General features: G+C 39.9%; 61 protein-coding genes and 1 pseudogene (1 of these 62 cut by a window edge). 32 read left to right on the forward strand and 30 right to left on the reverse strand.

Annotated elements, in window-relative coordinates; translation table 11 throughout:
* The coding region (locus tag JR005_RS10500) for a YadA-like family protein (protein WP_218665008.1) at positions 1 to 2,791 on the forward strand (2,791 nt) is incomplete at its 5' end.
* 492 nt (positions 2,792 to 3,283) lie between these two features.
* Positions 3,284 to 3,895: a glutathione binding-like protein gene (locus tag JR005_RS10505; protein WP_005004719.1), complete on the forward strand. Its 612-nt coding sequence runs from the start codon at positions 3,284 to 3,286 to the stop codon at positions 3,893 to 3,895.
* A gap of 49 nt (positions 3,896 to 3,944) precedes the next feature.
* Here the strand turns inward: JR005_RS10505 and JR005_RS10510 are convergent, their stop codons facing one another.
* From JR005_RS10510 to JR005_RS10535, 6 genes are all read right to left on the reverse strand, one after another.
* Positions 3,945 to 4,643 carry a hypothetical protein gene (locus JR005_RS10510; RefSeq protein ID WP_151839149.1) on the reverse strand — a complete coding sequence of 233 codons (699 nt, stop codon included), beginning with the start codon at positions 4,641 to 4,643 and terminating at the stop codon, positions 3,945 to 3,947.
* An 85-nt stretch (positions 4,644 to 4,728) separates the two neighbouring features.
* Positions 4,729 to 5,514, reverse strand: a complete 786-nt coding sequence (locus JR005_RS10515; protein ID WP_005004712.1) for a thiazole synthase — start codon at positions 5,512 to 5,514, stop codon at positions 4,729 to 4,731.
* A gap of 12 nt (positions 5,515 to 5,526) precedes the next feature.
* Positions 5,527 to 5,724: a sulfur carrier protein ThiS gene (gene thiS, locus JR005_RS10520; protein ID WP_004998328.1), complete on the reverse strand. Its 198-nt coding sequence runs from the start codon at positions 5,722 to 5,724 to the stop codon at positions 5,527 to 5,529.
* Positions 5,725 to 5,735: 11 nt separating this feature from the next.
* On the reverse strand, positions 5,736 to 6,101 hold the full coding sequence (locus JR005_RS10525) for a DUF423 domain-containing protein (RefSeq protein WP_004998327.1): 366 nt from the start codon (positions 6,099 to 6,101) through the stop codon (positions 5,736 to 5,738).
* 111 nt (positions 6,102 to 6,212) lie between these two features.
* On the reverse strand, positions 6,213 to 7,079 hold the full coding sequence (rpoH, locus tag JR005_RS10530; RefSeq protein ID WP_004988265.1) for an RNA polymerase sigma factor RpoH: 867 nt from the start codon (positions 7,077 to 7,079) through the stop codon (positions 6,213 to 6,215).
* A gap of 133 nt (positions 7,080 to 7,212) precedes the next feature.
* On the reverse strand, positions 7,213 to 7,449 hold the full coding sequence (locus JR005_RS10535) for a sulfurtransferase TusA family protein (protein ID WP_026039950.1): 237 nt from the start codon (positions 7,447 to 7,449) through the stop codon (positions 7,213 to 7,215).
* A gap of 390 nt (positions 7,450 to 7,839) precedes the next feature.
* Here JR005_RS10535 and JR005_RS10540 point away from each other — a divergent pair, with 390 nt between their 5' ends.
* On the forward strand, positions 7,840 to 8,052 hold the full coding sequence (locus tag JR005_RS10540; protein WP_004653893.1) for a cold-shock protein: 213 nt from the start codon (positions 7,840 to 7,842) through the stop codon (positions 8,050 to 8,052).
* Between the two features lie 104 nt (positions 8,053 to 8,156).
* Positions 8,157 to 9,308 carry an ATP-dependent RNA helicase RhlB gene (rhlB, locus tag JR005_RS10545; RefSeq protein ID WP_004988257.1) on the forward strand — a complete coding sequence of 384 codons (1,152 nt, stop codon included), beginning with the start codon at positions 8,157 to 8,159 and terminating at the stop codon, positions 9,306 to 9,308.
* A 95-nt stretch (positions 9,309 to 9,403) separates the two neighbouring features.
* Here the strand turns inward: rhlB and JR005_RS10550 are convergent, their stop codons facing one another.
* Complete coding sequence (locus JR005_RS10550) at positions 9,404 to 9,781, reverse strand: hypothetical protein (RefSeq protein ID WP_004988255.1); 378 nt, start codon at positions 9,779 to 9,781, stop codon at positions 9,404 to 9,406.
* Between the two features lie 208 nt (positions 9,782 to 9,989).
* Between JR005_RS10550 and JR005_RS10555 the strand changes: the two genes are divergently transcribed.
* The 13 genes from JR005_RS10555 to JR005_RS10615 all read left to right on the forward strand — a co-directional run bounded on the left by JR005_RS10555 (position 9,990) and on the right by JR005_RS10615 (position 22,953).
* Entirely contained in the window at positions 9,990 to 10,565 is a 576-nt protein-coding gene (locus JR005_RS10555) for a nitroreductase (protein WP_004988252.1), read from the forward strand.
* 35 nt (positions 10,566 to 10,600) lie between these two features.
* Entirely contained in the window at positions 10,601 to 11,674 is a 1,074-nt protein-coding gene (locus JR005_RS10560) for an NAD(P)H-dependent glycerol-3-phosphate dehydrogenase (RefSeq protein WP_004988251.1), read from the forward strand.
* Positions 11,675 to 11,739: 65 nt separating this feature from the next.
* Entirely contained in the window at positions 11,740 to 12,195 is a 456-nt protein-coding gene (locus JR005_RS10565; protein ID WP_004988250.1) for a SixA phosphatase family protein, read from the forward strand.
* 23 nt (positions 12,196 to 12,218) lie between these two features.
* Complete coding sequence (gene gspL, locus JR005_RS10570; RefSeq protein ID WP_004988249.1) at positions 12,219 to 13,358, forward strand: type II secretion system protein GspL; 1,140 nt, start codon at positions 12,219 to 12,221, stop codon at positions 13,356 to 13,358.
* Positions 13,358 to 13,837, forward strand: a complete 480-nt coding sequence (gene gspM / locus JR005_RS10575) for a type II secretion system protein GspM (protein WP_004988248.1) — start codon at positions 13,358 to 13,360, stop codon at positions 13,835 to 13,837. The genes gspL and gspM overlap by 1 nt, the downstream gene beginning before the upstream one ends.
* A 91-nt stretch (positions 13,838 to 13,928) precedes the next feature.
* Positions 13,929 to 14,933, forward strand: a complete 1,005-nt coding sequence (locus JR005_RS10580) for a quinone-dependent dihydroorotate dehydrogenase (protein WP_218665009.1) — start codon at positions 13,929 to 13,931, stop codon at positions 14,931 to 14,933.
* 3 nt (positions 14,934 to 14,936) lie between these two features.
* Positions 14,937 to 15,524, forward strand: a complete 588-nt coding sequence (locus JR005_RS10585) for a CvpA family protein (protein ID WP_004988245.1) — start codon at positions 14,937 to 14,939, stop codon at positions 15,522 to 15,524.
* Positions 15,525 to 15,548: 24 nt separating this feature from the next.
* On the forward strand, positions 15,549 to 17,087 hold the full coding sequence (purF, locus tag JR005_RS10590; protein ID WP_004988242.1) for an amidophosphoribosyltransferase: 1,539 nt from the start codon (positions 15,549 to 15,551) through the stop codon (positions 17,085 to 17,087).
* Between the two features lie 82 nt (positions 17,088 to 17,169).
* Positions 17,170 to 19,059, forward strand: a complete 1,890-nt coding sequence (locus JR005_RS10595; protein ID WP_004988241.1) for a M48 family metalloprotease — start codon at positions 17,170 to 17,172, stop codon at positions 19,057 to 19,059.
* An 89-nt stretch (positions 19,060 to 19,148) separates the two neighbouring features.
* A complete protein-coding gene (locus tag JR005_RS10600) occupies positions 19,149 to 19,817 on the forward strand; it encodes a hypothetical protein (RefSeq protein WP_004988238.1) in 669 nt (222 codons plus the stop codon).
* A gap of 150 nt (positions 19,818 to 19,967) precedes the next feature.
* Positions 19,968 to 20,927, forward strand: coding sequence for a 2-hydroxyacid dehydrogenase (locus JR005_RS10605; RefSeq protein WP_004988237.1), 960 nt, complete (start codon positions 19,968 to 19,970; stop codon positions 20,925 to 20,927).
* 143 nt (positions 20,928 to 21,070) lie between these two features.
* Positions 21,071 to 22,483: a M48 family metalloprotease gene (locus JR005_RS10610; protein WP_308464025.1), complete on the forward strand. Its 1,413-nt coding sequence runs from the start codon at positions 21,071 to 21,073 to the stop codon at positions 22,481 to 22,483.
* Positions 22,484 to 22,593: 110 nt separating this feature from the next.
* Positions 22,594 to 22,953 carry a hypothetical protein gene (locus tag JR005_RS10615; protein ID WP_004988230.1) on the forward strand — a complete coding sequence of 120 codons (360 nt, stop codon included), beginning with the start codon at positions 22,594 to 22,596 and terminating at the stop codon, positions 22,951 to 22,953.
* A 112-nt stretch (positions 22,954 to 23,065) separates the two neighbouring features.
* On the opposite strand, the gene JR005_RS10620 is transcribed toward JR005_RS10615, so the two are convergent.
* Positions 23,066 to 23,512, reverse strand: coding sequence for a GatB/YqeY domain-containing protein (locus tag JR005_RS10620; RefSeq protein WP_004988228.1), 447 nt, complete (start codon positions 23,510 to 23,512; stop codon positions 23,066 to 23,068).
* Positions 23,513 to 23,543: 31 nt separating this feature from the next.
* A complete protein-coding gene (gene rpsU, locus JR005_RS10625) occupies positions 23,544 to 23,759 on the reverse strand; it encodes a 30S ribosomal protein S21 (RefSeq protein WP_001136722.1) in 216 nt (71 codons plus the stop codon).
* Between the two features lie 145 nt (positions 23,760 to 23,904).
* Between rpsU and tsaD the strand changes: the two genes are divergently transcribed.
* Positions 23,905 to 24,921, forward strand: a complete 1,017-nt coding sequence (tsaD, locus tag JR005_RS10630) for a tRNA (adenosine(37)-N6)-threonylcarbamoyltransferase complex transferase subunit TsaD (protein ID WP_004988225.1) — start codon at positions 23,905 to 23,907, stop codon at positions 24,919 to 24,921.
* Positions 24,922 to 24,995: 74 nt separating this feature from the next.
* Here tsaD and JR005_RS10635 read toward each other — a convergent pair whose 3' ends face one another.
* The 5 genes from JR005_RS10635 to JR005_RS10655 all read right to left on the reverse strand — a co-directional run bounded on the left by JR005_RS10635 (position 24,996) and on the right by JR005_RS10655 (position 29,196).
* On the reverse strand, positions 24,996 to 26,087 hold the full coding sequence (locus tag JR005_RS10635; RefSeq protein ID WP_004988223.1) for a porin: 1,092 nt from the start codon (positions 26,085 to 26,087) through the stop codon (positions 24,996 to 24,998).
* A gap of 254 nt (positions 26,088 to 26,341) precedes the next feature.
* Positions 26,342 to 26,755, reverse strand: coding sequence for an HIT family protein (locus JR005_RS10640; protein WP_004988221.1), 414 nt, complete (start codon positions 26,753 to 26,755; stop codon positions 26,342 to 26,344).
* A gap of 113 nt (positions 26,756 to 26,868) precedes the next feature.
* Entirely contained in the window at positions 26,869 to 27,138 is a 270-nt protein-coding gene (locus tag JR005_RS10645) for a YARHG domain-containing protein (RefSeq protein ID WP_004988220.1), read from the reverse strand.
* A gap of 84 nt (positions 27,139 to 27,222) precedes the next feature.
* Complete coding sequence (locus tag JR005_RS10650; RefSeq protein WP_218665010.1) at positions 27,223 to 28,095, reverse strand: NAD(P)-dependent oxidoreductase; 873 nt, start codon at positions 28,093 to 28,095, stop codon at positions 27,223 to 27,225.
* Positions 28,096 to 28,098: 3 nt separating this feature from the next.
* Positions 28,099 to 29,196, reverse strand: coding sequence for an alpha/beta fold hydrolase (locus JR005_RS10655; protein ID WP_151675557.1), 1,098 nt, complete (start codon positions 29,194 to 29,196; stop codon positions 28,099 to 28,101).
* Between the two features lie 143 nt (positions 29,197 to 29,339).
* Here JR005_RS10655 and JR005_RS10660 point away from each other — a divergent pair, with 143 nt between their 5' ends.
* The 8 genes from JR005_RS10660 (at position 29,340) to JR005_RS10695 (ending at position 35,796) form a co-directional block, all read left to right on the forward strand.
* Positions 29,340 to 30,530 (forward strand): O-succinylhomoserine sulfhydrylase, encoded by a 1,191-nt coding sequence (locus JR005_RS10660; RefSeq protein ID WP_218665011.1) that lies wholly within the window; start codon positions 29,340 to 29,342, stop codon positions 30,528 to 30,530.
* 34 nt (positions 30,531 to 30,564) lie between these two features.
* Positions 30,565 to 30,894: a YbaB/EbfC family nucleoid-associated protein gene (locus JR005_RS10665; RefSeq protein WP_004988215.1), complete on the forward strand. Its 330-nt coding sequence runs from the start codon at positions 30,565 to 30,567 to the stop codon at positions 30,892 to 30,894.
* 24 nt (positions 30,895 to 30,918) lie between these two features.
* Positions 30,919 to 31,515 (forward strand): recombination mediator RecR, encoded by a 597-nt coding sequence (gene recR, locus JR005_RS10670; protein WP_004988213.1) that lies wholly within the window; start codon positions 30,919 to 30,921, stop codon positions 31,513 to 31,515.
* Positions 31,516 to 31,768: 253 nt separating this feature from the next.
* A complete protein-coding gene (locus tag JR005_RS10675) occupies positions 31,769 to 32,911 on the forward strand; it encodes a ribonuclease D (protein WP_218665012.1) in 1,143 nt (380 codons plus the stop codon).
* Between the two features lie 111 nt (positions 32,912 to 33,022).
* Positions 33,023 to 33,328 (forward strand): YcgL domain-containing protein, encoded by a 306-nt coding sequence (locus JR005_RS10680; RefSeq protein ID WP_004988209.1) that lies wholly within the window; start codon positions 33,023 to 33,025, stop codon positions 33,326 to 33,328.
* Entirely contained in the window at positions 33,321 to 33,722 is a 402-nt protein-coding gene (locus tag JR005_RS10685) for a hypothetical protein (protein WP_004988206.1), read from the forward strand. The genes JR005_RS10680 and JR005_RS10685 overlap by 8 nt, the downstream gene beginning before the upstream one ends.
* Positions 33,723 to 33,744: 22 nt before the next feature.
* Positions 33,745 to 34,596: an AAA family ATPase gene (locus JR005_RS10690; protein ID WP_004988203.1), complete on the forward strand. Its 852-nt coding sequence runs from the start codon at positions 33,745 to 33,747 to the stop codon at positions 34,594 to 34,596.
* Between the two features lie 12 nt (positions 34,597 to 34,608).
* Positions 34,609 to 35,796 carry a vWA domain-containing protein gene (locus JR005_RS10695; protein ID WP_004998273.1) on the forward strand — a complete coding sequence of 396 codons (1,188 nt, stop codon included), beginning with the start codon at positions 34,609 to 34,611 and terminating at the stop codon, positions 35,794 to 35,796.
* A gap of 392 nt (positions 35,797 to 36,188) precedes the next feature.
* Here JR005_RS10695 and rplI read toward each other — a convergent pair whose 3' ends face one another.
* The 10 genes from rplI to ppsA form a co-directional block, all read right to left on the reverse strand.
* Positions 36,189 to 36,635 (reverse strand): 50S ribosomal protein L9, encoded by a 447-nt coding sequence (gene rplI, locus JR005_RS10700; RefSeq protein ID WP_004988199.1) that lies wholly within the window; start codon positions 36,633 to 36,635, stop codon positions 36,189 to 36,191.
* Positions 36,636 to 36,643: 8 nt separating this feature from the next.
* Positions 36,644 to 36,871, reverse strand: a complete 228-nt coding sequence (rpsR, locus tag JR005_RS10705; RefSeq protein ID WP_004988197.1) for a 30S ribosomal protein S18 — start codon at positions 36,869 to 36,871, stop codon at positions 36,644 to 36,646.
* 11 nt (positions 36,872 to 36,882) lie between these two features.
* Complete coding sequence (gene rpsF / locus JR005_RS10710) at positions 36,883 to 37,272, reverse strand: 30S ribosomal protein S6 (protein WP_004988194.1); 390 nt, start codon at positions 37,270 to 37,272, stop codon at positions 36,883 to 36,885.
* Positions 37,273 to 37,452: 180 nt separating this feature from the next.
* Positions 37,453 to 38,331 (reverse strand): heme o synthase, encoded by an 879-nt coding sequence (gene cyoE / locus JR005_RS10715; protein WP_218665013.1) that lies wholly within the window; start codon positions 38,329 to 38,331, stop codon positions 37,453 to 37,455.
* 10 nt (positions 38,332 to 38,341) lie between these two features.
* Positions 38,342 to 38,671 carry a cytochrome o ubiquinol oxidase subunit IV gene (gene cyoD, locus JR005_RS10720; RefSeq protein ID WP_004988185.1) on the reverse strand — a complete coding sequence of 110 codons (330 nt, stop codon included), beginning with the start codon at positions 38,669 to 38,671 and terminating at the stop codon, positions 38,342 to 38,344.
* Positions 38,671 to 39,291, reverse strand: coding sequence for a cytochrome o ubiquinol oxidase subunit III (cyoC, locus tag JR005_RS10725; protein ID WP_004988184.1), 621 nt, complete (start codon positions 39,289 to 39,291; stop codon positions 38,671 to 38,673). Before cyoC ends, cyoD begins: the two co-directional genes overlap by 1 nt.
* A gap of 4 nt (positions 39,292 to 39,295) precedes the next feature.
* Positions 39,296 to 41,284, reverse strand: coding sequence for a cytochrome o ubiquinol oxidase subunit I (gene cyoB, locus JR005_RS10730; RefSeq protein WP_004988183.1), 1,989 nt, complete (start codon positions 41,282 to 41,284; stop codon positions 39,296 to 39,298).
* A 3-nt stretch (positions 41,285 to 41,287) separates the two neighbouring features.
* A complete protein-coding gene (gene cyoA / locus JR005_RS10735; RefSeq protein WP_004988182.1) occupies positions 41,288 to 42,349 on the reverse strand; it encodes a ubiquinol oxidase subunit II in 1,062 nt (353 codons plus the stop codon).
* A gap of 293 nt (positions 42,350 to 42,642) precedes the next feature.
* Positions 42,643 to 43,407, reverse strand: coding sequence for an RDD family protein (locus JR005_RS10740; RefSeq protein WP_218665014.1), 765 nt, complete (start codon positions 43,405 to 43,407; stop codon positions 42,643 to 42,645).
* 68 nt (positions 43,408 to 43,475) lie between these two features.
* Complete coding sequence (gene ppsA, locus JR005_RS10745; protein WP_218665015.1) at positions 43,476 to 45,863, reverse strand: phosphoenolpyruvate synthase; 2,388 nt, start codon at positions 45,861 to 45,863, stop codon at positions 43,476 to 43,478.
* 149 nt (positions 45,864 to 46,012) lie between these two features.
* Here ppsA and JR005_RS10750 point away from each other — a divergent pair, with 149 nt between their 5' ends.
* On the forward strand, positions 46,013 to 46,849 hold the full coding sequence (locus tag JR005_RS10750) for a pyruvate, water dikinase regulatory protein (RefSeq protein WP_004988177.1): 837 nt from the start codon (positions 46,013 to 46,015) through the stop codon (positions 46,847 to 46,849).
* A gap of 109 nt (positions 46,850 to 46,958) precedes the next feature.
* On the opposite strand, the gene JR005_RS10755 is transcribed toward JR005_RS10750, so the two are convergent.
* Both JR005_RS10755 and JR005_RS10760 read right to left on the reverse strand, forming a co-directional pair.
* The gene (locus JR005_RS10755; RefSeq protein WP_218665016.1) at positions 46,959 to 47,960 is read right to left on the reverse strand and encodes an LLM class flavin-dependent oxidoreductase; all 1,002 of its coding nucleotides are present in this window, start codon (positions 47,958 to 47,960) and stop codon (positions 46,959 to 46,961) included.
* Positions 47,961 to 48,113: 153 nt separating this feature from the next.
* Positions 48,114 to 48,553 (reverse strand): annotated as a pseudogene (locus tag JR005_RS10760) (glycine zipper domain-containing protein).
* Positions 48,554 to 48,919: 366 nt separating this feature from the next.
* Here JR005_RS10760 and prfA point away from each other — a divergent pair.
* The gene (gene prfA / locus JR005_RS10765; protein ID WP_125269745.1) at positions 48,920 to 50,008 is read left to right on the forward strand and encodes a peptide chain release factor 1; all 1,089 of its coding nucleotides are present in this window, start codon (positions 48,920 to 48,922) and stop codon (positions 50,006 to 50,008) included.
* Complete coding sequence (gene prmC, locus JR005_RS10770; RefSeq protein WP_218665017.1) at positions 50,008 to 50,829, forward strand: peptide chain release factor N(5)-glutamine methyltransferase; 822 nt, start codon at positions 50,008 to 50,010, stop codon at positions 50,827 to 50,829. The genes prfA and prmC overlap by 1 nt, the downstream gene beginning before the upstream one ends.
* A gap of 1 nt (position 50,830) precedes the next feature.
* Here the strand turns inward: prmC and JR005_RS10775 are convergent, their stop codons facing one another.
* The 3 genes from JR005_RS10775 to JR005_RS10785 all read right to left on the reverse strand — a co-directional run bounded on the left by JR005_RS10775 (position 50,831) and on the right by JR005_RS10785 (position 53,914).
* The gene (locus JR005_RS10775; protein WP_218665018.1) at positions 50,831 to 51,670 is read right to left on the reverse strand and encodes an ABC transporter permease; all 840 of its coding nucleotides are present in this window, start codon (positions 51,668 to 51,670) and stop codon (positions 50,831 to 50,833) included.
* Between the two features lie 3 nt (positions 51,671 to 51,673).
* Positions 51,674 to 52,645 carry an aliphatic sulfonate ABC transporter substrate-binding protein gene (locus JR005_RS10780; RefSeq protein ID WP_218665019.1) on the reverse strand — a complete coding sequence of 324 codons (972 nt, stop codon included), beginning with the start codon at positions 52,643 to 52,645 and terminating at the stop codon, positions 51,674 to 51,676.
* Positions 52,646 to 52,882: 237 nt separating this feature from the next.
* The gene (locus tag JR005_RS10785) at positions 52,883 to 53,914 is read right to left on the reverse strand and encodes an AraC family transcriptional regulator (RefSeq protein ID WP_218665020.1); all 1,032 of its coding nucleotides are present in this window, start codon (positions 53,912 to 53,914) and stop codon (positions 52,883 to 52,885) included.
* Between the two features lie 153 nt (positions 53,915 to 54,067).
* Here JR005_RS10785 and JR005_RS10790 point away from each other — a divergent pair, with 153 nt between their 5' ends.
* Positions 54,068 to 54,838: a 3-hydroxyacyl-CoA dehydrogenase gene (locus JR005_RS10790; protein ID WP_218665021.1), complete on the forward strand. Its 771-nt coding sequence runs from the start codon at positions 54,068 to 54,070 to the stop codon at positions 54,836 to 54,838.
* Positions 54,839 to 55,047: 209 nt separating this feature from the next.
* Complete coding sequence (locus JR005_RS10795) at positions 55,048 to 56,688, forward strand: AMP-binding protein (protein WP_218665022.1); 1,641 nt, start codon at positions 55,048 to 55,050, stop codon at positions 56,686 to 56,688.
* A gap of 73 nt (positions 56,689 to 56,761) precedes the next feature.
* Here the strand turns inward: JR005_RS10795 and JR005_RS10800 are convergent, their stop codons facing one another.
* Positions 56,762 to 57,340, reverse strand: a complete 579-nt coding sequence (locus tag JR005_RS10800; RefSeq protein ID WP_218665023.1) for a flavin reductase family protein — start codon at positions 57,338 to 57,340, stop codon at positions 56,762 to 56,764.
* 241 nt (positions 57,341 to 57,581) lie between these two features.
* Between JR005_RS10800 and JR005_RS10805 the strand changes: the two genes are divergently transcribed.
* Positions 57,582 to 57,671: the 5' portion of a hypothetical protein gene (locus tag JR005_RS10805; protein WP_218665849.1), read on the forward strand. The gene runs 99 nt beyond the window's last position; only the first 90 of its 189 coding nucleotides appear in the window; it begins with the start codon at positions 57,582 to 57,584; its stop codon lies beyond the right edge, outside the window.

A 57,671-nucleotide genomic window follows, 5' to 3' on the forward strand; every position in this document is an offset into this window, starting at 1 on the left:
GAATACTGCATCTGGTGAATCGAGTAATGCTGTGGGTAATTCAAACATTGCATCAGGCGAGTCTGCTAGCGCTGTAGGTGATTCCAACAGAGCGCAAGGAAAGCAAAGTAGCGCATTCGGCTCTGATAATACTACAAATGGTGAGGCGAGCAGTGCTATTGGTGATTATAATCGGGCAATGGCTAGTTTAAGTAGCGCCATTGGTTCTAATAATATTGCATTGGCTGATTCTAGTAGTGCGGTAGGTAGAAGTAACACAGCGTCAGGGGATTCTAGTAGCGCATTTGGTAATTCAAACACTGCATTAGGTGGCTCAAGCAATGCAATAGGATCAAGTAATACTGCAAACGGTATGTTCTCCAACGCAATTGGTAGTCAAAATACTGTAAATGGTGTGTTTAGTACTGGTATCGGTTTTAATAACAATGTTACTCAAGGTGAAAGTGCTGGCTTAGGTATTAGTAATACTGTTTCTGGGAAATGGAGTAATGCAGTCGGTACTTATAATAAAGCAACAGGCACAGCAAGCTTTGCAGCGGGTTCACAAAACTTGGCAAAAGGTAGTGGTTCAACCGTTATGGGGGCAGCAAGCGGAATGTACTACGATCCGCAAGATGATAGTACTAAGCTCACCGCCATTAATGGAATACAAGTTCAAGCAACAGATTTAACCACTTCTTCGATTACTCAGATTGGTGATGTGAGTGTTACTTCTGATCAAGCTTTAGATTTTGAAAGAACTCTTCGAAATGGCGGTTCGATCGCATTTGGTGATCGTAGTGCTGCGATTGGTTCACATAATATTGCATTAGGTGGTCAAAGTGCGGCAGTGGGTTATGACAATCAGGCCTTGGGTGTAAATAGCACAAGTCTAGGTGCTTCAAACAAGGCAACAGGTGGTGTGTCCACTGCTGTGGGTTCAAATAATACAGCATCCGCTATTTATAGCAGTGTTTTTGGTAGTAGTAGTCAGGCTACAGCCTATGGTTCAACTGCGATAGGTCATAACTCCTTAGCTGATGAAGCGAATACGATTTCCGTTGGACGTAGTGGTGCAGAAAAACGGATTACCAATGTTGCAACACCAACTCAAGCAACAGATGCTGCTAATAAAGGCTATGTAGATACTGGTTTGGCTGCTAAAACCGATAAAACTGTATTTGATACATTAAATAGTAAAGTCAATGATGCAACGACAGGTTTAGATACGAAGGCATCAATGAATGCATTAACGACAGGTTTGTCTAATACATTAACTGATGCCAAAAGTTATGCAGATCAGAAGGATTTGGTTTTAGATGGCAAGATTACGACTAATGCAAATGAAATTGCTGCCTTACAGACAGGTCTGGGCAACATCTCAACTAATGCGGTGGTTTATGACAATGCCGCAAAAGAAACAATTACTTTAGCGGGTCAGAGTGGAACAAAACTGACCAATTTACAAGCGGGTGATATCAGTTCAAGCAGTTCTAAAGATGCAGTTACAGGTGGTCAGCTTTATACGACCAATCAAAATATCAACACACTATCAACGCAGTTCAATAGTAGCGCAAATCAATTAGCTTCTGTATTAGGTGGCGGAGCAGGATTCAATAATGGCGTATTTACATTACCGACCTTTACGATTCAGGGCACAAGCTATTCTAATATTGGTGCAACCTTTGGTGCTGTGAATAATGAATTAACCGCGTTAAAAGGTTCTATGAGTAACCTAAAAAATTATGTTGACCAGCAAGATGCCAAAACTTTATCTGATGCAAATGCCTACACGGATACACAAAGCTCAGGCACACTGGCAAATGCAAAATCTTATATTGACCAACAAGATGCAAAAAATCTAAACGATGCAAAATCTTATACAGATCAACAAACCTCACAATCTTTAAATGACTCAAAAAGTTACACCGATCAACAAACCACAACTGCATTGAATGATGCCAAAACTTATACCGACCAACAAACAACATCAACTTTAAATACGGCTAAATCCTATACTGATCAAAAAGTAGCAGATGCAGGACAATATATCAGTATTGGAGGAAATGGCGCTGGTGCAACTACAAGTTCAAATGCAACTGGCAAAAACTCAACAGCAATAGGACCAAACACTGTGGTTACAGGAAATAACTCAACCGCTGTGGGTGTGAGTAATACTGTTTCTGGTAATGGATCAGGTGCATTTGGAGATCCAAATACAGTCAGTGGTAACGGCAGTTATGTGGTTGGTAATGATAATACTGTCAAAGGGGATAATACCTTTGTGTTAGGTAATAACGTTAATACTGAAGCTAAAAATGCGGTGGTATTGGGTAATGACTCAACTTCAGATCGAGACAATACAGTTTCCGTTGGTTCAAGCACAAATCAGCGACAGGTTACTCATGTTGCAGCAGGTACGGCAGACACAGATGCTGTTAATGTTGCGCAAATGAACAAATCAAGTTCAGACACGCTTTCAAGCGCAAACAGCTATACAGATACTCGTTTTGCAGGTTTGGAAAGTACATTTAAAGATTATAGCTTGCAAACAGAACGCCGTTTTCAGGAGGTTGATAAACGTTTTGACCGTCAGGGGGCGATGAGTGCAGCGATGATGAATATGGCAACCAGTACAGCTGGATTACGTGGGCAGAACCGCATTGGGGTTGGCGCTGGTTTGCAAGGTGCGGAACAAGCTGTTGCAGTAGGCTATCAACGTATGATTAATGAAAATACCAGTTTGAGTATCAGCGGAGCACTCAGTAAAGAGGAAAGTTCGGGTGGTGTCGGTGTTGGTTTTAGTTGGTAAAGCAATGTTTTAAGCAGTATGAAAAACCAGGCTACAGTGACTGGTTTTTATTTAATATTAAATCGTCAAAAAATTGAAAATCTCGTAAAAATCACCAATTTCAGGGATGTTTCTAACTAAAAAAGCACTATACATTGAATTTAAGTTTTAACGTTAGTTAGAACTTAAATCTTTGTAACGCTAGAGGGAGAAATGTCACTTTATAATTATGATAACATTCTAATAACAGCATTATTTTAGACCAGTCTATTCCGCCAATATGACTGGTTTTCCTTTTTATTTTAGTAAATTTCAGAAAGTTCATTTTTTCGTCATACACTTGAGTAAACATAAAAGACAACGTTTTTGACTTGAAAAAGTTGGTCTTTTACACAATAGTTTAAGGGTATGTATTTTTAGGTTACGACGTTTTTTAAATTTAAAACGTCTAGGGCTTGAAAGTTTGAGTAAAGCGCTTTAAAACAGTGAAGAGAGCTATAACAAGGATTATTTATGAAGTTGTATTATTCACCTGGTGCATGTTCATTGGCTGCACATATTCTTTTGAATGAAATTAATGTTGATTTTGATCTGGAAAAGGTTGATTTAAAGACACATAAAACCGAAAAAGGCGCTGACTATTACGAGATCAATCCAAAAGGTTATGTGCCTGCACTTGAAATTACACCAGGATTGGTTCTCACTGAAAACGTTGCCGTGCTTCCTTTTATTGCGCAGCATGACCCAGCTCAGAATTTGATTCCACCATCAGGTCTAGGTCGTGCCAAAGTTTTGGAATGGTTAGGATATCTAAACTCAGAATTGCATGATGCTTATGCTGTATTCTTTGGTGGTGCATTAGATAACGAAGCAAAAGAAAAAGCTTATGCTGAAGTTGACCGATTATTGACTTATATCGATAAAGCCATCGCTGAGTCAGACCATGAATATCTAGTAGATGATGGCTTTGGGCCAGCCGATGCTTATTTATTCGTGCTTACAAACTGGTCAAATAGCATTGAACACGATTTAAGCCCTTATACCAATATTGTTGCTTTACGCAATAAAGTGGCCGAACGTCAATCAGTCAGTATTGCGATGCGTGATGAAGGTTTAATTGCTTAACTCCCTGATCGCATTTAACAAAAAAGCCTCAATGTGATTGAGGCTTTTTTTATTGAAATTCAGGTGGTTCTTTGAAATTTATTTGTTCTAACTTTAAATCATAATGCTGTTTTAAAGTGCGCCATTTAGTTTTTATCGGCTGCTGAACATCTTCAAACTCATTTTCACCTGATATTTCTTTTAATTTTCCTGTAGAGAAGTTAATACTGAGTGAGTTTTGTTCACCTGAAGCACGATGGAAACTCATTTGGTCAAAACCGATTAATTTTAAGGCGCGATCTTGGTATCGAAAGCTAAATGTATTGTGGGTGACATACCATGAACCACAGCTTAACCAGTAATGTAAATTTATTTTTAAAATACCTTTTGAAATAGTTACTCCACCATCTTCTAATGGATCTGCGAGACAAGGAGAGTCTGCATCATTCTCACTTGGCAATTGTTGATTCTTACTGATCGATTGATAGCCTTGTGTTGTTTTAAATAAAACTAATAAGATTCTAGGATTGATGTTAAGTTCAGGGCTTCCTAAACTATCATTGCTCAGAATATTTTTTGGATTATTCTCCACAATCACCAGAACAATATCCTCTAGACCATCACGATTTAAATCTCCTTTGACTGTTTCAAGTATTTTCCAGTTTTTAGGAATAAATTGTTGATATTGTGTTGGATTGGGATTGGCACGAACGCTGGTGGTAAAACTAAAACAACCCAAACTAAAAATAGCAAATATGGCTTTAAGCATATGAAAATACTCTTATTGTTTATTCTTGAAATAAAAAAGGATTCCGAAGAATCCTCTTAAAATACGTCTTATAGAAATATAGGCCTTATTTAAAGAAATAGCCAGTTTCAGGAGAGCTGGCATTGGCCATGCGTTTACGTGGCATACGTCCAGCTAGATAAGCTTCGCGACCTGCTTCAACAGCTTTTTTCATGGCAGAGGCCATCAATATTGGATGTTGTGCAGCGGCAATAGCGGTATTCATAAGTACGCCATCACAGCCTAACTCCATCGCAATGGCAGCATCACTTGCTGTTCCTACACCTGCGTCAACCAAAACAGGTACTTTGGCATTTTCTTTAATGATCGAAATGGTATGTGGGTTTAAAATCCCTAAGCCTGAACCAATCAAACTGCCTAAAGGCATAATCGCAACACAGCCCATACTTTCCAGTTCTTGTGCGACAATTGGATCATCAGAAGTATATACCATGATCTCAAAACCATCATCAATCAGCGTTTGAGCAGCTTTAAGTGTAGCCGTAATATTTGGATATAAGGTTTTTTCATCACCCAAAACTTCAAGTTTGACCAGATTATGACCATCAAGTAATTCACGTGCCAACATGCAGGTACGCACAGCACTCTCTGCATCGAAACAACCCGCAGTGTTGGGTAAAATGGTATATTTTTCAGGCGGAATGACGGAGAGTAAATTTGGCTGATCAGGATGTTGTCCAATATTTACCCGACGAATTGCTACCGTCACGATCTCAGCGCCACTGGCTTGGATCGCTAAATCAGTTTCATTGAGGTCTTTATACTTGCCTGTGCCTACGAGTAGGCGAGATTGAAATGTACGTGAACCGATGATTAAAGGTGAATCTTGCATGGCTTGCTCCGTTTAGCCGCCGCCAACAGCGTGAATAATTTCGATACGATCATGATCTGAAAGGGGAGATTGTTCCAGTTTACTTTTTGGAACGATTTGCTCGTTTTGTTCAACTGCAAATCGTTTACCTTCAAGCGCCAGTTCCTGAACCAGTTGCAATAAGTTATGGCAAGCGGTTTGTGTCAGCTCACCATTCAAATAAATTTGCATGTGTTTTTCCATTATTTCGCGTATTTTAGGGCATTCCACGCAAGAACTAACCAACCTAAAATCATAAATACTCCGCCAAGTGGAGTAATTAAACCGAGTCCACGCGGTAAGCCCAATGCCATGATATATAAAGAACCACAGAATAATAAAATACCGATTTGAATCAGAATAAAGGAGGCTTTAATTGAAAATTGAGGACTCGTTTTAGACAAAATACCTAGCGCAAGTAAACCTAATGCATGATAGAAAAAATATTGTGTTGCTGTTCCCCACCAGCCCAGTTGTTCTGGTGTAGCAAAAGCCTTAAGGCCGTGAGCGCCGAAGGCCCCCAATATAACAGCCAAAGCAAGATTAACAGCTGCGATTGCGATCCACATAAGCTGAAATACTTAAAAAAAGATCTAAACACCTTAGCATAAATCCTATGCGCTAAAAATACTTAAGACCAATAAAAAGAGGCAGATGCCTCTTTTTAAATCTGAAAAAATCTAACTTGCAGACATGGCGACTTTGATTTTTTCCATCGCATTTTTTTCAAGCTGACGAATACGCTCTGCGGAAACATTGTATTCAGCCGCAAGCTCATGCAAGGTCGATTTGTCATCGTCCAGCCAACGGCGCTGTAAAATATTACGTGAACGATCATCAAGCTGATTCATGGCTTCATATAAAGCAGAGCTACTTTGTTCTTCGTAGTCTTCATTTTCCACTAAACGAGCAGGGTCGTAACGGTTGTCTTCCAAATATAGTGCTGGTGCGACATGAGTTGAATCATCGTCGTCATCACCTTGTGCTTCAAATGCAGCATCATAAGCCGTTAAACGACCTTCCATTTCTAGCACTTGCTCAGGTGTGACATTTAAGTCAACGGCAATCGCTTTAGCTTCTTCAAGTGTTAACTTTTTGCTCGACTTTTTCAGACTACGCAAATTAAAAAATAATTTACGTTGTGCTTTGGTCGTGGCAATTTTAACAATACGCCAGTTACGAATCACATATTCGTGAATTTCAGCTTTGATCCAGTGAACGGCAAATGAAACCAAACGCACACCCATATTCGGGTCAAAACGCTTAACTGCTTTCATCAGACCGAGATTGCCTTCTTGAATCAGGTCACCCTGCGGTAAACCATAACCCGCATAGCTGCGTGCGATGTGGACGACAAATCGCAAATGCGACATCACCAACATTTTCGCCGCATCCAGATCCTGATCATAATAATAACGCTCAGCCAGTTCTTTTTCTTGCTCAGCGGTCAAAATTGGAATTTGATTAACAGTGCTGATGTAAGCACCGAGATTTACACCGGGCGCAGATAAGGACAGGGGCATCAATTGATTGCTGCTGTCACTCATGAGTTCTCCTTATAGGATGATGGTATAACCAATGATTTCATCTTAATGCGAAGCAAGTTCATAATTAAGGAAAATTGGGTAGAGAAATGTAAAATTTTATACACGAGTTAATCTAAATATCAAAACGATATATTTAGGATTCAATCAAATAATGAAATTCGTGCTCAGATACTCTGATGAGCTGGCAACTAAGCTGATGTAGTTCGCAATAACGTAATACATCAATTTCACTATGAGGGTCAGAAGATTTCAAAAGCAAAACCTGATGATCTGCCTTTTTTAAATGACGTTTAAGCAGCAGCAGCGGCATTGGGCATGGCTGACCAATTGCATTAATTTCAGTAGCGGGAATGGGGTTTGAATCACTCATCCGTAAAAATATTTAGCGACATTTATGAATAATAATTTTATCAAATATTTGCACGAATGTGCAAAAAGTCGCGCGCTATAGGCAGTATAGATTTTATCAATGGTAAAATTTTTGTGGGAGAGTTTAAAAAATAATCAACAATTAATATGGAATTATCTAAAAAATTTCTATTAATTGTCATAAACCCGTGTTAAGCTCGAAGCGTTTTAGGATTAACCAGTATAACAAATCATTGTTTTACTAAACCTATAACAAATGGATGTAACCGGAAATTGTTGATAGTTTTACAGAATGATTACAAGCTTTGAAATAATAACGAATTTTAAACTTGTTTGCTCTGCTGTTTGCAACACCGGAAGGTCCTTTATTTTCACTTCTGAGGATTGACTTATGACAGCTCGCGAACAAGGCGTTGTTAAATGGTTTAACGACACTAAGGGTTTTGGCTTCATTCAACGTAATGGCGGCGACGACGTATTTGTACATTTTCGTGCAATTATGGGTGACGGACATCGTTCGTTACGTGATGGCCAACGCGTTGAGTTTAGCGTTGTGCAAGGACAAAAAGGTTTTCAGGCTGAGAATGTACAGCCTTTAGACTAATCAACATGTTGTCATGTTGAATAACGCCTCAATTTTTTAATTGGGGCGTTTTTGTTTTATACTATCGCTCTCATCAGAGTGATTAACAGTTAGAGCACGAGTATATGGTATCTGGTTTTGAAACCTTGAATCTACATCCGCAACTTAAAAAAGCGATTGATGCATTAGGGTTTAAGCAAATGACCCCAATTCAGCAAAAGGTTTTAACATATACACTGGCAGGGCACGATGCTATTGGTCGCGCGCAGACAGGAACGGGTAAAACGGCAGCATTTTTGGTCAGTATCATCAATGATTTGCTCAATAATCCGATTCAGGAACAACGCTATCGTGGTGAGCCTCGCGCTTTGATTCTTGCGCCGACTCGTGAACTGGCATTGCAAATTGAAAGTGATGCTAAAGAACTGACCAAATTTACAGATTTAAAATTACTCACCTTGGTTGGCGGTGTGGATTTCGACAAGCAAAAGAAACCATTGAATGCGAATTTTTTGGATATTCTGGTCGCGACGCCTGGTCGTTTGATAGATTTTATTGAACAAAAAGAAATCTGGCTTGATCAAATCGAATTTTTGGTGATTGATGAAGCAGACCGTTTACTGGATATGGGTTTTATTCCTTCGGTAAAACGTATTGTGCGTTATTCGCCGCGTAAAGAGGAACGTCAGACTTTAATGTTTTCGGCTACCTTTAGCTATGATGTCCTGAATCTGGCACGTCAATGGTTATTCGAACCCGTGACTGTTGAAATTGAACCTGAACAAAAAACCAATAATGACGTTGAACAACGCGTTTATGTGGTGGAGAAAAAAGATAAATATCGTTTGCTCCAAGATATTTTACGTGATGAGCCCATCGATAAAGTCATGATTTTTGCCAATCGTCGAGATCAGGTGCGCCGTTTATATGATCATCTAAAAAAAGACGGCTATCGGGTGGGTATGTTGTCGGGCGAAATTGCGCAGGACAAACGTTTGAAAATGCTTGAGCAATTTAAGCAGGGTAAAAATAACATCATGATTGCAACGGATGTTGCAGGACGTGGTATTCATGTCGATGGTGTATCGCATGTGGTGAACTTTACTTTACCTGAGCAGTCTGATGATTATGTGCATCGTATCGGTCGAACAGGGCGAGCGGGTTCACAAGGCGTCAGTATTAGTTTTCTTTCTGAAGATGATGCGTTTTATTTGCCAGAAATTGAAAAAGCCATTGGTAAAAAGTTACCTTTAACTCGGTTGGAAGGTTATTGCTAGTTAATATTGCTTGAATGTTTATTTATAAAAAATGCGCTCAATATTTTTTAGAGCGCATTTTTTATTGTACATGAAAAACGAGCTGCTCGTTAAAGTTAGCTCGCCTTGCAATAAAAGGTAAGCGTGGTTTGGTAATCATCATCTTTAGCTAAAGACGCATTTTTCCCTGAAATAGAGCCGATAACACTGGCTGCTGCTTCAACCATTTTTCCAGTGTCTTCATCCACTACACCTTTGAGTACGCCGTTATAGTTGGTTTTCTCATCGACGACGATGGCTGTACTGCGTTTGCAGGTTTTATTGGCAGCATCAACCGCATTGTTTTTTGCAATTAAGTTTGTTTTTCCAACACCTGTCACTTCAAACTGATTATTTTCTTTTTGAATTGCTGCTGTGGAAGTCGGATTAGATGCACAAGCGGTCAGTAAAAGGGCTGACACAGTCAGTATGCTGGCGGTCATTTGTGTTTTCATAAACCAGTCCTTCTGAAATATTAAAAATGAACCATTTTAGTTGAACATAAAATTTTCTATTTATTTTGAGTATGTTGTATAGATTTTGATGGTTTTGTGCAGTATAGATGTCAAATTGGTGAAAACTGAATAAATGCCCAGATTGACATGGCAGAAATAAAAAAGAATATGCTAATCTAGTTTTGTTTTCTCTATTAGATCAATGTTCATGACGGATTTAGACGTAAATACGGTTCATCAAAATATTCATCAGCGTCAATCAATTGGGCATCTTGTTGAGCCTGCTCCTTCTTCGCAACAATTACAAAAAGCGTTCGAAGCTGCTCTGACTGCGCCAGATCACCATCGCCTCAAACCCACTCGATTCATTGTCATTCAACCCGAGCAACGTGCGAATTTTGGAGAAAGTTTATCTCAGGCACTGGCGGATTTGGGTGAAACTGATCCAGTTCAGCTTGATCGAGTTAAGCAACATCCTTTTCGCGCACCTTTGTTGGTCATTGCGGTTACTCAATTTCAGGATCATCCCAAAGTTCCATTGTTTGAACAGACCTTGAGTTCAGGTGCTGCGATTCAAAATTTTCTGCTGTCGTTACAAGTACAGGGCTTTGCGAGCATGTGGCGTTCGGGCGCAGTGGTAGAATCGACGTGGTTAAAGCATTATTTAGGATTGGCTGATCGTGATTTGATCTCAGGCATTATTTACATTGGTACTGCTGCAAAAGCAATTGCGCCACGTGCAGAAGTGGTTATAAGCGATTTCGTCACGAATTGGCAGTCTTAACAAGAATATATGGGTGTTGTAGGAATAAAAAACGTATGACGGAATTAAATTTTTCAGACTTGGTTAAGCCAGCTGAAGTGGATAAAAAAACAGCGCTCAGAATTACCGTATTAGGTGGTGGTAGTTTTGGTACTGCAATGGCAAATCTCGCTGTACGCAATGGTTGCGATACTATGATCTGGATTCGTGATCAGGATGCCGCAGATGATATTAATCGCAGTCATATCAATAAGCGTTATTTACCAGATTTTAATTTAGAAACGGGTTTACGTGCAGTCTGTGATATCGAAGAGGCTGTTTGTGATCGTGATATTATTTTGGTTGCGATACCAAGCCATTCTTTCCGTAATGTGCTTAAACAAATTTCACCCTTTATTACTTCACAGGCGGTTGTTTCGCTGACCAAGGGAATTGAAGCCGATACGTTCAGCTTTATGAGCGATATTATTCGGGAAGAATTACCAGAAGTTCCCTACGGCGTGCTTTCTGGGCCAAATCTTGCCAAAGAAATTATGGCGGGTATGCCTTCAGGCACAGTGATTGCCAGTCACTCTGAACTGGTGCGTTATGCTGTACAGCATGCTTTACATAGTGCTTTATTTCGTGTTTTTGGTAGCGATGATGTACATGGCGTAGAACTGGGGGGGGCACTGAAAAATATTTATGCGGTCGCGATGGGGATGGCGGTAGCTTATAATATTGGTGAAAATACCAAAAGTATGATCATCACGCGTGCTTTGGCAGAAATGAGCCGTTTTGCTGTAGAATTGGGTGCAAATCCTTTGACATTTTTGGGTTTGTCGGGCGTAGGTGATCTGTTTGCGACTTGTAACAGTCCACTCAGTCGTAATTATCAAATTGGTTATGCTTTAGGTTCTGGTAAAACGCTGGAACAGGCGACTAAAGAACTTGGACAAACGGCGGAAGGCATCAATACCATTGTGCAGGTGCGTAAGCGTGCTCAAGAACTTGATGTATATATGCCAATCACCAATGCTTTGTATGAAGTGATCTTTGAGAATGCGCCAGCTTTAAATATTGCACTTGCGCTTATGAAGAATGGGCATCGTAGTGATGTTGAGTTTGTACTGCCGCATCATGAAGTGTAATAGCCTGTTTATAAAAACTGTCATAAAGACTTGTTATCATAAAGAAAGATTAAAAAGGAATGGTTATGCAACTGACTTTAGTTCGTCATGGAGAGGCAGCTCCTCCTGTAGATGGTAATGATGCCAAGCGACCATTGACTGCATTGGGCCATGCTCAGGCTGAACAAACGGCACAATATCTTAACGGGATTGTAAGCCCCGAAGTTTTTGTCGTGAGCCCTTTACTGCGTGCGCAAGAAACGCTTGGTCATATTCAGGCATATTTTCCTGAAGTTCCTGTTTTACTTTGTGATAAGATCAAACCAGATGATGATGCAGAAGATGCGATAGACTGGCTATCCCAACTTCCATTTGAATCTGTTGTTGTGGTGTGTCATATGAATGTTGTGGGGCATATTGCTGAACAGCTTACACATGAGAACTTTAATCCCTTTGCTTTGGCTGAAGCACGTATTTATCGCCAAAGTGTGATTGCCAACGGATTGTCAACACAAGAACATAGTTTTATACCTACGCTATAATGAAAACACGGTACTTATAATTTATGCTGTATTTATGGATGCCTGAAGCCAATGGGGCTTGGTTTTGGTCAACAGGTGAAAATTGGTTACAGGCTTCCAGCCTTGAGCAGCTGATTCATGATTTGCAACCGCATCAAGGAGAAGAGACCGTTGTTTTCTTTTCCAGTCGTCATATTCAGATTTTGCAACAACAGATCACCAAAGCTCATGTGAAGCAATTGGGGGCAGATGGGATTAAATATCTCATGGAAGAATATGTCACTATGCCGATTGATCACATGCGAGTGGTTCACCATTTTGAATCGCCAGATCAATTGACAATCTTGGCCGTTGCACAAAATTTAGTTGAAACATGGCAGCATGCGTTGAACTTGCTGCCGATCAAACTGGTCGCTTTATTGCCTGATTTTCTGATTGTGCCTGAACCTGAACAGAATAAAGTCAATTTGGTCCATTTGCATGGGCAGATTTTGGTACGTGAAAATCGTTATAAAGGTATGGTGATTGATGATCTTGAGGTTTATCTTGAATTTCAAGCCGCTGATACTTTTTATCATTATAGTAATCTGACCGCACAACAACTTGATCTGCTTGCAAATGTTTCTACGGCAGAAACCCGTGAACCTTTTGATTATCAGTTTCAAAAAATTCAAAAATCGAAGCAGCATCCATTCAATGTATTACCTAAAGCCAAAAATGAAAGCAAAGTCTCTGGTTATTGGAAAGCATGTGTTGCTGTTTTCATCGCAGTATTGATTGTTCAGTTAAGTTATGATGCTTTACGTTGGTACAAATTAAAAAAGCTGGCGAACCAGACAGCGACACAGGCCGTAGATCAATATAAATATTGGTTTGGTGCTAATAGCCGGGTGACTGAGCAAAATATAAAAAGTATGTTTGAAAGCCAGTTGAGAATGAGCCAAAGCGGTGACACGACAGCTTTAAATCTATTAAGTAGAGTCGGACCCATTTTGATGCAGCGCCAAATTGTAGCGCAGCAAATAAGTTATAGCGCTTCATCTTTGAGCATGTCATTAAAAGCCAATTCTGCCAATGATTTGCAAAATTTAACGCAGCAGCTTAATCAACAAGGGTTTAAAGCAGAACTAGGAAATGTTCAGGCGGATGGTGCAGGCGCAATTGGGATGGTAAAAGTACAATAATGAACACGATAACTCGAATTCAGCAAGGCTTTGATCAAAAAGTCGAACGTATTATTGATGCTTTACAACGCATGTCTGCGCGTGAACGTTATATGGTGATTTTTGCCAGCATACTGGTGGTCGTTGCATTGGTGGGTTTTTCACTTTGGAAAATGCACAGTCTGGCCGATCAGCAACAAAAGCGAGTCAATGAGTTTAAAGATTTAATGGTCTGGATGCAAAGCAATGCAGTGACCATGAAACCTGCTTCAGAAAGTCAATTGAGTTTAGCTGAGAAAGTTCAGCGAGTGTCACAGCAGCAGGGCTTAACAGTGTCATCTCAGCAAATGGGAGATCAATTGCAAATTGTCGCAGAACATCAAAATTATGCGGTTTTAGCGAATTTTATAACGCAGCTTGCACAAATGGGCCTGTCAATTGAAAAAATGGAGATGGTGTCGAGTAATAATCAGATTAAATTAACGGCTACAGTACAATAAGGTCTCAAAATAAAAGGCTTGCAAGCATGGTGTTTTATCTGCGCTATGCCTATAATATGCCTACCTGAAAAAGCAGTAGACTTTGATTGATATGTTATATTCGCTTGCTCGCCCAATGTTGTTCTCCTTGTCACCCGAGCGTGCCCATGAACTTACCTTATCACTTCTGAAGTCCGCCCATAAAATTGGATTAGCGCGTCAGCATATTGCACCAAAACCTGTGACTTGTATGGGTATTGAATTCCCTAATCCTGTAGGTCTTGCAGCAGGTCTGGATAAAAATGGCGCTTATATTGATGCATTGGCAGCTATGGGGTTTGGTTTTATTGAAATAGGCACCATTACTCCGCGTCCACAAGCTGGAAATCCACAGCCACGATTATTCCGTATCCCAGAGGCAAAAGCCATTATTAACCGTATGGGGTTTAATAATGATGGGGTGGATCAGTTGATTGAAAATGTCAAATCGTCAAAATTTAAAGGCATTTTAGGGATTAATATTGGTAAGAATGCGGATACGCCAGTTGAAAATGCAGTCGATGATTATTTGATTTGTCTGGAAAAAGTTTATCATTACGCATCGTATATTACGGTCAATATTTCTTCGCCAAATACCAAAAATCTACGTAGCTTGCAAAGTGGTGATGCGCTCACCGAGCTGCTGGAAACGCTGAAACAACGCCAATTAGAACTAGCAGAACAGTATCATCACTATGTTCCGTTAGTACTTAAAGTTGCACCTGATTTAACTGAAGAAGATATCGAATTTATCGCAAATCAATTATTACAGTTTAAAATTGATGGCTTGATTGTGACCAATACCACTTTGTCTCGTGTAGGCGTGGAAAGTTTGCCTTATGGGAATGAGGCGGGTGGTTTATCTGGTGCACCTGTGTTTGAAAAAAGTACAGAATGCTTACGTCAGTTTGCAAAACGTTTGAATGGTCAAATTCCTTTGATTGGTGTTGGTGGAATCACCAAAGGTGAACATGCGCTTGCAAAAAAAGATGCGGGTGCTAGCCTTGTACAAATTTATAGTGGCCTCATATATACAGGTCCAAGCCTAATTAAAGATTGCGTGAGTGCTTTCAACTAAGTGATGAATACACTGGATATCATTATTCTGATACTCCTGCTCATTGGAGGGCTAAACGGTTTGCGACAAGGATTCGTAAAAGCCTTTGCGAACTTGATTGGTTGGATATTGGCACTAATTATGGGTGCGAAATATGCCAGCTTTTTGGCGCCAAGCATGGGGGTGTTAAGTCATGATCCCGTTGTCCAAAAGATTGCGGCATTTGCATTTATTGTTCTGATGATTATTGTCCTTACGTGGATTGTGACAGCTATACTCAATTTGATACTTAAAAGTATGAGTCTCGGTCCATTAAATCGTTTGGCTGGTGGTGCTTTTGGGACATTAAAAGGCTTGTTGATTGTACTGGTGACCATGCAAGGTCTTGGTCCGTGGGTCGAAAGCTCTCCACATTGGAAACAGTCCAAATTTGTTCAAGTCTTACTGCCTTATGCGCCGTTAGCAACCGAATTATCGAAAGATGCTGCTAATGAAGCATTACAACATGTGACATCGGAAGGGAGTTTATTTCATCGCCCTTCACATGAGGTGGCTGAGTCTGATTTAGACAAAGATCAGTCCAGTCATTCAACCCAAAATCCTTTTTATTAATCCTAGCCCGTCTGCGAGGTTGCTATGTGTGGAGTAGTTGGTATAGCTGGTAAAGCACCCGTTAACCAAATGTTGTTTGATGCATTAACGATGTTGCAGCATCGTGGACAGGATGCAGCTGGGATCGTGACTTGTCATAATGGTCGTCTTTTCCTGCGTAAAGACAATGGTATGGTGCGTGATGTATTTCATACTCGTCATATGCGTGCATTGATTGGTAACTATGGGATTGGTCATGTGCGTTACCCGACTGCGGGTTCGGCAAGTAGTGCTGAAGCACAGCCATTTTATGTAAACTCTCCATATGGGATTACACTGGCACATAACGGCAACCTGACCAATGCTTCTGATATTCATGATGACCTGTTTAAAACAGATTTGCGCCACATGAATACCGACTCTGATTCTGAAGTTCTGCTCAATGTATTTGCCCATGAGCTACAAAAAAGTGGCACTTTAAATCCAACCGCAGAAGATGTGTTTCATGCAGTGAAGCGCGTGCATGAGCGCTGTAAAGGTGCTTATGGTGTGGTTGCCATGATCACGGGGCATGGTTTGGTGGGTTTTCGTGATCCAAATGGTATTCGTCCACTGATTTATGGTTCGCGTGAAACGGAACTGGGCACTGAATATATTATTGCTTCTGAATCAGTTGCGATTACCGCACTTGGCTTTAAGATTGAGCGCGATATTCAGCCAGGTGAAGCAATTTTCATTAATGACCAAGGTGAGCTTTTCACTCAGCAATGTGCTGCTGAACCAAAGCATCGTCCATGTATTTTTGAATATGTGTATTTTGCGCGTCCAGATGCAATTATCGATGGAATCTCAGTCTATAAAGCCCGTTTAAAAATGGGTGAAAAACTGGCGCATAAAATTTTGCGTGAATGGGGTGAGGAACACGATATTGATGTCGTGATTCCAATTCCAGATACCAGCCGTACTTCTGCACTTGAACTGGCGAATATTTTGGGTGTGAAATTCCGCGAGGGTTTCATGAAAAACCGTTATATCGGTCGTACCTTTATTATGCCAGGTCAACAGCAACGTAAAAAATCAGTACGTCAAAAACTCAATCCAGTTGAGCTTGAGTTTAAAGGCAAAAATGTACTGCTTGTGGATGACTCGATTGTTCGTGGTACCACGTGTAATGAAATCATTCAAATGGCGCGTGATTCAGGTGCCAAGAAAGTTTATTTCGCTTCTGCTGCACCTATGGTGAAATATCCAAATGTCTATGGTATTGATATGCCAGCAAAAACTGAGTTAATTGCGTCACAACGCAGTGTTGAAGAGATTCAGGACATTATTGGTGCTGATCGTTTGATCTTTCAGGATTTGGAAGATTTAAAAAATGCAGTTCGTACGAGCAAGGTACCTGATTTGACTGAGTTTGATAGTTCGGTCTTTGATGGTATTTATGTGACGGGTGGCATCGATCAGGCTTATTTACAAAACCTAGAGCGTAAGCGTAATGATTCAGCCAAAAGTACAGATGGTTATATAGATGTCAATATTGATGCTGCTTCCGTTGATTTAACAGGAATCAAAGAAGAGTTATAATATAAATTCTGTGGGAAAAAGCGGGTTTTTCCCGCTTTTTTCATTTATGATGAGGCAACAATGTAATCAGGACATATTTACATTGAAAGAAGTCAGTCATTATCTCGTTGAAAATAAAAATATGATGTGGTCGGCAAGCATGTGCGTGGTCGCGATGCTGCTGACAATGTTCATCTTAAATACCACGCTTGGACTTTTGGTTCACTATTTTGATTATAGTCAGTCTATTTTTTGGCATAGCCTCAGTCCTTATTTGATTATTTTATTGTTTTTTATTGTGGTAAGTTCCGCCATTTACGAACTCTATATTTTTCGAGAAGGCGGACATTCTTTAGCAAAGCAATTAAAAGGTCGTCGTTTAGATTTATTGGAAAGTACGCCAGAAGAAAGTGTCGCCCTTAAAATTTCTCAACGTTTGGCAAAAAAGTTTCAAATTGAAACGCCAGTATTATATGTTTTGCCAGATGAAGTTGGAGTCAATGCCTTAACTGCAGGATTTGATCAGCGCAATGTGGTCATTATCATGACGTGGGGAGCATTGCAAAATCTGGATGAAGTTGAATTATATGGTTTGCTGAGCCATGAATTTAATCAGATTTTATCGGGTGAAGCGGTAGAAAATACTAAACTTAAAATCTTATATAGTGGTTTGATTACTTTTAGCCAACTAGGTAGTCGAATTGCAAAACGAGGTTTTAAGCCTTATCAAAAAAATAAACATCGCAAATTTGAAACATTTTTTATTGCAGTCGGTGGGATTATTTGGCTATTAGGCAGTATGGGGGTACTGATTACACGTTTGATCAAATACTTAACTTTAAGTGGTCGAACTTTCCGTAATGACTATAAAACCATGCAACTTATTCAAAATAATGCCAATACTCAAACTTTACTTCGAATCTATGTTCATCATGCGGGCTCGCAAATTCATAGTGTATTTTCTGAATCTATTGCACATATGTGTTTTGCAAACTCATTAAGCCCACAAAGCTGGTTGAATATTCACCCGAGTATTGAAGATCGTATTTATGAACTTAATCCAACGATTTTGCAGGAGTTACAACTTGAGAATCTTAAAAAATTAAGAAATCGTCCGCTATTTAGTTTATTTCGTTCACTTGAAGAAATGGATGGTAATGTTCATACCCCGTGGATATCACCACAGCCATTACCATTATTGCGTTTATCACCCATTAGTTTTGCTTTAAATGATGCCATTAAGCCGCTTAAGGCTGAAATACGCCAAAGTATTAAGCGTCCTGAGTTAATCCAAAGAGCATTGCAGACAGCGACAGGATCGCGTGAAGTGATGGTTGCAATCTTGATGATTCGGCAATATCGTGAATTTCTTCCACAAAATGCCCAAGTTAGCCGCGCCATTGTGGATGCCTTGCTCTATTTGGATGGGCGTGTGCATGTTCAGATTTTTCATGAAGCCTGTCGTAATATTGGCTCACTTCCAGCCAGTATCGCACGACAGTTTTTAACTCGTTTGGCTTTAATTATTCAAGAAGACGGTGAAGTTGGTTTACTGGATGCTTTGCTTTTGGAGAAAGTGAAATTTGAGCTAAATCTGATGCCAGTCCATATGCCGACCTCGATTGAAGAAGTTAAACCACAAATCGTTCGTTTAATCGATGCATTGCTACATGTACAGCAAATTAATAGTCCCAATCAGCTTGAAGTGCGTGATCGTATTCTGAGCCATATTTTGACTTTGGAAGAAATGGTATGGTATGAAGAAATCTCGGATGAACCTATTGATCTGGCAGAAATTCTGAATGATTGTGCGGGTTTATTGCTACGTGACCGACTCAGTATATTGGGAATTGCCGAAATGTGTTTGTGGAGTGACCGTATTATCACCCAAGACGAACTGGATGTTTTAGAGTTGTTATATTGGCGATTTGGATTTGAGACTGGGGATATTGTCGATCAAATGCAAAAGAAAAATACCCTGATGATTATTTAAAAGACACTTAATCTCTGTTTCGATCAAAGCACTGAAAAAGCCTATAAAGCAGAGTAGAATAGCGTGGAAATAGAGGTAATAGTGTAAATATGACAGGGCAGCAGCGTAATATTTTGGCAGCAATGGGGGTGGATGTCTGGATTCCACGAGCAATGTTATGTCAAAAAAAACCGCCTGTTTGTTCTTGGCGCGATCAAATTCCCCCCGAAGATCATGTGGCTGTTGCTGTGGTCAATCAGCAAGTGCTAGACGCATCTCAAACAAAACCAGAGTTGACAAAACACATTGAGCCGATTGTTCAGTTAAAAGATAGACAACCACCTAAAGCAGTTGTTGAAATTGAACAGTCGACTCTGGAAACTCCTACGAGCATCTTGCCAAAAGATCAAACTGTTGTAGTCATGCAACAGGCTTTTACATTAGAAGCATATTGTCTTGATCAGGTCATTATTGTGGTTGAAAGTTCACAATTATCCAAACAGCAAAGACAACTCTGGACGAATATTCAATCTTCAGTATCGGGCTATTACCATGAATTAAAATGGCCATTACCGCTTGAAAACTTTCGTGACGGGCGGGGTGTACACGCTTATATTCAAGGCTTTTTAGATGCGTTGGCGCTGGATAAACGTATTTTGATTTTGGGACAACTGGACTTTATTTCTCACGCTCAGAGCATGCAACTTGCTAGTTTACAGGAAATGATTGATCAGCCTTTACTCAAACGCCGTCTATGGCAACTGATGTTAACCCAATAAAATTTCATTTCTTGATATGTTAGAGCATGGATTTCTTTCATAAATCCTTTTTATTTCTCCATATTGGAGAAGAAAAACGGGTTCAATAGTTAAAAGAAATCTAGTATATCTCTCACTTTAGATATTTAGCTTATTGAATAAGGATATGTAATGAAACAGAAAGTCGTCGTTTTTAGTCAAATTGATGCAACGGTTCTGGATCAACTTGAGCGCGATTATCATGTGGTGGTATTAAATCCCAAGCAAGGTGACATCAATGAGCAAATTCGTACAGAAGTCGTAGATGCTGATGCCATGATCGGCGCTGGACGTTTGTTAAATGAAACCAATCTGGCACCTGCACAACAATTAAAAATTATCTCAACCGTGAGTGTGGGCTATGATAATTATGATGTGGATTACCTCACAAAAAATAATATTTGGCTAGCCAATACGCCCCATGTATTGACAGAAACTACTGCGGATCTAGCTTTTACTTTGTTGGTCAGTGCTGCGCGTAAAGTCCCTGAACTAGATCAATGGACTAAGCAAGGTGAATGGAAGCGTACCGTCGGCCCTGCTCAATTTGGACAGGATATTTTTGGTAAAACACTCGGTATTATTGGACTAGGGAATATTGGTGCAGCAGTCGCACGACGCGGCTTTTATGGCTTTAATATGAATATTCTTTATCACAATCGCCGTGAAAAACTTGCATTGGCACAGCCTTTGAATGCACGTTATTGTGGTTTGGATGAACTTTTAAGTCAGTCAGATTTTGTTGTGGTTGCGGTGGATTTAAATCCTGAATCCAAAGCACTCATGGGTAAGGCGCAGTTTGAAAAAATGCAATCTCATGCCGTGTTCGTAAATATTGCACGTGGTTCAGTGGTGGATGAAGAAGCTCTAGTTCATGCCTTGCAGCAACAACAAATCTTTGCTGCAGGTCTTGATGTCCATCAAAAAGAACCATTACAGTCATCACCATTATTTAGTTTACCTAATGTGGTGACATTGCCGCATATTGGCTCTGCGACTGCCGAAACACGGTTAAAAATGGCTAAACTGGCACATAAGAATCTAGTCGATGCACTGGAGGGACGAACTCCACAATATCTTGTAAATGGCTAAATTTACTATAACACTTTATTGCAAATCCTTTGAGTTTCCAGTGTTATATTGGGGGTGCTGACGAAATTATTTTGATCAGTTATCCCTTATTTTTGATGAGAGATCATGATTTGAAACATGTGGCAACTGTTTTGACGTTATCTATGCTGACTGGAGTTGCGCACGCACATTCCGATTATTTCTATCAATCTGCCACTTCTCAGGTAGAAGTGCCTGAAATTGGTAGCGGTATCGGGTTGATCGATCAACAAAAAGAAAAAATGATTGGAGAAAAAGTTTACCGTCAGGTTCAAAGACAGTTGCCTATTTTGCATGATCCTTGGCTTGAGGATCAGTTTTTTCGAGTGTTCGCTCAAATACTCAGTCAGACGCAATTGGGTCAACCCATTGGAATGGTAGTAGTCAATGATCCACAAATTAATGCATTTGCTGTTCCGGGTGGACTATTTGCCTTAAATTCGGGTTTAATTGCGTCTGCGCACAATATTGATGAAGTTGCAGGGGTAATGGCGCATGAAATTGCCCATGTCAGTCAGCGACATTATAGTCGATCACAAGAAGCATTTAAGGGGCAGGGCTTATTAGCCCTTGCAGGGATTTTAGTGGGTGCTGCAATTGCTGCACAGACCAAATCGGATGCTGGTGCTGCGGTCATGTTAGGTACACAAGCCGCTTTGATGGACAATCAATTGACCTATAGTCGAAATCAGGAGCGCGAAGCAGACCGTATAGGTATGCAATATATGTATGCCGCGGGCTATAATCCACAAAGTATGGCTGATTTTTTTGAAACCATGAATCGTTCTACAAGTCGATTAAGCTATCTGCCTGATTTTTGGATGACGCATCCACTGACATCTGAGCGGATGAGTGAATCACGTTTACGTGCCAATCAGTTTCCTAAAGTGAAGTCCAAATTGTACGATCCTGATTTTCAGATTTTAAAATGGTATACCTTGGTTGAAACCAATCAGGTCACAGAACAATTATTGCAGATTCAAGTGAATCAAAATAACAAACCTGCTCAACTGGCAATGAGTGCTTTTTATAACAATCAGGGTGATTATGCCAAAGCGCAAACAATGCTCGATGGGGTAAAGACAACTTTCCCGAGCAATACACTGATTAGCATCTTACAGGCTGATATTTATTTAAATCAAAATAAATTAGAGGATGCATATCAGTCCATGATTAATATCCAGCGCACCATGCCCGAAAATCGTCCTTTAGCATATAAACTCGCTGAAATTCTGATTCGACAAGGTAAAAGTGCCGAAGCACAGACACTAGTACAACGATTTATCAATACCAATAATAAAGACATTGAAGGATGGCGATTACTACAACAAGCTGCCAATTCAGATATCAAATCACCGCTAAGAACCGTCAATGTCTTGCGTTATCGAGCTGAAGTAGAATATTGGTCTGGTTATGAGGAAAATGCGATAAAGTCGATGTTACATGCGCAACGTTTAGCAAAAGGCAATAATGCCATGAGCGCCAAGATTGAAGATCGTTTAAAACAAATGCAGTCAGAGCGGTTATTGAAAATCTAATTTAAATACAACTTTGGTTGATCTAAAAGCATCTTTCTATATGAAATTTACGTTGCAAAAAATATTTTAGCTATTAAGCTAACATCAGAAGCATCATATTGATTATAGTTATGAAAAAGTTCACATTATTGTTAAGTTTAGTGATTTTGGGGCAGTCAATTTTTGCGGCACCGCCTGAACGCTATATACGCTCAGTAGAAAAAATTTCGAATACTTATAATACGGATATGCGTAATTTTTTACGCTCACTCAATCCACAACAGACGCAGTTTACTCCAACACAACAAACGCAATTTTGTGGCATTGTGAATCAATATGTGCAAGATTTATATCAGGTTAATGATCAATATCGATCGGACTTACCGCTTTCTTATGCGAAAATGACAAAACAGGATTTTATTAATCAGGTGATGGCATCAAAAGAAATGCAAATTTTAAAGAAATATAATATTCAGTGTCATTTGCAGTAAATAAATACATTCAGAAAGAAATTTATAGTCGACTCATTTAATATGAATCTCATCAATCCATTCTAAAAATTGTATGTGAAATAGACAAGTGGCAAATCAAGCTAAATATCAATTAGCCTAGTTTTGCTTTAATTTTTGCAGATACTTGTGCAGGATCGGCACGTCCGGCTATGATCGGACGTAGAGAGTTCATCACCTTACCCATATCTTTCATGCTAGTAGCACCTTGAGCAGCAATCGTTTGCTCAATGAGAGAATCAAGCTCTTCCTCAGTCATAGCTTCTGGTAGAAATTGGGATAACACCTCAATTTCGGCTTGTTCTTTACTAGCTAAATCATCACGGCCTGCGCCTTCAAAGGCTTTGACCGATTCTTTACGCTGTTTAATTTGCTTTTCAATGACCGCAAGAACTTGCGAATCGTCAAGCTCTACGCGCTCATCGACTTCGATTTGCTTAATTGCTGCCTGTAAACCACGAATCACCGTTAACTTATTCATTTCTTTAGCACGCATAGTAGCTTTTAAAACTTCAGTTATTTGGTTCTTCAAAGTAGTCATTTAATTATCCAGACAGTCAATCACAAATTAATTAGTAAAGGCGAGTAGTACGTACAGATTCGCGTGCCAATTTCTTTTGGTAACGCTTAACAGCAGCAGCTTTTTTACGCTTACGTTCTTGAGTCGGTTTTTCGTAGAACTCGCGCTTACGAACGTCAGCTAAAACACCAGCTTTTTCGCATGAACGTTTGAAACGACGGATTGCTACGTCAACTGGTTCGCCTTCTTTCAACTTAACTTGTGGCATGTAAAATCCTCTAGATTATGGATAACATCGAGCGCAGGATTGCCCCGATGACAAGTGAAGGTCAGTATTTTACTCATTTACAACTGATATCACAAGTCTATAATAGCGTTGGCAGAATTTTAGTCGTAAAAATATAGGCATTTTAATGATTGTTTTAGGCTTGGAAACCTCTTGTGACGAAACTGGCTTGGCGATTTATGATAGCGAGCAAGGATTGCGTGGACAGGTGCTTTACAGTCAAATTAAACTCCATGCGGAATATGGCGGTGTGGTGCCAGAACTAGCCTCACGTGATCATGTACGTAAACTCATTCCATTATTGAACGAACTGCTTGCGCAAAGTCAAATCGATAAAAAAGACATTGATGCAGTCGCCTATACCCGTGGTCCAGGTTTAATGGGTGCGCTGATGACAGGTGCATTGTTTGGACGAACATTGGCGTTGGCATTGAATAAACCTGCGATAGGTGTGCATCACATGGAAGGGCATATGCTTGCGCCATTGTTATCTGCCACGCCGCCAGCGTTCCCTTTTGTGGCACTACTTGTATCTGGTGGTCATACCCAGCTAATGGCGGCTTATGGCATTGGTCAGTACGAACTACTTGGTGAATCTATTGATGATGCAGCAGGTGAAGCATTTGATAAAGTCGCAAAAATGATGGAGTTACCTTATCCCGGTGGGCCAAATATTGCAAAATTAGCCTTACAGGGAGATGCTCAAGCTTTTGATTTTCCGCGCCCCATGTTACATCAAGGATTGGACTTTTCATTTAGCGGTTTAAAAACAGCAGTTTCAGTTCAGCTAAAAAAATTGGGCGAAGAAAATCGTGATGCAGATATTGCGGCATCCTTTCAAGAAGCGATCGTGGATACTCTGGTTAAAAAATCCGTCAAAGCTTTAAAGCAAACGGGATTAAAACGATTGGTGATTGCAGGTGGTGTTAGTGCCAATCTGCGCTTACGTGAACAATTAGAAACGTCTTTGCAAAAGATTAAAGCCCAAGTCTATTATGCAGAACCCGCTTTATGTACCGATAATGGCGCCATGATCGCTTTTGCAGGGTATGAGCGTTTAAAAGCTGGACAACACGATGGGCTTGAAGTGACCACAACACCAAGATGGCCGATGACTGAGCTTAAAAATCCGAATGCAGTATAAGCACAGAAAAAGCATTTAAAAATAAAAGGGTACAATCTATGGACTGTACCCTTTTATTTTTTTGTAGCGAAGTATTAGAAGTTATATTCCATACCTACGCCAACAACAGTTTTCTTGTCATCATCAGATAACCAGTCACGTTTTTGTTGCGCCAATACGCCATAAAAACGAGCTTGTTTATTGAAGTTATAATCTACGCCTAAGCCATATTGAGAAATTTTACGATCTGAGCGATTGTCGACAGAGGTATTTGATTCAATATATTCACCTTTGATTTTCCAAGGTGTAGAAGCAATTGCATAAGCAGCGGTTAAACCCCATGCATCTTCTTCAAGACCTTTATACGACGTTACAGTTGTACCACTTGTGGTCGATACTGTGTCATCAGTAGGTTGAGCATTTTGCCATAAAGCACCGAATACTAAACCATCGACACCTGCTTTTGCCAAATCAATAGAACCTGTTACACGAACAGCGTCTGAATAGATACCAGAAAGACTGTAGGCATTATATTTACCAGCTAATCCAAAATTACCCGCAATACCAGCAGCCAATCCATAATCTTTATTTTCATAAGTTAAAGAAGTTGAGATCCCATCTCCAAAGCCATCACGCTTACCTTCTTTACCCAAGCTCGTATTATCAGTTTTGGTATCTTCGCCTTGTTGCGCCATGATATTGAACTGTAAGCCTGGAATAATCAGCTCTTTATCTGTTTCAAAGCCAATCGCGTTATTTGAACGCTCTTCACCATGAAGAACAGAAGTCATATCTAAGATCGTGTGATCGTTGAAGATATCCTGATTGTTACCCGCATTTGTTTTAAAATAAGTATCGTAACGACCAGCTTTTAAAGTCCCGATTTTATTGAATTTTAAACCTAAAAAGCGGTTACGCATACTTAAGTCAGTATCTGAACCTGAACCATCTGTAGAGATTGCCCATTCAGCCAAATATACAACAGATACTTTGTCTGTTAATTTTTCTTCACCTTTTACCCCGATACGTGAAGCATTTGAATTAAGTGCAGTGACATCATTTCCTGCAAAATCACTGTTATCAACTTGGTCTAAGGTAACATTAAGTTTACCGTACAAAGTTGGCGCTGCTTGCGCTGCGGTGATGCTAAGCGTTGATACTGCGGCAGCGATAAGCAATTTTTTCATTGAGATTTCTCCAAAACACAAGTTCAGTGGCATATGCCCAAATTCACTATTTTTTTAAAGTTTGCTTATGTACAAAAAATTACAGAAGCTCACCAACTTGCTAAGCAGTATCTTTAAACTTTGTTACAAATGGGTGAAAAATACGTGACAGTTTGATGACAGGTGATGGATTGAAATTTATTTTAATATTTGATTTTATTGTTTTTATATAAAAAAAGGAGCCTAAGCTCCATTTTTATAAACCTTAATTTTACTCAAAGTTCAGCTTTTATCTTTTCTGCAAGGGTTTTAATTTTTTCCTGATCACCCATTTGTGCGGCATGACGACCCAATTGATGAATAGAGCTAGGAATCAGATGAAAATGCACATGTGGAACGGTTTGACCCGCAGCTTCACCAGACAGTTGCATTAAAACAATACCTTTAGCATCCAGTGCTTTTTCAATGGCTTGAGCAACTTTTTGTACGACTTGAATGGTATAAGCCGCTGCTTCAGGGGGCAAATCAAGTAAAGTCACCGCAGGAGTTTTAGGGATGACCAAAGCATGACCATCCGCCTGAGGCATAATGTCCATAAATGCAAGTACCTGATCATCTTCATATAACTTGATTGCTGGAAGTTCACCGCGAATGATTCGGGCAAAAATATTCTGCTCATCGTAGGCCATATTATTATCCTTCAAACCTCTGAATACATTTTGATATTTGATTTCTTTCATAAGCCCTTTATTCCTTTTTTTGAAAAGAATAAAGAGGGCTAATCAGTGATCAAAGAAATTTATTATTTACAGTTTAGCTCTTTCTGACGCTGTTCAATCTGGTCAAGACGTTGTTGTTCTTTATCAGAAAATTTGGGTTTGGTGGTATGACAGTTTTCATTTCCATATTTAGCTTTAGCTTCTGGATCTTTAAAACAAAAACCTTTTGATGCATAGATGAGGTTAGAGTCATCCTGAAGTTTTTTGCATTCTTGATCGGATGTTGCAGCGTGCACTGAGACACCTGCAAGGGTCATCATTCCAGTAAAAAGTGCAACAGCGAACTTATTCATGAGGGTATCCTCTTTTCATCGGTGTAAATGTAACGACCTATGTCTAAATATAGGGGCTTTACAGGAAAAAGCAATGTTGAATCATTACTCTAGTGTAATTTTACTCCACGATTCATACATTTTTATGGCAGCTGAGAAGTCGCTATTTTCTTCAGCAGTAAGACTGGCAGCTTGAATTAGACTCTGTACTAAAGCAATTACTGGCGCTGGTAAGTTGGCATCACGAACCAGATCTAGTGCAATACCTGTATCTTTAGCGAGTAGTGGTAATCCAAAAGTCACAGGAAAACTACGATTCAAAATACGTTGCGGCAATACAGTTTCGGTCACACCACTTTTTCCGCTTGACGCGTTAATGCAGTCCATAGCTTCTGTCAGATTGACACCATGCGCTTTCAGTGTGGTAAAGCCCTCAGCAACAGACCATAGATTAACTGCGAGTAACATGTTGTTGACCGCTTTTACCGCAAAACCTGCGCCTGATGTGCCGACATGTTTAATCAGTTTTCCAAATGCCTGAATAGCGGGCAACGCACGTTCAAAAGCAGCCTGATCTCCACTCACCATGACGGTTAATGTTGCATTATCTGCACCAATGGTTTGGCCGCTGACAGGCGCATCTAAAAAATCAATATTTTTAGTTTTGAGTTGTGTTGCGAGTTTACGAGCTGAATCGGGTACACCGCTGGTACAGTCGACCCAAATGCTGCCTGATTTTAATTGAACACTATTGATCAAATGTTCGACATCAGCACTAGTCGGTAAACATGAAAAAATGATGTCTGCCTGTACCGCTTGCGCTAAATCAACAGCTTGGGTTCCGTATGCAGTTGCATGTTGTTTGGCTTTGTCCATATTTCGATTCCAGACATACACGGTATCGAAATGTTTGGGTAAATGCGATGCCATACGGTAACCCATCGCGCCAAGACCAATAAATGCAACTGATTGAACCATAATCTACTCTTTTGTTATCTGCGTTGAACGTTGTGTGAGCCAATCTTTAAATATGGGCCAGAACTCATCGGAACTGGCCTGACTGGACATGAGTCCTAAATGCCCACCGGGAATTAGAGTAAACGTGACATCACTACTATTTGTCAATTGGGTGAGGGGTTTTACAGCATCTGCTGTAACCAATTGATCACTACGACCTGCACCCACCAACAATGATGATCGAATATTTTTTAATTCAATAACTTGATCTTTAAGATGAATAATGCCTTTTTTAAGCGGATTTTGTAGCCAGACATTAAACAACATGTCCTGATTGATGCCACCTGGATAATCGATCATATTGTTTAGGAAATTACCGAGTGTGGCATGTTCCTGCACCAGTTTTTTATTTTCAAGATTTTTTAAAAGTTGTATATGACCATCAATCCAGCCTTTCGGATCAAGAATTTTAAAACCCAACGCATTTAAAATTCCTGGGGTGTGAATTAAGCGTTTGGGTAGTCCGTTATAAATTCGTTGCTGTAGTTTTTTATGTCGATCGATAGTTTTGTGTATAAATTGATAAAGTTTACCAATGCGGCCAGATGCATAACTATCAATCGGGCTACCCAAAACAATCAAATTTTTAACATAATTAGGCTGATTGAGCGCACTGTATAACAACACAAAAATACCCGCCATACTCCAACCATGCAGTGAAATTTGATCACTTTGAGAATGTTCACGAATCACTTGAATATATTCAGGCAGTGCTTTACTGACAAAAGATAAAAAATTGAGATGGCGATCTTGATAAGTTAAACGCCCCCAATCTACCAGATAGACATCAAAACCATGATTTTGAAAGTATTGAATCAGTGAGCGATAGGGATAAAGATCATAAATCGCCATGTTAATCGCCAAAGGTGCAACAAAAACTAAGGGTTCTTTATAAGATTTGTCGGCTGCTGCATAATAACGAACTCGCGTCTGCCCAAACTCTGCAATCACTTGATAGGGTGTTGTTTGTGATAAAACTAGAGATTCTTCATGAAAAAGACGTGCTGAAAGATGTTTGAGTTTGATTTGCTGATGATGGATAAGTGATTTGAATGATTCCATTCGTTGCATATTTCTCAGATCCAAAAAAGTTTGGATGAAGTCTAAGCGATAATTTGATCTTTTACCTTGACCTTAAATACCGTAGAAGCTCAAAATGTTGGCAGTTTTTCCACATGAGCGGTCTTTAGACTGAGAACAAAGCAATGCATAGCCAAAACGATGAATTAGAATACCAGTTAGATACTCTTGCAATCCGTACAGGGCATACCCGTAGTTTTGAAGGTGAACATGCTGAACCTATTTTTCTGACCTCGTCTTTCGTATATGAAAATGCAGCAGAAGCGGCTGCCAAGTTTTCTGGCGAAGTGGCGGGCAATATCTATTCTCGTTTTACCAACCCAACCGTGGCCATGTTTGAAAAACGTCTTGCTGCAATGGATGGAGCTGAACGTGCAGTTGCGACGAGTTCTGGTATGGGTGCCATTTTATCTGTTTGCATGGCTTTTTTAAAAGCAGGTGATCATGTCATTTGTTCTCGTGCCGTTTTTGGCTCAATCGTGGCATTATTTGAAAAATATATTGCAAAGTTTGGTGTTGATGTCACCTTTGTCGATTTAAATGATCTGGATGCATGGAAAAATGCAATGCGCCCAGAAACCAAAATTTTGTTTATCGAGTCGCCATCCAACCCTTTGGCTGAAATTGCTGATATTCCAGTGTTGGCCGACATTGCTCATGCGCAAAATGCAATGTTAGTGGTAGATAATAGTTTTTGTACGCCAGTTTTACAGCAACCTTTAAAATTGGGTGCAGATTTGGTGGTTTATTCAGCCACTAAATATCTGGATGGACAGGGTCGAGCTTTAGGTGGTGCTGTGACAGGCAACCATAAGTTACTCGAAGAAGTATTTGGTGTGGTGCGTACACTGGGTCCATCGATGAGTCCATTTAATGCTTGGGTGTTCTTAAAAGGTCTGGAAACTTTACGTTTAAGAATGAAAGCGCACTGTGAAAATGCGCAACAGCTTGCTGAATGGCTTAATCAGCACGACAAAGTTGAAAAAGTGTATTATGCGGGGTTGTCTGAACATATCGGTCATGAGCGTGCAGCCAAACAACAAAATGGCTTTGGTGGTATTGTCTCTTTCGTAGTAAAAGGCGGTCGTGAAGGCGCGTGGAAAGTCATCGATAATACTCAGTTCATCTCAATTACAGGTAATCTTGGCGATGTAAAATCAACAATTACCCATCCTGCCACGACGACTCATGGTAAATTGTCACCTGAGGCAAAACAGGCAGCAGGCATACAGGAAGGCTTAATTCGAGTTTCTGTAGGAATTGAAGATATTTCAGATATTATTCGCGATATTGAACGTGGTTTAGCTTTAATTTGAACTTATTAGTTTTAAATCTTTTGGAGAAAAATTTATGAACATTAATATGCTCATGCAGCAAGCACAACGCATGCAAAAAGATATGGAAGCCAATGCCAAAAAGGCAAAAGAAGAGTTGGCTAATACTGAGGTTAAAGCAGAAGCAGGCGGCGGTTTGGTCAAAGTAACCATGACAGGTCGCTTTGTGGTTAAACGTGTCGAAATCAGTCCTGATTTACTTCAAGACGAACCAGATATGATTGAAGACTTAATTGCTGCGGCAGTAAATGATGCCGTTCGTCAGGCAGAATTGGTTGCGGATGAAAAAATGAAAAGTGCAAACTCAGGCATGGGTTTACCTCCTGGCTTAGCAGGTATGTTCTAAGCCGATTTTATCAGAGGAATATCTGTGTTTAGTGATCGATTTGAACAACTTGTTCAAGCATTACGAGTTTTACCCAGCGTTGGGCCGAAATCGGCTCAACGTATGGCATTACATTTACTGATGAAAAATCGTGAAGGTGCTTTTGGTTTGGCACATGCTTTACATGAAGCCTCTTCGCATATTCATGAATGTAAAATATGTCATTCTCTGACTGAAAACGAAATTTGTGATATTTGTCTTTCCAATGATCGGGATCAGCAGCTTCTTTGTGTGGTTGAATCTCCAGCCGATGTCATGGCGATTGAGCAAAGTGGTAGTTTTCGTGGGAAATACCATGTATTGGGTGGGCATTTATCTCCACTTGATGGCATTGGTCCCGAAGAAATCGGCATTCCTTATCTGATCCAGCGTTTAAGCGAAGGGCAGATTGAAGAGGTGATTTTGGCGACCAATGCGACTGTAGAAGGTCAGGCAACTGCGCATTATCTGGTAGAAGCTACTAAGCACTTACCACTGAATATGACGCGTATTGCTCAAGGCGTACCGCAAGGTGGTGAACTCGAATATGTCGATAGCCATACTTTAAGTCAGGCCGTTCATAATCGTATGCGTATGAAATGAGGCATTCTTGTTTCATACTTTTAGCTTTTAAGTTGGAATTAAACCAGACTCTGGATTGATTCGTCATGTTGTAAAGCGATGCAAAACTGAAATTTATTTGAGAGTGAAAGGGCTTTAAAAGTTAATTAAAAAATATAATGATAATTTCGTTCAAAAAATAAAGCATTAATAACGTTTTGGCTAGAATATTCTCAAATTGTAGTGTTATATATACAGACGCAGTTAACTGCGCTAGTTGTTAAATCGAGAAAACATGTTTCATTTTATTCAGCAGCAAGATGATTTTGCTCACGTTCTTCAGCAAATGGATCAATATCCAGAGTATGCTTTGGACACCGAATTTATTAAAGTTGATACGCTTTGGCCAAAGTTGGGTGTATTCCAGATTAATGTGAATGAGCAAATCTATTTACTCGATGGTGCTGCTCTGGATTTAACGCCTTTTTGGAATAAACTCTATCTTGCCAAGCAAAATATTTTCCATGCTTGTGGTGAGGATATTGATCTAATTTATCACTATGCACAGCAGGATACTTTAAACAATGTGTTTGATACACAGGTTGCTTTGTCCTTTTTAGGACATGGTTTGCAAGTCAGCTATCAAAATGCCCTGAAATTAATTTTAGATATTGAAATTGACAAAGATCAGACACGTTCAGACTGGCTGGCTCGACCTTTAACGACTGAGCAACTGAATTATGCAGCCAATGATGTCATTTATTTGTTGCAGCTTTCAAATCAATTGAAACAACAACTACGACAACAAAATAAATATGATTTTGTACTCGAAGATTGTCAGAGTCTAACCAAAGAAATTGCCAGAGAAACGCCTGTTCATCTGCTTTATACTGATATTGGAAATTATCGTCACTCACGTAAGCAATTGATGCAATTACAGCAGCTTATTGTCTGGCGTGAACAACTGATTAAAGCCTTGAATCAGCCGCGTAGTTTTATTTTAAAAAATTCAAGCATGATTGATTTGGTAGAGAAAAATCCAAAAAATAATTTCCAATTATCCCATATTAAAGATATTCGCCCAAATATTATTCGGGAACATGGCAAAACGATTCTGGATTTGCTTAAATTTCTGCCACCAGAAAATGAATGGCCATTACGTTTGGCACGACCAATCAAGCAATGCTCAGAAAATGTCAGCATGAAAATGCAACAATTGATTCAAAATGTGGTGGATACGACCGAAATTCCCAAAGAAGTTCTACTGCGTAAAAAGTGGATGAATGCACTGTATCAACACGTTGTTTTTCATGGGGATGAGCAAGATTTACCAGAATATTTACTCGGCTGGCGTTATGAACGATTAACCCAGCCCCTGATCCAGATTCTGCGTGAAGATGAAGACTTTTTAATGAACCAAATGCAGGTGGCGCGATAAGTCTTGAGAGCCAAATGATCTTTCAGGACGACTGTTGGGTTACGATTCGCTAATGTCGCCACCGAATTTTTGATGTATGCTTTTTCGCAAGTGATGAGAGTTAAGTAAAATATGCACTGTGATATTTATAGATCGAGCAAAAAAGATGAAATGTACATTTATATTGCTCGTCCAGACTATCCAAATGATGATGTCGAAGGAAAAGATCCTTTAGAAAATGTTCCTGAAACGATTCGTCAGGCTTTTGGTCGACCAACATTTGTCATGCATCTTGAACTTTCCCAGTCACGAAAACTGGCGCGTGTCAACGTGTTACATGTGATGGATTCACTACAAACCACTGGCTTTTTTATTCAAATGCCACCAGAAGGATTTATCAATCCAACCGATGAACCAGAGGGGTTAAGAGGTGCTTGATCAACTCAGTGCAATATGGAACGGCCTGTTGTCCTCACTTGATTCAGTTCCAGAAGATAGTATTGCTGTGACAGTCTATGTCGTGGGAACCATTATTGTCTTATGGTGTTGGTATGGTGTGGCAAAACGACTTCCTCATCTCTTGGGTGGAATTAGTTGGATCGTTCTTTTTGCAATTTTAGCGACACCGACTGTTTCTGATGGTGCAAATGCAGAAATCGCACCTGCTATTTTTGGGGTGTTATTTGGTGTTTTAACCAAAGAGCAAACACTGATATGGGCGAATGTATCGCTTATTCTTTTGGTCATTGGGGTGGGGTTAATTGTGGGCTATTTGTGGTCGAAATATCGCATGAACAAAGTGGCTTCTGATGAAAGTCGCGCGTCCATTTAAGTAAAAAAATAAAGGTTATAAGATGGCTGTTGATTCACAACATTTCTCGGGTACAGATCAGTACATCGCAACGGATAGCTTAAAACTTGCTGTTAAAGCTGCACGTGCGCTACAAAAACCATTATTGGTCAAAGGTGAGCCGGGTACAGGTAAAACACTACTTGCAGAACAAGTCGCTGAAAGTTTGGGTTTAAAACTGATTACATGGCACATTAAGTCCACGACCAAAGCGCAACAGGGTTTATATGAATACGATGCTGTATCGCGTTTACGTGATAGCCAGTTAGGTGATGATCGGGTTTATGATATTAAAAACTATATTAAACCTGGGAAATTGTGGGAAGCGTTTACCAGCGAAGAGCGCTGTGTTTTATTGATTGATGAAATTGATAAAGCAGATATCGAGTTTCCAAATGACTTGTTACATGAACTGGATAAAATGTCGTTTTATGTTTATGAAACAGGGGAAACGATTACCGCTATTCAGCGCCCGATTGTGATCATTACTTCTAATAATGAAAAAGAATTGCCAGATGCATTTTTGCGTCGTTGTTTCTTTCATTATATTGAGTTTCCTGATGAAGCGACCATGCGTGAAATTATTGCGGTACATTTTCCAAAAATTTCAACGACACTGGTGAGTGAAGCATTACAAATTTTCTTTAAATTACGTCAGGTACCAAATTTAAAAAAACCGCCATCGACATCTGAATTGATTGATTGGTTAAGTTTGCTGATGGCCGATGATATGCCAGAAGATGTGCTGCGTAATCATGATAAATCTAAAGCCATTCCGCCGCTGTATGGTGCATTGATTAAAAACGAACAAGATGTGCAACTGTTAGAACGACTCGCATTTATGTCACGTCGTTAAGGGTGGTCGCTTATGTTTGTGCGGCTGTTTTATACCCTCAGAAAATATGGCGTTCCTGTTACGACGCGTGAACTCATTGATTTAAATCAGGCTGTCGCTGAAGGACTGGTCTTTGCAGATCAGAATGAATTTTATCAACTTGCTAAAACCATTTTGGTCAAAGATGAGCGTTTCTTTGATAAATTCGATCGTGCGATTAAGGATTATTTTGACGGGATAGAAACCTTCGATCTGGATGAATTACTGAAGCAAGTCCAAAAGATCCCCAAAGAATGGCTGGATTTGGAGCTACTGGAGAAACATTTAACTCCTGAACAAAGAGCTGCGCTACAAAAAGCAGGTTCTTTGGAAGAACTGATGAAAATGCTAGAAGAACGTTTACGTGAACAGCATAAAAAACATCAGGGTGGCAATCGAATGATCGGTACAGGTGGTACATCGCCTTTTGGTGCGTTTGGGGATCATCCTGAAGGCGTGCGGATTGGTGGGCCTGGTCGAAAACGCTCAGCAGTTAAAGTCTGGGAACAACGGAAATATCAAAATCTTGACGATGAACAGATTTTGGGAACACGTCAGATGCAACTGGCTTTACGCCGTTTACGCAAATTTGCACGTCAAGGTGCAGCGGAAGAACTTGATGTTGATGGTACAATCCGTGAAACTGCAAAGCAGGGCATATTGGATGTACAATTAGTTCCTGAAAGACGTAACCGTGTTAAAGTGCTGATGCTTTTCGATGTTGGCGGCTCGATGGACTCTTATATCGCACAATGTGAAAAACTTTTTAGTGCTGCCAAAACTGAATTTAAAACACTGGAATACTTCTATTTTCATAACTGCCTGTACGATTATGTTTGGAAAGATAATCATCGTCGACAAGCAAGCCGTTTGGAAACATGGGATCTATTTCATAAATATGGACGCGATTACCGTGTGATTGTGGTCGGTGACGCGAGTATGGCACCTTATGAACTACGTTCGGCAGGTGGTTCAGTTGAATACATGAATGATGAAGCAGGCGAGGTTTGGTTGCGTCGTTTACGACAGCATTTTGATAAGACTGCATGGCTAAATCCAGAAGAAGAAAATTATTGGCATTACACGCAGACTATCAGCTTAATTAAGCAAATCTTTGACGATCATATGTACCCGATGACTTTAAAAGGTGTTGAAGATCTAACACGTTATTTATCGCGTTAAAACTCACTGGGTTGGTAGTGCACATTAAAATGGATTAGTGCAATATTATTGTGTGAACTTTAGGCTGATACTTAATTTTTAGTGGTTCAAACAAAAATGCCTGATGAATTTGATTGGGCATTTCATCGTTTAGAATCAGAAGATATCGATTAGAATCAGAAGATATCGATGCAACTTATCAGTCTCTGCAAACTCTGTGATCAGCTATGAATAGCTTTCTGTGCTTTACAATGCATTACTGAATACTTTCAAAGCAGGCTTTAATTTTAGAATATTGCTTGAGCAGTTGTTATTATTATGCTTTTCAAGTTTAGATAAAATCAGATTTATTTAGAAATTAATGAACAATAAAAAAAGAGCATGCGAAGGCATGCTCTTTTTTCTTACAAAAATTACTCAGATACGATAGTAACGAGAACTTCTGCAACAACATCATGATGCAATTGGATTGCGATGTTGAATTCACCAGTGTGACGAAGCGCACCATTCGGTAAACGAACTTCTGCACGGTCTACAGTAAGACCAGCATTAGTTAATGCGTCAGCGATGTCACGAGTACCGATAGAACCAAATAGTTTACCTTCATCACCCGCTTTCGCAGTAATGACGATATTCACTTCGTTCAATTGATCAGCACGTGATTGAGCAGCAGCTAATACTTCAGCTTCTTGCTTCTCAAGTTCAGCGCGACGAGCTTCAAAAGCAGCAGTGTTTGCTTCAGTAGCAGCAACAGCTTTACCCTGAGGGATCAAGTAGTTACGGCCAAAACCAGCTTTAACTGATACTTTGTCACCAAGTTTACCTAGGTTCTTAATGCGTTGTAATAAGATAACGTCCACAGCTCACCTCACTTATGGTTGTCAGTGTACGGAATCAAAGCCAAGTAACGAGCTTGTTTAATCGCAAGCGCTAATTGACGTTGATAACGAGCTTTAGTACCAGTGATACGGCTAGGAACAATCTTGCCGTTTTCAGTGATGTACTGTTTTAAAGTGTCGATATCTTTGTAGTCGATGTACACAACATTCTCAGCTGTAAAGCGGCAGAACTTGCGACGACGGTAAAAACGTGCCATTGATGTTCTCCTTAAGCTTCTTCAGCAGATTCGTGTGATTGCTGTGCTTCTTCACGTTGAGCTTTACGCGCACGTTTTTCTTCAGCACTTTTAGCAAGTAACGATTCTTCAGTGATTGCGTGTTCACGACGAATGATGATGTTACGAATGATTGCGTCGTTATAACGGAACAATTCTTCTAATTCATCAAGAGTCGTTTGACCACATTCAACATTCATAAGAATGTAGTGTGCTTTGTGAATTTTGTTAATTGGGTAAGCCAATTGACGACGGCCCCAATCTTCTAAACGGTGAATTTGACCATCAGCTTCTTTGATCTGAGAGATATAGCGTTCAACCATACCTACTACTTGATCGCTTTGGTCTGGATGTACCAAAAGTACGATTTCGTAATGACGCATTGTCAGCTCCTTACGGTTTGGACAGCCCCTAACATAAAAATTAGAAGCAAGGAGTCATAACTGGAATAATGAATTCAAGTTAAGCCGCATAAATTGCGAAGGGTGAATTATAGAGAAAAGTGCAAATAAAAACAAATGGTTTTCAGTGCAAATCAGGATAAATAGAAATATTCCTCTCTATTAAAAGAGAGGAAGATGTGGTGCAGGTGAATGGTAAGTAAAGCTAAAACTTACACTGAGTAAGGTAATTAAGATTACCGAATACAGGAAAAAGCGTTTTGCCCAAATCTGATCATTTTCAGCTTTAAAACCAATGAGTGATAAATAAAGCCAATATGCGGTTAATGCATTAAACGTGATGAGAAAAAAGACATTGGTATAACCAAAACAGTAAAGCCCATTGAGAACCGCAGCAAAAAGTACAATGTAAATGACACATTCAACTTTGGTTCTAAAAATAGAGCGTGCTACTGGTAAAATTGGGATACCTGCATTTTTGTAGTCATCAAAGCGGTAAATCGCAATTGCCCAAGAGTGGGGCATCTGCCAAAGACCATAAGCTAAGAAGATCAGTAAAGCCGCGACATCAAATTCATTGGTGACGGCAACATAACCAATGACAGGAGGGCTCGCTCCAGAAATACTACCAATCACGGTTTGATGAATCGTGGTACGTTTAGACCAGAGGCTATAAAAGCCCACATAGACAACAAAACCAATTACAGCAAATAAGAATGAATAAGGATTCACTCCAAACCATAAAATGCTAAAACCAATTACTCCAAGCACACTGGCATAGACAAGTGCAACGGATGGAGAAATCGTTTTTCTAACTAAGGCACGATTTTGAGTTCGTTGCATTTTGTGGTCAATGTCTTGATCAATTACATTATTGATGACACAACCTGAGGCTACAACAAGCGTTGTACCTAAGAGGGTGAGGATGAGTAAGAGGAAATCTACATGTCCTTGGGCGGCTAAGAAAAAGCCGCCCAAGGTGGTAATGAAATTACCAAACAGAATTCCTGGTTTAGTCAGGAATAAATATTTTTTCAACATGACAAACAGTTTAGAGCATCATATTGAAGTGTAGATAGTTCATGATCCATACAGAACCGATCAAAAGAACGGCAATACATAGAATAGTATAAATGAATGCAATCAAATTCCAGCGTTGTTCAGAAGATGTATTCATGTGTAAGAAAAACACAAGTTGTACAAGTACCTGAGCAACTGCTGTAATTCCGATAACGGTCATTAATAGACCGCGGGAAAATCCACCTGCCATCACCATCCCAAATGGGATGATGGTGAGCAGAACAGATAAAATAAACCCTACAGTGTACTGTTTTACGTTACCGTGAGATGCACCAGCAGCATTATGATCGTGACTACTCATTAGAGAACTCCCATCAAGTAAACGACGCTGAATACACAGATCCATACGATGTCAAGGAAGTGCCAGAATAAACTTAGGCAAGCAAGACGACGTGTATTTGGTAATGTCAGACCTTTGGTTTTGATCTGATACATTAATACAATCATCCAGACCAAACCAGAAGTCACGTGAATACCGTGCGTACCAACCAGTGTAAAGAATGCTGATAGGAAAGCACTTGTACTTGGACCATGTCCTTCGTGAACTAAATGATGAAATTCATAAAGTTCCATACCAATGAACGATGCACCAAAGATAAAGGTGATAAGTAACCACATAATTACTTGGTTAACGTTCTTTTTGTACGAAGCCAGAACTGCAAAACCGAAAGTGACAGATGAGATCAAGAGAGCAAAGGTTTCAGTTAAAACAAAACCTAAAGACTCACCAAATAGCTCATGTGCACTTGGTGTACCTGGTGGAACATGGCTGCTCAAAACAGCGAACGCGATGAAGAGTGTACCGAATAAAATCAAGTCACTCATCAAGTATGTCCAGAAACCAAAGACCGTTAAGTCGGTATCATCATGTTCATGATGACCGTCATGGCCATGGTTGTCGTGATGAAGTACTTCAGCCATATCCTTAGTCCTTCTTCAAGTGTTTTTCAAGTAATGCATAGCGTTCATTTTCAATGCGCTCAACTTCAGCAGCTGGTACATAGTAATCCACTTCTTTAGTGAATGAACTACGAATAAAGCTGATAATAGCCGCAATGAAACTTACTGCAACGAGCCACCAAATGTGCCAGATCAATGCGAAGCCCATCAATGTAATAAACATTGCAATGATGAAACCAGCTGCACGATCAGTTGGCATATGAATGTCTTCATATTTGGCAGGACGTGCATACGCAACACCATTTTCTTTGTCAGTCCAGAAACGGTCTACACCATTTGCTTCAGGAACTTGTGCAAAGTTATAAAATGGAGCAGGAGATGAAGTCGACCATTCAAGAGTACGACTGTCCCATGGATCGCCTGTGTAATCCATGTTTTGATGACGTTGTAGGAAACCTACAATAATTTGCATCAAGAAACACGCAATACCAATCGCAACCAACACAGCACCAAATAATGCAATCGCTAGGTATGGATCCCATTCAGGGTTGTCATAGGTATTCAAACGACGTGTCATACCCATGAAACCAAGGATATAAAGCGGCATGAATGCAAAATAGAAACCAAAGAACCAGAACCAGAATGCAGCTTTGCCCCAAGCTTCATTTAACTTCCAGCCAAACATTTTTGGCCAATAGAAAATGATACCAGCGAACATACCAAATACCACACCACCAATAATCACGTTGTGGAAGTGAGCGATCAGGAACAGTGAGTTGTGTACAAGGAAGTCCGCAGGTGGAACCGCCATTAATACACCAGTCAAACCCCCGATACCAAAGGTCACAAGGAAGCCAAGTGTCCAGAGCATTGGTGTGTCGAAAGAAATGCGTCCTTTATACATGGTAAATAACCAAGAGAAAATTTTAACCCCTGTAGGGATTGCAATAATCATGGTCATAATACCGAAGAATGCATTGACGTTTGCACCCGCACCCATGGTGAAGAAGTGGTGTAACCATACAACGAATGCCAATACAGTAATGGCGATTGTTGCATATACCATTGATTTATAACCGAACAATGCTTTGCGTGAGAATGTCGCAACAATCTCTGAATACAAACCAAATGCTGGCAATACCAAGATATATACTTCTGGATGACCCCAAGTCCAAATCAAGTTCACATATAGCATTGGGCTACCGCCAAGCTCATTGGTGAAGAAATGGAAACCGAAATAACGGTCAAGGGTAAGCATGGCAAGTGTTGCTGTAAGTACAGGGAATGATGCAATGATCAGAACAGCTGTACACAATGATGTCCAAGTAAAAATTGGCATGTCCATCAGTTTCATGCCAGGTGCACGCATTTTGATGATGGTCACAAAGAAGTTAACACCAGATAAAAGCGTACCGAGACCAGAAACCTGAAGTGCCCAAATATAGTAGTCAACACCAACACCAGGAGAATACTGAATGCCAGAAAGAGGAGGATAAGCCATCCAACCTGTCGCAGCAAATTCACCCAGTACAAGCGAAGCCATCATTAGACCAGCAGCACCAGCAAACAACCAGAAACTTAAAGAATTAAGTAATGGGAATGCAACATCACGCGCACCAATTTGTAGAGGTACAGAAATGTTCATCATACCTACAACAAGACCCATCGCTACGAAGAAGATCATGATCACGCCATGCGCAGTAAAGATCTGGTCGTAGTGGTCTGGATGTAGATAACCTTCACCGCCACCTTTAGCAAGGAACAGTTGAAGACGCATCATGATCGCATCAGCAAAGCCACGCAATAACATGACCACAGACACAAGGATATACATGATACCAATTTTCTTATGGTCTACAGATGTAAACCATTCTTTCCAGAGATATCCCCATTTTTTGAAATAGGTGATACCGCCTAGAACAGCAATTGCACCAATAGCCATTAAGACCATTGTCACTAGTACAATTGGCTCTTTAGGGATAGAGTCCCATCCGAGTTTACCTAATAACAACATGGCTTATTCCTCTACAGAAGCAGTTGCATGTGCATTAGCATCATGAGCTTGCGAACCATGTTCAGCATTTGCTGAATGGTCTGTACCGTGATAGTTGCTCATATATCTGTTAATGACAGTTTCAAACAAGTTTGGTTCAACTGAAGAATAGTAAGTCACTGGGTGTGGCTTATTTGGGAACGGCTTCATTGCTTCAGCTTTTTCTAAGGCTTCTGTATCACCAGCAGCTTCGGCACGATGCACCAGTGCTTCAATCTGATGTTTAGAACGATCCCCATCTTTCAGTGTCGCAAGTTCAGCTTGATCAAGCGTCGCTTTCTGAATTGCTTCAGCATTAATGCTTGTACCTTTACCAGCTTTAACAGCTTCTACCCATTGAGCAAATTGAGTTTCAGTTACACTATGAGCTTTAAAGCGCATTTGTGAGAAACCATAGCCTGAGTAGTTAGACGAGAAACCACGATATTCGCCAGTTTCATTCGCTAATAAATGGAGATGAGTTTGCATACCCGCCATTGCATAAATTTGGCCACCTAACGCAGGAATGAAGAAAGAGTTCATTGTAAAGTTAGATGTAATTTTAAAGCTTAATGGTGTTTTCTCTGGGAAACGTACTTCATTTACTGTCGCAATATTTTGTTCAGGATAAATAAAGATCCATTTAAACTGTTCAGCAATAACTTGAATGGTTAAAGGGGCTTTATCTGAATCTAGCGGACGGTAAGGGTCGTACTTGTGGGAACCCCACCAAGTTAACCAAGCTAAAATACCAATAATAATGACAGGAATACCCCAGACTACAATTTCAATTGCAGTTGAGTGTGCCCATGTAGGTTTATAGTCTGCATCTTTATTTGACGCGCGATATTTCCAACCAAACCATAACGCCATAATGATTGAAGGAATTACAACCAATAGCATTAAGTAGATCGCAGTCATCATCAGGTTACTTTGACCTTCAGCAACTGGACCTTTAGAGTTTAGAAGTACTAAATCACCACCACACCCTGTTAAAAGTGCGGAAACCGCCGATAAAGACAATACAGCTAAAATCGTTTGTCTCATTTTACAACCTCGGTGAAGAGTCCCATTCCCTAAGTAAATTGGGGATAGCGATAAAAGTGTCGCATGATGGAGAAGAATGAATCCTGTTACAGAACATATTTCTCAATCATGTGACACAGCTATGTTGTAGGGCATTATGCCTGATATCGTGAAACTAAGCTACTTGAAAGTGACGTTAAATATTTGTTATGACACCTGATTTATCTGCTTGTTTTATCTTTTAAATGCTGGCTTAAAAGTCAATTTTTTTCATGGATTTATCATAAAAAAGGAGTGAATGATCACTCCTTTAATTATTTTTTAATATTGATAACTTTGGTTTTTGCCAGTCTATCATGCAAACTGTTGTTTCCTTTGGAAAAAAATAAAACAATATCTGCAATAAAAACAATGACCAAAAGCGGTAAAAGGCTTATCAACTGTGAAATGATAATAAATAGAAATGAGCGTACAAAAAAACCGCGAAATTGCCCAGGAAGCTGATTGGTCGTTGCATCAACAATTTGCAAATGGAATAATTTTTTACCAATAGATTGACCAGAACGAGCAATAAAATAATTTTGTAAAAATAACAAGCCAAGTGTGTAGATGAGTAATGCGACTGGAACCCATGTTGGCATGTTGTCGCGCATGGCTTCAGCAATTTTAATTTGCTGTTCAACATCAAAACTAGTGGTTTGTTGGAGTAGATCATGCGGTAAAAAGAGCATTGTCACAATAATTTGCGGCAAAATCAGCAAAGCTAAATCGATAAGCTTGGCCGAAATACGCTTGCTCATAGGAGCAGCCGTTACTTTAGCTGTCTGATTGACTTTAATGTCACGGATGACATCATTTTGACTATGGACTGGGGCATCAAAAGTGGAATTTGTTGTCGAGTTTACAGGTTGGTAGACAAGTTTACCTTGAGTGAGTTCACCTAAGGCTCTCCATTCCGTCATACCTTCATGCCATGCTAAGTCAGTCAATAGCACTTGTTGGCTAGCGAGCATCTGGTTCAGTTGTTCTAATGTATAAGGACCAGCCTGTTGGTTATTTCTTGCCAAGTAAATTTGCATAAGTTTTAAATCTCAACAGCTTAAAGATGAAAAAGACCCCGCGCGAGGGTCTTTTTGATAAGATTAAGTTAGGCTTGCTTGTCTTTATCTTCCGCTAGGAAGAACCAAGTTTCAAGTACCGAGTCAGGATTGAGTGAAACAGTTTCAATGCCTTGCTCCATCAGCCATTTAGCAAGATCTGGATGATCAGATGGACCTTGACCACAAATACCTACATATTTTCCAGCTTTACGACAAGCATGAATGGCCATTGAAAGCAGGGCTTTAACGGCTGGATCACGTTCATCAAATAGATGAGAAACAATACCAGAGTCGCGGTCTAAACCGAGCGTTAATTGAGTTAAGTCGTTAGAACCAATTGAGAAACCATCAAAATGTTCAAGGAATTGTTCAGCCAATAATGCATTGGTTGGTAATTCACACATCATGATGATTTTTAAACCATTCTCACCACGCTTCAAGCCATTTTGAGCTAAAAGTTCAATGACGCGTTTTGCTTCAGAAACTGTACGCACAAATGGAATCATGATTTGAATATTGGTCAAACCCATTTCATCACGTGCTTTTTTCAAGGCACGGCATTCAAGTTCAAAGCAATCGCGGAAGTTGTCAGATACATAACGGCTTGCACCACGGAAACCCAACATTGGGTTTTCTTCTTCTGGTTCGTAGAGTTTACCGCCAATGAGGTTAGCATATTCATTGGACTTAAAATCGGACATACGAACAATGACTGGTTTTTCAGCAAAGGCAGCCGCAAGTGTTGCAATACCTTCAACCAGTTTTTCTACATAGAATTCAACTGGAGAAGAATAACCTGCCGTACGTGCCATGACTGCTGCACGTGTTTCACGTGGCAAGCTTTCAATATTCAGTAAGGCTTTAGGATGCACGCCGATCATACGGTTAATAATGAACTCAAGACGAGCCAGACCAATACCACCGTTTGGAATTTGAGCAAAGTCAAATGCACGATCAGGGTTACCGACGTTCATCATAATTTTGAACGGAAGTTTTGGCATAGATTCAATCGAGTTGCGTTGAATTTCAAAATCCAGCGCGCCTTCATAAATAAAGCCTGTATCACCTTCAGCACATGAAACAGTAACTTCCTGACCATCGGTTAGGACTTCTGTGGCATTGCCTGTACCCACAATCGCAGGAACACCCAGTTCACGTGCAATAATAGCAGCATGACAAGTACGACCACCGCGGTTAGTCACGATAGCAGCGGCACGTTTCATTACTGGTTCCCAGTCTGGATCAGTCATGTCTGAAACTAGCACGTCGCCTGGTTGAACTTTGTCCATTTCTTTAATCGATGAAACAACGCGTACTTTACCAGAACCAATACGTTGACCGATTGAGCGACCTTCACACAACACAGTGCCACGTTGTTTAAGTAGGTAACGTTCCATCGTGCCTACGTTTTGACGGCTTTTTACAGTTTCAGGACGCGCCTGAACAATATAAATTTGACCATCATCGCCATCTTTTGCCCATTCGATGTCCATTGGCGCACCGTAATGTTCTTCAATGATCATGGCTTGTTTAGCAAGCTCTTGAAGTTCATGGTCATTTAAAGCAAATTGTTGGCGATCCTGTTTTTCAACATCCACCACCACCACTGATTTACCCGCTGAACCTTCTTCACCATAAATCATTTTCTGATGTTTAGAGCCGAGGTTGCGACGTAATACAGAGTGTCTACCATTTTTAAGCAGCGGTTTTGATAAATAAAATTCGTCAGGGTTAACAGCACCTTGAACGACCATTTCACCCAAACCATAAGATGCTGTAATAAATACGACATCTCGGAAACCAGATTCGGTATCCAATGTAAACATTACACCCGCAGCACCTGTTTCTGAACGTACCATGCGTTGTATGCCAGCAGACAAAGCTACGATGTCATGAGCAAAGCCTTGATGCACACGGTATGCAATTGCACGGTCGTTATACAAAGATGCAAATACTTCTTTGATGGCAATCAAAATATTATCGATGCCACGAATATTCAGAAAAGTTTCTTGCTGACCAGCAAAAGAAGCGTCTGGTAAATCTTCAGCGGTCGCAGATGAACGAACGGCAACCGCGATATCAGGGTTGCCGTTTGAAAGTGCATTAAAAGCGTCACGAACTTCTTTTTCTAATGCTGGAATGAGAGGAGTATCTACAATCCATTGACGAATTTTTGCGCCAGTTTCGGCAAGAGCGTTGACATCGTCAACATTCAATTGATCGAGTTCTGCTTGAATTTTTGCGTTTAGACCGCTTTGTTCAAGGAACTCACGATAAGCAGCAGCAGTTGTGGCAAAGCCACCCGGTACAGACACACCAGCATTGGATAAATGGCTGATCATTTCACCTAGAGATGAGTTTTTCCCACCCACGAGTTCGACGTCGTGTTTCCCTAATTTTTCCAGACCGATTACGCGCGCTTCCAAAGTTTTCACTCCACTTTTCCAGTATTAATTACTATCTTGGCATGAAGAAAAGATATTAATGTGCTTAGGATTTTGATTTACTCTAAGCGACAGTCATGTAAGATCAGCTTACTATAAAGATTATATAGCACTAAGACAAATGTTTGAGGAGATTTTTCATGTCAGATAGTAAACAAATTAAGCGGAGTGTGTTTTTTATTTCAGATGGAACCGCGATTACGGCTGAAACCCTCGGACATTCTTTATTAGCGCAATTTCCCAACGTGGATTTTGATATTCATATTATTCCGTATATCACCTCAGAAGAAGCGGCAATGAATGTGGTTGCTGAAATTAATAGTTGCCAGTCTAAAGACCAGACTTTGCCATTGGTGTTCGATACGTTGGTCGATCCGAATGTGCGTGAAATCATTAACACTGCCAAAGCGGTGAATCTCGATGTGTTTGAGGGTTTAATTAGCAAGTTAGAACAAGAGCTTGGCACACCGCCAACAACTTTGGTCGGACAGACTCATGCCGTGACGGATTCTGAATATTATAAAGCTCGTATTGATGCAGTTCATTTTGCTTTGGACAATGATGATGGTGCTCGTACACGTCACTATGATAAAGCCGATATTATCTTGATTGGGGTATCCCGTTCGGGTAAAACACCAACGTCGATTTATCTGTCATTACAATTTGGAATTCGTGTTGCAAATTATCCACTGACCGAAGAAGATCTAGATGACAATCGCTTACCAAAAGTATTGAAAGAACATAAAAATAAGTTATTTGGTTTGATGATTGATGCGGAACGTTTGGTCGCAATTCGTAATGAACGTAAAGCCAATAGTCGCTATGCCAGTTTTAGCCAATGTCAGATGGAGTTGCGTGCCATTGAAGGAATTTATATTTCAGAAGGAATTCCATATTTAAATGTCACGGAAATGTCGATTGAAGAAATTTCAACACGTATTTTACAAAAGACAGGCTTGAAACGCCGTATTGGTTAAAAAGTTTACAAACAGTAGATCTAAATCCTTCAGTATTTCTGATCTGTGGTTGTAAGGAGAAGGGAAATCAATGAAAAATCATTAATTTCCCTTTTTTAGTTAAACAATTTTAGCTGTTTTTGATATCCATCAATAAACTAAAGTTTTCGAGTCGCTTTTCAGTGTCATAAATATCACAAGTGAAAATGAACTCATCAACATCTACATGTTCTAACAAGTCTTGCAGACCAGCTTTCACCGTTTCAGGTGAACCAATTTGACCCAATGCATAAAAGTTATTGACGGATATGCGCTCGGCAGGTGTCCAGATATGATCCATAGACTCCACAGGTGGTTTGAGTTTTAAACTTTGTCCACGCATTAAACCTAGTACACGTTGATAAGCACTGGTGGCTAAATGTTGTGCTTCGGCATCTGTTTTAGCTACTACAGTTGGAACGCCCATGGAAACATACGGTCGTTCTAGATATTCAGATGGTTGAAAGTTTTCTCGATACAACTGGACAGCCTGTGACAGCATACGCGGTGCAAAATGTGATGCAAACGAATAGGGAAGACCTAAACGAGCTGCGAGTTGTGCACTAAATAAACTGGAGCCCAACAACCAGACGGGAACATGTGTTCCGTGTCCTGGGGTTGCTACGATTTTTTGATTGGGTTCAGGATCTTTGAAGTATTGCAAAATTTCGAGAACATCTTGAGGAAATTGATCTTCAGTTTCCTGACGACCACGACGTAAGGCTCGCATGGTCAATTGATCTGTGCCTGGTGCGCGACCTAAACCTAATTCAATACGATTGGGATAAAGCGTTGCTAATGTACCAAACTGTTCTGCAACCACCAATGGCGCATGATTAGGTAACATCACTCCACCAGAGCCTAAACGTATCGACTGTGTATTTGCAGCAATATAACCCAGTAATACAGCGGTCGCTGAACTGGCAATACCATCCATATTATGGTGTTCGGCCAGCCATAAACGTTCATATCCTAGTTTTTCTGCATGCTGAGCCAACTCCAAAGCATGATGCAACGAAAATTGAACTGTTTTATCATTACGGATAGGCGCAAGCTCAAGAATTGAAAACCGTGTTTCTTTTAAAGAAGGCATAAAAAATTCTCAGAACTATATATCGTTATTTTACGATTTATCTAAAACCATGTATATCGTTTTTTTTCGATTTATGCAGTGATTTGTAACTTAACAATAATGACCAAAAAAAGCACCCAGAAGGGTGCTCGACTATTTGAATCATACAACGTATTAACGGTGACGATAGTGACGGTGATGTCTGTTCCAACTACGTGAGTTGTTATAGCGTTTTTCTTCAGCTCTATCTTTAGAAATTTTATTTCCTAAAGCTGATCCACCTGCGGCACCTAGGGCTGAACCAATATATCCACCCGTTGTGCCACCCATATTTTACCAACGGTATAGCCACCCACACCACCTCAACCACCACCAATTGCAGATGAAGTACGATTACGTTTATTGCTTGCAACGGCAGCACCACCCGCACCACCAATTGCAGAACCAATCATGGCACCAGTATTACCGCCCATTTGATTGCCTAAGGCTGTACCAACCACACTCCCTAATGCTGAAGTTGCCGCAACACGTGTGGTATTGTCTGCATGTGCATTGATTGCAAACATTGAAGAAACTGCCAATACACCACTTAATAATAAGTTATTTGCCTTCATCTCAAATCTCCGTGTCCCAACAGCAGGACTTTATCTATTTCGTTGCAGCAAATGTAACAAAACGATTCACTTTAATTGTGGAGATTATTGTTGTTATTTTTACAATGTAGCTGCGTTTTGTATGCTTTCTATTAAAAGTGTCTATTAAAACGGCGAAAACGATTGATTTATTGCCTAATGTGAAGAAAAAGTGAAAATTCACCACACCGAAATATTCTTAAGAGCAAGCAAATATAAGCTGATCTATGTTCTTTAACAGTCATAATCGGTAAACTATGCGCACTTTTAGCTTTGACCTGATCGCAAGCACTTCATCATTCAAGCGTTGCGCTGATCGATTATTTTTATTTTGAGATACTTCCACTTATGAAAGAATCATTACGTTTACGACTGGATCAACTCTGTGATCGTTATGAAGAGTTAACGGCATTATTGGCAGATGGGGAAGTCATTTCTGATAATAAACGTTTCCGTAAATTATCCCGTGAGCATAGTGATCTTTCTGAAATGGTCGAAGTGTGGGGTAAGTATCGTCAGGCTGAGCAAGATATTGTGACTGCTGAAGACATGCTCAATGATCCTGATTTTAAGGATATGGCGCAAGAGGAGATCAAGGAAAATCGCGCCTTGATTGAGCAACTCGAAGCTGATCTGAATATTTTGATGATTCCCAAAGATCCAAATGATGCCAATTCTGCTTATTTGGAAGTTCGTGCGGGAACTGGCGGTGATGAGGCTGCAATTTTCTCAGGTGATTTATTTCGTATGTACAGTAAATACGCTGAGTCTCAAGGTTGGCGTATTGAAGTATTGTCTGAAAATGAAGGCGAACATGGCGGTTATAAGGAAGTCATCTGCCGCGTCGATGGCGATGGTGTTTATGGTCGTCTAAAGTTTGAAAGTGGCGCACATCGCGTACAGCGTGTTCCTGCAACTGAGTCACAGGGGCGTGTACATACTTCTGCTTGTACGGTTGCGATTTTGCCTGAAGTCGATGTGGATACGACGGTTGAAATTAATCCTGCCGATTTGCGGATTGATACTTATCGTGCCTCGGGTGCAGGTGGTCAGCACATTAACAAAACCGATTCTGCGGTGCGTATTACTCATATTCCAACAGGCGTGGTGGTGGAATGTCAGGAAGAACGTTCTCAGCATAAAAATAAAGCCAAAGCGATGGCATTACTGGTTTCACGTCTGGAAAATGCGAAACGTGCTGCACAGGAAACGGCGACTTCTGAAATGCGTCGTGATCTCGTCGGATCGGGCGACCGCTCAGAACGTATTCGTACTTATAACTATCCACAAGGTCGAATGACAGATCATCGTATTAATTTAACTTTATATAAGTTAGACGCGATTATGGAAGGTGATTTGACGGAACTTTTGGATAGTTTACATCGTGAATATCAGGCGGATCAGTTAGCCATGTTAGCGCAAGAGAATGGCGGCTAATGAACATTGGGCAAGCTTTAAATCTGCGCGGCGAAGCTGATAGTTATGAACGTCAGGAAGCCACGTGGTTACTTGAACATGTCCTCAATCTGAATTCACTTGAATTAAAAATGCGTCAAATGCAAGTTTTGACGCATGAGCAAGAACACACCTTTTTAGATGGTCTTATGCGACTCTCTAAAGGGGAGCCACTGGCTTATATTACGGGTTCGCAACCGTTTTGGAGTCTGGATCTAAAGGTTACACCAGATACATTAGTTCCGCGCCCAGATACTGAAATTTTAATTGAAACGGTTTTATCGTTAAATTTACCTTTTCAAACTTCGATGGTGGATTTAGGCACAGGGACAGGTGCAATAGCGTTATCCCTAGCCAAAGAGCGTCCTGACTGGAAAGTTTTAGCAACCGATATTTACTTTCCAACGCTTGAAGTCGCTCAGGAGAATGCTCATCGACATGCGTTGAATCAAGTTCAATTTATTTGTAGTGCATGGTTTGAAGCCATTCCTGCGCAAAAGTTTGATTTAATTGTGTCTAATCCGCCTTATATCGATGCACAGGATGAACACATGCTGAATCTGGGAACAGAACCTCGCCGCGCATTGGTTGCAGAGCATCAAGGTCTTGCGGATCTGGAACTGATTATTGATCAAGCACCGAACTGGATGAATATTGATGCATGGTTAGTGCTTGAACATGGTTATGATCAAGGGGACATGGTTCGTCAATTGCTTCAAAAACGGGGCTTTACTCAAGTTCAAACCCGAAAAGATTACGGTGGAAATGATCGTATTAGTCTAGGAAGACATCTGCCAAGATAACTTATTTTGGGATACTTTCTCGCCATCTGAGTAACCATTGTTCTACAGCTTTCATAATGGTATCCGTTATTTTTCCCAATAATGCCAGTAAGATAATAGCCAAAATAACAATATCGGGTCGTGAAGTTTCTCGTCCATCGCTCAGCAGATAACCAATGCCTTGTGTTGCTGCAATCAATTCAGCAGCAATCATAAACATCCATGATAAACTCAAACTATTACGCAAGCCTGTTAAAATTCCTGGCGAGGCAGCAGGTAAAATAATTTGAACAATGCGTTCAAAGTGATTCAAACCATATACTTTTCCCAACTCGACCAATTTGGGATCAACATTTTGAATTGCTGCAACAGTATTGGTATAAGTTGGGAAAAACGCACCAATGGCAATCAGCGTGAGTTTTGATCCCTCATCAATTCCTAACCATAATAATAACAGTGGGATCCATGCCAGACTGGGAATGGATTTAATCGCTGAAAAAGTAGGGTCAAGATATTCTTCAACCTGTTTATTAAGGCCTACACCGATTGCAAACAATAATCCAAGACCACTGCCGATGGCAAATCCAGCAAAAACACGCCACGTACTAATATAAATATGTGTCAATAAATCTGCATGAGCCAAATCGATAAAAGACTGCCACAGACTACTTGGTGCAGGTAACAAATAGGCATCAATCGCACCACTTCTCACCATAAACTCACAAATGAATAAAAATATAACAGGCAACAAAATCGCTTTAAACCAACTTTTAAATTTGCTGGGTTTATGGCGCTGTTGATCTTGAAGGGCAGCCTGAGCCAAACTTCTGTTTAGCTCAGACTTAGAAATTGAATTTTGCATAGATTACTTAACAACCTTTTGAGCAAAACGAGGATCAAACAACTGATCAACCACTTGATTAACATTGGTGCCTTTGCGTACTAGATCTTCTTCAACCAAAATATTTCCTGCGCGTTTCAGGGCTTGTGACTGTTTTACAGACGGGATATTTTGTTCAAAATTGGTTCGGCTTAATTGCAGTTTTGCAACGGCAAGCGGTAACTTTGATTCGCGAGCCAAAAGTTCGGCAGTTTTGTCTGGATTGGCGATTGCCCATTTTCGTGCCTGTTCATAAGCTTTGATCACAACCTCAATCGCCTCAGGACTTTGTTTGGCAAAATCTTCTTTAACGCTTAATACGCCATAGCTATTAAAATTAACATTTCGATAGAGTAATCTTGCACCTGATTGAATTTGTGCAGCAGCCATAAGTGGATCGAGTCCAGCCCAAGCATCCACTTGACCTCTTTCAAGTGCTGTTTTGCCATCTGGATGCTGTAAATGCACAAGTTGTACATCTCGTTTAGTCAAACCAACGCTATCTAGTGCCTGCAAAGTAAATAAAAATGGATCTGTACCTTTGGTTGCTGCGATTTTTTTGCCTTTTAAATCTTTTAATGATTTTAATGGAGAATCTTTAGCAACGACCAGTGCAGTCCATTCAGGTTGACTCTGGATATAAACTGTTTTGATCGGGCTACCATTGGCACGACTGAGAACAGCTGCTAAACCGGCAGTAGAGGCAAAGTCACTGCTATTGCTATTCAGATATTCCAAAGAGCGATTACTGCCTTGACTAAACACCCATTTAACTTCAGTGTTTGGTAGTGCCTTTTCCAATAGTTTTTGATCTTTCACAATTAAACTAGTAGGCGCATAGTAGGCATAATCCAGCTTTAGTGTTTTGGGAATAGCTGCAAATGCAGTTGCGGTAAATGTTGTTGCAAGAACCCCAGTGATGAACAATTTTAAGTAAGGTTTTTTAAATGATGACATGCCCAAGTCCAATCTGACAAATAAATGAAATTTCTCAAATATTTGCATGAGAATAGCGTGTTCCAAACACAGATATTTTGCTTAGTAATGCATGTTCTTGAATAAACACTATTTTTTTTGATTTAATAATTTGATTTTAAAGTGTTTTTAGAAAAATAAATGAATTATTATAAATTCTGATTAACTGATAATAAATGTGCATATAGCGTTGGATAAATCTGGTTTAGACGTTTTATTCTAACGGGTATTTTGGCGATAAGCACTTGGATTGACACCCGTCCATTTTTTAAAAGCACGATAAAACGCACTGGGATCATGGAAATTTAAGGCATCACTGATATCCTGAATACAATCTTCAGTTTTACTTAAACGCTCAATCGCAATATCACATCGGATGTCATTTTTAAGTTGTTGATAACTGATATTTTCAGCTTTTAAACGCCGTTGAATGGTTGCCTCAGACATGTTTAACTGCTGCGAAAGTTCTTTAAGTTCTGGCCAAAGCGCGGGATGATGTTTGATAAGATGTCTACGAATCATCAGACTTAGTGCATTTTCATTTTTATAACGTACTAATAAATTCTGTGGTGTCTGTTTTAGAAATTCATAAAGCGATTTTTTATCTTTTTTAATTTTAATCTGTAAATAATCTGCATTGAATTCCACGCGATTAGATGCTGCATCAAATTCGATATTTTCACAAAAACGGGCATAATAATCTTGCGGATAAGCGGGCTTAGCGCATTTCAGACTAATTTTATCAATCACAATTCGTTGATCCGCTAGCCAACACAATAAACCATGAATCAACATTAAAAAAGTTGCATAACTGAACATCCGTTTAGTGTGAGTTTGATCATGAATGATCAAACATACCAGATTTTGTTCAACTTTAAACTCTGATTGGATATCATCCAGAAGTACAGAAAAAAACTTTAAAATATCGGTTAAGGCTTTTTCTATTGTATCCGCATGCATGACCATTTTTACTAATAATTGATAACTACCAGGTCGCATGGGATGAGAGTCCATTCCAAAAAACTCATCATCCATATGATTAGCCAACTCAATCCAGAGTTGTGCATAAGCCGAAACTGGAATTCTGGCTTTGGGGAAGTTTAAAAGCTCAGATGAAATCCCCGCCTGTTGTACTATTTTTTCAATATTAAAACCGCGCGAATGTGCCACACTCAAAGCTTCATTGACCAATGCAATAGAAATGGTTCCTTTGTTTGAAGGGGAAATATTTGACTGTGCAATCCGTTGCATGTATGACCTGACACTCAGAATTAAAAATTTTTTAAATGATGAAAATGTCCAAAAACCGCAGAACATTTGAGGTTTTTCGAAATTGTACTGTAAAAGTTGAACTTTTACTCTGGAACTAATGTCAGATTAAATTAAATCACGTGGAAATTGGCAATGAAAATACAAGGAAAACATTTCATTATTACAGGTGGTGCCTCGGGTTTGGGGGCTGCAACGGCTGAATGTTTGGTCGCGCGAGGTGCTTATGTCACCTTAGTTGATATGAATGTTGAAGCTGGACAGGCTCAAGCAGAAAAGTTGGGTACAGCAGCAGATTTTGTCGCAATAGATGTGACCAATGAAATCGAGGTTGCACAGTTTTTTAAACAAACATTACAACAGCATGGTGCAATTCATGGATTAATTAACTGTGCAGGAGTTGGCCCATCTGCAAAGGTAGTGGGTAAAGAGGGTATTCATGATCTGGCATTGTTCAATAAAGTTTTGAATATTAATGTGACAGGGACTTTTAATATGCTGCGTTTTGCAGCAGAAGCCATGACACATAATACTGCAATGCCTGAAGATGAAGATCGTGGTGTGATTATTAATACTGCTTCTGTGGCTGCCTTTGATGGTCAAATTGGTCAGGCTGCTTATGCGGCCTCCAAAGGTGCAATTGTGGCGATGACTTTACCAATTGCACGTGAGTTGGGGCGTCATGCTATTCGGGTGGTTACGATCGCACCCGGTATTATGGAAACGCCTATGCTCAAAGCTTTGCCACAAAATGTTCAGGATTCGCTGGGTCAAATGGTGCCTTATCCATCGCGTTTGGGTAAACCAGATGAGTTCGCAAGTCTTGCAGTGCATATTATTGAAAACGCTTATCTGAATGGTGAAGTGATTCGTTTGGATGGTGCCATTCGAATGGCACCCAAATAACACCAAGATTATTTAACTTAACATGCCAAAGCCCTCAATTAGATTGAGGGCTTTGGAAATTGAAAAAGTAAATAAAGCAGTTTAAGTTGGATTTAATCACCAGCAAAAACATCGTTGGATGTTTTACGATAACAAAAATGGACAGGACATATAGATCAAATTTTGAATGATCTGTATGCATTAAAAACGGAATAAAAGAGGTTTTCGGGATGAAGACACTGACACAAGCCTATGCAGAATTTGATTTAAATCAACTTATTCAACAGCAACTTAACGGACATGAACAGCGCATTAATGCTTTTGAGGAGTGCTGTGGTAGATATGTAGGTCATGACAAAGTGGCTTTGATCTGGGAAGGAAAAAACGGAGAACAGCAATCATATACCTTTGATCAACTTGCTGAATATTCAGGGAAATTAGCCCATTATTTTAAGTCTATCCATCTTCAGGCAGGAGACTGCATCGCGGGATTATTACCACGTATCCCCGAATTACTCATCACGATTTTAGCCACTTGGCGTATTGGTGCAATTTATCAACCTTTATTCACTGCATTTGAATCCAAAGCCATTGAGCATCGTTTAGAAACAGCCAAAACCAAACTTGTAGTAACCAATACTGATCAACAATCTAAACTCGAAAATTTAAATATTAGCCAAGTTTTGACTGTCAAAAATATTGATGATGATCAGAACCAAGAAGATTTCTGGAGTGTGATCCATACATTTGATGCCGATTGCCCAATTGAATATCGTAGTTTCGATGATGATTTTTTAATGATGTTTACTTCTGGTACAACAGGTTTGGCCAAATCTGTTCCTGTGCCATTAAAAGCAATTTTGGCATTTAAAGGCTATATGACACATGCGGTTGATTTGCGTGAGGAAGATTCATTTTGGAATCTAGCTGATCCGGGTTGGGCTTATGGGCTGTATTACGGTAGTACAGGGCCTTTGAGTTTAGGTCATGGCATTCTGATGGATGAACAAGCTTTTAGTGTAGATCGAGCCATTGAACTAATGAAAAAATATCAGGTCAATAATCTGACAGGTTCTCCGACTGCATTTCGTATGTTTTATGGTTTTAAAGAAAAGTTTGATGACAGTGTGAAACAGCATTTAAGGGTCGTGAGCAGTGCAGGCGAGCCTTTAACACCAGAAGTGATCCATTGGTTTAAACATGATCTCAATGTCAATATTTATGATCAATACGGACAGACTGAACTCGGTATGGTGATTGGCAACCACCATGCTTTAGAACATGTAATTAAAATTGGTTCTGCGGGTTTTGCTATACCGGGACATCGTTTTGCGGTACTCGATGAAAATCATCAAGAACTTGGGGAAGGCGGGATCGGGGTATTGGCGATTGACTGTGATGCGTCTCCTTTGCTTTGGTTTAAAGGTTATGGGGGTAATAACCGAAAGTCTTTTGTAGGCAAATACTATATTACGGGTGATACCGTAAAGTTAAATGAACATGGAAGTATAGATTTTGTTGGACGTGCTGATGATGTCATTACAACGTCAGGCTATCGTGTGGGCCCTTTTGATGTCGAAAGTACATTACTTGAATGCGAAGAAGTTTTAGAATCTGCGGTAATTGGAAAACCTGATCTGGCGCGAACCGAAATTGTTAAGGCATTTATTGTATTAAAGAGCCAATATCAAGCGACAGAACAGCTCAAAGAAAAACTACAAATGTATGTTCGCGGGCGTCTATCTAAACATGCCTATCCGAAAGAAATTGAATTTGTAGATGCGTTACCCAAAACAGTGAGTGGTAAAATTCAGCGTGGTATTCTTAAACAACGAGAAGTTGAACGAATGCAACCGCTTTGCACGAGTTAAATTTATCTTAAACAGGATGGAGATAGTTCATATTTGAGTGTTCTCCATCTGCTTGTTTTAATCATCAGTTTTTTTATAAATCGCCTTTAACTTCATCGCCAATCGTATAGAAAGTCCCACCTGCAATATAATGCAAACTTTTTAAACTTGGGTGTGCATCTGAAAAATACCAATGTCCATCACGAAATACGCGTGAGTCCGCCCAAGCACCCATCACAGAGCCAATAAATAAATCATGCGTTTGCTGATTATGCGGCTCAGGAATGACTTTACAGATCAGCCAAGCAATACAACCTTCAACCAAAGGTACGCCAGAATCATCGGGATAAAAGAGTTGAGTTCCACAAACCTCTAATTTATTCGGCTCATCAAACTGGCTGATGCTACCTAATTGATAGGTCATATCCAGTTGTGCTAAACAGGGAACCTGTAACGCGAAATAGCCATTCTTTTCAATAATTTTTCGAGTCTTCGTCGATTTATCTAAAACAATGCTCACTTTTGCAGGACTAAATTCTAAAGCACACGCCCATGCTGCTGCCATGACATCAATATCATCATCATCTTGAGCGGAAACCAGTACAGTTGGGCCATGATTAAGTAAACGATAGGCTTTTGCGAGTTCTACCTTTTGAATATCTGGATTTGTCATTGTATTAAGCTCAACTTTTTAAAATGCTTATATATTGGCAGAAGATTTTAAGAAAATAAGCGAATTTTAAAAGATCTATACACTATGACATCTTTCATCATTGTTTAAACCCTCTTTATTTTTCTCCCATAGGCAAAATGAAAGGACTTTATGAAACAAGTTTATTCAAAGATTTCTATTTGCTATTTTGCGTTTTAAAATTGGAGTTGATATCGGCAAATACTGATTTATAGAAAATCCAATGTTCATCAAATTTATTTTAGGATGTATTTTCTCTTTGGGACTGATGGGATGTCATAGCTTGAATGCCAAATCTCAAGCAACAGATGAA

This window comes from Acinetobacter sp. Colony158, assembly GCF_019264745.1.
Lineage (GTDB): Bacteria > Pseudomonadota > Gammaproteobacteria > Pseudomonadales > Moraxellaceae > Acinetobacter > Acinetobacter ursingii.

What these genes read in the sequence shown, in the direction of transcription:
- JR005_RS10505 (WP_005004719.1), top strand. Translation starts at nt 3,284, where the DNA reads ATGAAGTTGTATTATTCACCTGGTGCATGTTCATTGGCTGCACATATT.
- JR005_RS10510 (WP_151839149.1), bottom strand. Translation starts at nt 4,643, where the DNA reads ATGCTTAAAGCCATATTTGCTATTTTTAGTTTGGGTTGTTTTAGTTTT.
- JR005_RS10515 (WP_005004712.1), bottom strand. Translation starts at nt 5,514, where the DNA reads ATGCAAGATTCACCTTTAATCATCGGTTCACGTACATTTCAATCTCGC.
- thiS (WP_004998328.1), bottom strand. Translation starts at nt 5,724, where the DNA reads ATGCAAATTTATTTGAATGGTGAGCTGACACAAACCGCTTGCCATAAC.
- JR005_RS10525 (WP_004998327.1), bottom strand. Translation starts at nt 6,101, where the DNA reads ATGTGGATCGCAATCGCAGCTGTTAATCTTGCTTTGGCTGTTATATTG.
- rpoH (WP_004988265.1), bottom strand. Translation starts at nt 7,079, where the DNA reads ATGAGTGACAGCAGCAATCAATTGATGCCCCTGTCCTTATCTGCGCCC.
- JR005_RS10535 (WP_026039950.1), bottom strand. Translation starts at nt 7,449, where the DNA reads ATGAGTGATTCAAACCCCATTCCCGCTACTGAAATTAATGCAATTGGT.
- JR005_RS10540 (WP_004653893.1), top strand. Translation starts at nt 7,840, where the DNA reads ATGACAGCTCGCGAACAAGGCGTTGTTAAATGGTTTAACGACACTAAG.
- rhlB (WP_004988257.1), top strand. Translation starts at nt 8,157, where the DNA reads ATGGTATCTGGTTTTGAAACCTTGAATCTACATCCGCAACTTAAAAAA.
- JR005_RS10550 (WP_004988255.1), bottom strand. Translation starts at nt 9,781, where the DNA reads ATGAAAACACAAATGACCGCCAGCATACTGACTGTGTCAGCCCTTTTA.
- JR005_RS10555 (WP_004988252.1), top strand. Translation starts at nt 9,990, where the DNA reads ATGACGGATTTAGACGTAAATACGGTTCATCAAAATATTCATCAGCGT.
- JR005_RS10560 (WP_004988251.1), top strand. Translation starts at nt 10,601, where the DNA reads ATGACGGAATTAAATTTTTCAGACTTGGTTAAGCCAGCTGAAGTGGAT.
- JR005_RS10565 (WP_004988250.1), top strand. Translation starts at nt 11,740, where the DNA reads ATGCAACTGACTTTAGTTCGTCATGGAGAGGCAGCTCCTCCTGTAGAT.
- gspL (WP_004988249.1), top strand. Translation starts at nt 12,219, where the DNA reads ATGCTGTATTTATGGATGCCTGAAGCCAATGGGGCTTGGTTTTGGTCA.
- gspM (WP_004988248.1), top strand. Translation starts at nt 13,358, where the DNA reads ATGAACACGATAACTCGAATTCAGCAAGGCTTTGATCAAAAAGTCGAA.
- JR005_RS10580 (WP_218665009.1), top strand. Translation starts at nt 13,929, where the DNA reads ATGTTATATTCGCTTGCTCGCCCAATGTTGTTCTCCTTGTCACCCGAG.
- JR005_RS10585 (WP_004988245.1), top strand. Translation starts at nt 14,937, where the DNA reads ATGAATACACTGGATATCATTATTCTGATACTCCTGCTCATTGGAGGG.
- purF (WP_004988242.1), top strand. Translation starts at nt 15,549, where the DNA reads ATGTGTGGAGTAGTTGGTATAGCTGGTAAAGCACCCGTTAACCAAATG.
- JR005_RS10600 (WP_004988238.1), top strand. Translation starts at nt 19,149, where the DNA reads ATGACAGGGCAGCAGCGTAATATTTTGGCAGCAATGGGGGTGGATGTC.
- JR005_RS10605 (WP_004988237.1), top strand. Translation starts at nt 19,968, where the DNA reads ATGAAACAGAAAGTCGTCGTTTTTAGTCAAATTGATGCAACGGTTCTG.
- JR005_RS10610 (WP_308464025.1), top strand. Translation starts at nt 21,071, where the DNA reads ATGCTGACTGGAGTTGCGCACGCACATTCCGATTATTTCTATCAATCT.
- JR005_RS10615 (WP_004988230.1), top strand. Translation starts at nt 22,594, where the DNA reads ATGAAAAAGTTCACATTATTGTTAAGTTTAGTGATTTTGGGGCAGTCA.
- JR005_RS10620 (WP_004988228.1), bottom strand. Translation starts at nt 23,512, where the DNA reads ATGACTACTTTGAAGAACCAAATAACTGAAGTTTTAAAAGCTACTATG.
- rpsU (WP_001136722.1), bottom strand. Translation starts at nt 23,759, where the DNA reads ATGCCACAAGTTAAGTTGAAAGAAGGCGAACCAGTTGACGTAGCAATC.
- tsaD (WP_004988225.1), top strand. Translation starts at nt 23,905, where the DNA reads ATGATTGTTTTAGGCTTGGAAACCTCTTGTGACGAAACTGGCTTGGCG.
- JR005_RS10635 (WP_004988223.1), bottom strand. Translation starts at nt 26,087, where the DNA reads ATGAAAAAATTGCTTATCGCTGCCGCAGTATCAACGCTTAGCATCACC.
- JR005_RS10640 (WP_004988221.1), bottom strand. Translation starts at nt 26,755, where the DNA reads ATGGCCTACGATGAGCAGAATATTTTTGCCCGAATCATTCGCGGTGAA.
- JR005_RS10645 (WP_004988220.1), bottom strand. Translation starts at nt 27,138, where the DNA reads ATGAATAAGTTCGCTGTTGCACTTTTTACTGGAATGATGACCCTTGCA.
- JR005_RS10650 (WP_218665010.1), bottom strand. Translation starts at nt 28,095, where the DNA reads ATGGTTCAATCAGTTGCATTTATTGGTCTTGGCGCGATGGGTTACCGT.
- JR005_RS10655 (WP_151675557.1), bottom strand. Translation starts at nt 29,196, where the DNA reads ATGGAATCATTCAAATCACTTATCCATCATCAGCAAATCAAACTCAAA.
- JR005_RS10660 (WP_218665011.1), top strand. Translation starts at nt 29,340, where the DNA reads ATGCATAGCCAAAACGATGAATTAGAATACCAGTTAGATACTCTTGCA.
- JR005_RS10665 (WP_004988215.1), top strand. Translation starts at nt 30,565, where the DNA reads ATGAACATTAATATGCTCATGCAGCAAGCACAACGCATGCAAAAAGAT.
- JR005_RS10675 (WP_218665012.1), top strand. Translation starts at nt 31,769, where the DNA reads ATGTTTCATTTTATTCAGCAGCAAGATGATTTTGCTCACGTTCTTCAG.
- JR005_RS10680 (WP_004988209.1), top strand. Translation starts at nt 33,023, where the DNA reads ATGCACTGTGATATTTATAGATCGAGCAAAAAAGATGAAATGTACATT.
- JR005_RS10690 (WP_004988203.1), top strand. Translation starts at nt 33,745, where the DNA reads ATGGCTGTTGATTCACAACATTTCTCGGGTACAGATCAGTACATCGCA.
- JR005_RS10695 (WP_004998273.1), top strand. Translation starts at nt 34,609, where the DNA reads ATGTTTGTGCGGCTGTTTTATACCCTCAGAAAATATGGCGTTCCTGTT.
- rpsR (WP_004988197.1), bottom strand. Translation starts at nt 36,871, where the DNA reads ATGGCACGTTTTTACCGTCGTCGCAAGTTCTGCCGCTTTACAGCTGAG.
- rpsF (WP_004988194.1), bottom strand. Translation starts at nt 37,272, where the DNA reads ATGCGTCATTACGAAATCGTACTTTTGGTACATCCAGACCAAAGCGAT.
- cyoE (WP_218665013.1), bottom strand. Translation starts at nt 38,331, where the DNA reads ATGTTGAAAAAATATTTATTCCTGACTAAACCAGGAATTCTGTTTGGT.
- cyoD (WP_004988185.1), bottom strand. Translation starts at nt 38,671, where the DNA reads ATGAGTAGTCACGATCATAATGCTGCTGGTGCATCTCACGGTAACGTA.
- cyoC (WP_004988184.1), bottom strand. Translation starts at nt 39,291, where the DNA reads ATGGCTGAAGTACTTCATCACGACAACCATGGCCATGACGGTCATCAT.
- cyoB (WP_004988183.1), bottom strand. Translation starts at nt 41,284, where the DNA reads ATGTTGTTATTAGGTAAACTCGGATGGGACTCTATCCCTAAAGAGCCA.
- cyoA (WP_004988182.1), bottom strand. Translation starts at nt 42,349, where the DNA reads ATGAGACAAACGATTTTAGCTGTATTGTCTTTATCGGCGGTTTCCGCA.
- JR005_RS10740 (WP_218665014.1), bottom strand. Translation starts at nt 43,407, where the DNA reads ATGCAAATTTACTTGGCAAGAAATAACCAACAGGCTGGTCCTTATACA.
- JR005_RS10750 (WP_004988177.1), top strand. Translation starts at nt 46,013, where the DNA reads ATGTCAGATAGTAAACAAATTAAGCGGAGTGTGTTTTTTATTTCAGAT.
- JR005_RS10755 (WP_218665016.1), bottom strand. Translation starts at nt 47,960, where the DNA reads ATGCCTTCTTTAAAAGAAACACGGTTTTCAATTCTTGAGCTTGCGCCT.
- prfA (WP_125269745.1), top strand. Translation starts at nt 48,920, where the DNA reads ATGAAAGAATCATTACGTTTACGACTGGATCAACTCTGTGATCGTTAT.
- prmC (WP_218665017.1), top strand. Translation starts at nt 50,008, where the DNA reads ATGAACATTGGGCAAGCTTTAAATCTGCGCGGCGAAGCTGATAGTTAT.
- JR005_RS10775 (WP_218665018.1), bottom strand. Translation starts at nt 51,670, where the DNA reads ATGCAAAATTCAATTTCTAAGTCTGAGCTAAACAGAAGTTTGGCTCAG.
- JR005_RS10780 (WP_218665019.1), bottom strand. Translation starts at nt 52,645, where the DNA reads ATGTCATCATTTAAAAAACCTTACTTAAAATTGTTCATCACTGGGGTT.
- JR005_RS10785 (WP_218665020.1), bottom strand. Translation starts at nt 53,914, where the DNA reads ATGCAACGGATTGCACAGTCAAATATTTCCCCTTCAAACAAAGGAACC.
- JR005_RS10790 (WP_218665021.1), top strand. Translation starts at nt 54,068, where the DNA reads ATGAAAATACAAGGAAAACATTTCATTATTACAGGTGGTGCCTCGGGT.
- JR005_RS10795 (WP_218665022.1), top strand. Translation starts at nt 55,048, where the DNA reads ATGAAGACACTGACACAAGCCTATGCAGAATTTGATTTAAATCAACTT.
- JR005_RS10800 (WP_218665023.1), bottom strand. Translation starts at nt 57,340, where the DNA reads ATGACAAATCCAGATATTCAAAAGGTAGAACTCGCAAAAGCCTATCGT.